Source organism: uncultured Imperialibacter sp. (assembly GCF_963974565.1).
GTDB lineage: Bacteria > Bacteroidota > Bacteroidia > Cytophagales > Cyclobacteriaceae > Imperialibacter > Imperialibacter roseus.
The window spans coordinates 227,733-278,372 of sequence record NZ_CAXBCJ010000009.1 but is presented as its reverse complement, the minus strand read 5'-3'; the positions used below and the strand labels follow the sequence as shown (position 1 = coordinate 278,372).

Below are 50,640 nucleotides of genomic sequence, written 5' to 3'. Positions count from 1 at the left end.
GTTTCGTGTCTTCACAAACCATCGCAAAAGCGGTTTGTGGGAACGCTAAGTCTGAAGGCAGTGATTTTTGGTAGATAAAGATCCACGAGCGAAGAAGTGGCTTGTGAGGACACAAGGCCACAACGACATTGAGTCATGAAGACAGAAAACCACACACGATTTGTAGCTTTTGTTATGGTTTCGTGTCTTCACAAACCATCGCAAAAGCGGTTTGTGGGAACGCTAAGTCTGACGGCAGTGATTTTTGGTAGATAAAGATCCACGAGCGAAGAAGTGGCTTGTGAAGACACAAGGCCACAACGACAGGTGGGTGAAGTGAGGTGGCTTGTGGAGACCCAAGGCCACAACCAATGTCACGAGTGAAGAAGTGGCTTGTGAGGACACAAGGCCACGACAACAACAACAACAACAACAACAACAAGCGAAGCAATGCCTGGTTGGGCGAAATAAAGTGGTTTTTGAGAATACTATCCCTTCTTTCTAGATAGCAGGCTTACCCCAAACAACACAATGGCCGTGCCGACCCATTGCCAGAGGCCGATGACTTCGTGGAGGAAAATCATGGACAGGATAATGGTGGAGATGGGGCCGATGTTTCCGGTAATGGCTACCTCCGAAGAGCCTATGCGCTTGATGGCCTCCGATATCAGGAAGGATGGAATCACCGTTGAGATGAGGGCAATCATCAATGCCAGGGTATAGATTTGCCAGGGGAAGTCAAGCAAGGCCAATTGCCCATTGGCGATGAGGTTGTGGAAGATGACAGCGATGCAAGCCACTATCATTGACAATGAGGTGAAGCGAACCGTACCAAACTTCGGGATCAACCTTCCGCTGCCAATCAGGTAAATGGCATAGGTAAGCGCACTCACAAAAATGAGACTGCCTCCAATCAGCGTTTCATGTACCCCACCTATTTTGATTTTGTCGAAAAAGGCAAGGAGCATGCCGGAGTAGGTAATGCCAATGGCCAGCACTTCCCACTTCGTTACTTTCTTTTTGGTGAAAATGGCAGACAATATCACCACCAGCGTTGGATAAATGAACAGGATAAGCCGCTCCATGCTGGCACTCACATATTCCAGTCCCCAAAAGTCGAAATAGCTGGCGATGTAGTAACCCATGATGCCATACAGGACAATGCGCCATATGTCCTTGCGGGTAATGACCATCGGTTCTTTCTTTCTATTGGTCCACCACAAAATGCCTGCGTAGAAAGGCAGGGCCATGAGCATTCGCAGTGACATAAGGTCGATGGATGAAATATCGAACTGATAGGCCAGCTTAATGAACACAGCTTTGGCACTGAACATAGTGGAACCGAGAGCAGCTAGGCCCAGCGCTGCCCATTTTTCTTTTCCCGTTAAAGTAATGGCTTGCATAGAGCGACGAAGGTAGATGAAAAGTGGTTCTCAATAGCCTTTTTTGGCAACGGATGTTCATTTAATGAGAAATATCTGTCCTGGCGCAGGTAATCAAATTTATCTGTTCTAAAGCAGATAAAGTGTATTATCTGTCTATAAGCAGATAATAACTAATCATTGGAAGCGGAACTAGAATAACACCTCAACAGCTACTTTTGAGCAATCAGGTAGCTCATTCTGTTGTGGACACCCTCGCTTATCACATTCAATCCGCTTTTCTCGATCATTGCGCTGACCATGTCGGAGGTTAGGCGGAGCTTGGTGTACGAACTCACCTGCTGCTGCCAAATATCGCCTTGTTTTTCGTGTAGCAGATCTGTCACTCGCACCGTGCTGTCAAAGTACTCCAGCAGGCACGTGTGTATTCTGTTACTATCACTTTTAACAGGGATGAACCGCTGCGTGTCTTCTAGCGCCTGGTTATAGTCACGAAAGGAATAGATAAGCTTTCCTTCTCTGGTAAGCAGGTTTGATAATGTGAGCGTGAGGGCTTCGAGCTGTTCGAAGCTTTCCAAATGGCTGATGGTGTCGCCCATACAAACGACAAGCTCTGGTTTGAGGGATCCGTGCCAGTATGTGTCAGTTATATCGGCTTCGATAGTCGAAATGTCCAGGTGGCCTTTGCGCTCCTCAAGCTCTTTGAGGAGCACAGCGCTGAAGTCGATAGCAGTGACACTAAATCCCAGTCTCGCCAGCGGTATTGCCTGAAGCCCGTGGCCGGCACCAAGGTCAATGGCCAGACCGAACGACTCAGGAATGATGCCGTTTTTCTCAAAGAATGTTTGCTGCTCTGCCGCCTTCTGCTCGAAGTCGCCAACCATCCAGCTGTAAAAATGTGACAGGTGTTGGTCGTAGTGATTTTTCGTGTTCACAAGCAAGCAACACGTAGAAACCCGAGAGAATGTTCCGGCTTTTATTTCTTTGCAACGAAATTATAATTACCACTTCCCACCTCAAAAACAGCGTAGCCTTCTTCCATGCCTTTAAAATTGACGCTGGCAGAATTTTCGGTTTTTTCACCGCCTTCGGTCACTGCCTCTTTTTCACTCGCAGGAATATAGACGGTTGCAGTGCTTCCTACAGGAACGGTAACGTCCATTTGAAAGTCATTTGGTTGGTTTTTCCAGGTAATTCCGGCTTGCCCATATATGGTTTTGTTGGAATAAGTGACAAAGTCAAGCTCATCAACAGGCTGTGGTCTGAAGATGATGTGCTTATAGCCAGGGTTGGCAATATCGGTTTGCATACCCGCCAGGTTCTTGTAAAGCCATACAAGGCCACCGCCAAACATCGGGTGGTTGAATGAACCATCTTCGCTCCAGTGCTCCCGGGTAGTGGTAGAGCCCAGCTCCAGCCAATGCCCAAAGCTGGGTTCGTCAGTTTTGTTCAATGCCTCATAGGCCAGGTCATTGAGCCCATTGCTGGCTAGCACCTCAAAGAAGAATCTTGTGCCGAAAATGCCTGTGTCGAGATGTCCGTTATCCGCTTTTATGTCTGCTATCAGCGCAACTTTCACCTGCTCGAATTGCCCGGGTGGCACGCCCATTCTCAGCGCCAGGATATTGCCGCCACCCTTGCCATAGCTTCCGGTTTCAGAGTCATAGAATTTTTTCATAAAAGCGTGACGGGTCGTTTCCGCCAATGATTCATAGGCTTCGGCTTCTCCCTTTTTACCCAATATCCGGGCGGTTTTCGACGCAATTTCAACACAGTGCCAGAAGTAGAAAGTGTGTACCATGTCATCAGGTATTAACTCACCCGGCGATACCCATTCGCCCAGGTTGAACCACTTGAGGATTTCGCCAGAGCCATTTCTCCGTTGGGAGAACATGATGCCGTCCTCATCTACCCACGTTTGCATGTAGCGGATATAGCCTTGCATACCATCATAATTGTCTTCCAGCATATCCAGCGCTCCATATTGCGTGTAAAACTCCCATGGCATGATGCAGATAGCTGCCCCCCAGGCCACACCACCGCCGCAACCTGGCTGCCAGGGAGCACCGTTGGGTACGTAGCCCGTTTCTACGTTTTGAGCTTCATACATGTCTTGTATCCACTTGTAGTAGAAGTTCTTTGTGTCGAAGTTGTGCATGACCATGGAGCAGGCTACCTGGCCATCGCCGGTGTATCCAGAACGCTCCCGGTGCGGGCAGTCGCTGGCAATGCCGCCGTGCATATTGTCAGTTTGACTGCGACGCCAGATCTTGTTGATGTCATTGAATAGCTGATTGGAGGTTTCAAAAACCGCTGATTCTTCCACGTAGGTATTGACTGCTTCCGCTGTGAGATGTTCTTTTTTTAACTCTCCCGGCCAGTTTTTTATTTCGATGCCGCTAAACACAAACCAGTTGAACCTGGGTGCATAGGAGGTGGGGCCTTTTCCGTTAAAAATGTAGGTATTGTCGCCAGAGTAGAGGTTGCCATTGAATGAGATGTCGATCTGATGGCCTTCCGGCCCTTCTACATTATTGAATCGCACCCAGCCTGATATTTCGACCCCAAAGTCGACTTTGTAGTTGCCGTTGTCCAGCTTCTCTATGGAAACGGGCTCCAATCGTTCGGTAACTTTATCAGGGTAAGCAGTGTGTGCCACCAGCTCACCCTCAGGAGCTTTTCTCTTTGCCACAGGCTCCCAGGAAGACTGGTCAAAGTCGGCAGTACTCCAGCCTGGTTGTTCTTTCCTGGCATCATATACTTCTCCGTAATACACCATATCCATGAGAATAGGGCTTTGTGAGGCTTTCCAGCTCTCATCACTAACGATCACATCCTCTGTTCCGTCTTTGTAGGTAATATGTACCTGCCCCAGGAAACGGGGCGAGCCGTAGCCCTCCGCCCAGAACTTAGCAGGGTTGTAAAAGCCGTTGCCCAATATGCTGCCGATAGCATTTTTGCCCTGCTTTAAGTGCTCTTTGACATCATAGGCCAGATACATCACTTTGTACCGTCTAAAATCGTCCTGCACGTTGATATAAGAAGTATTCAGTCCGGGGCGCTTGCCGTAGTTGGTCTGGTTAGGCACCAGCACATCGTCGCCTACTTTTTTACCATTGGCATAGAATTCAAAGTAACCCAGGCCAGTCACATAGGCCACGGCCTTGTCAATCTCTTTTGTGATTTCAAACTCTTTGCGAAGCATGGGGGCAGGGCCAGCAAATTCCTTTGGTCTTCCATCAGGTCCTCCGCCAGGTTTTGGCAGCGCCTCTTCGCCCTGCCAGGGTGCGCCAATCCATTGCGCTTTCCAGTCGGATACCTCCAGCAAACCCATTCTCCATTTACCTGGCTCGCTCCAGTCCGAAGGGTTGCCGTTTTTGTCCCATACCCGCACCTGCCACCAGCATTCGGTCCTGCTGGTGAGTGTCTTGCCCTGGTATTCGACCCGATCCGATTGCTCAGAATCAACTTTCTTGCTGTCCCAAAGGTCTGGCTTTTCAAGGCCTTCCTGGCTGCTTGCCACCCGTACTTGCCATGCGGTTTGCCTTTGCCCTCTTTCGTTGCCGATGGAAGTGTTGATCCAGGCTAGCCGGGGGTGGGCCACGTCAACTACTGAGGGGTTTTCGAGGTACTCGCAGGTGAGGTCGACTGGAGATATTTTACCAGGTTCGTTGCCATTCGTAGTGCAGCTCGCCAGAATAGCCAGCGAAAGTAGGAGTAGTAGTCTCATAGGTATCGGTTAAGCATTGATGCCAAGGTAAATATGTGAATAGGCAAAGTCATTTCCATACTGTGGTGTCCTGTTAGTCGATCGTTTTGCTTCCCCACCAGTCGGCATTGGGCGACCAGCCGGGAGTAAGCATGTCTTTTCTCTGCTGCTCCAGCCTTGGCCAGAGATTGTTTACAATGTCTTCGTGTCGCTGTAACGCCTTAACAGGGTCGTATTCCGGGTCGGGCACTGGAATTTTAGCATTGACTTCTTTCAACCAACCCAGCAACTGTTTACTAAGTTTTTCTTTTGTCTCAATTTCCTGTGAAGCCACGTTGTTTCTTTCAGCCTCATCATTTTTCAGGTTGTAGAGCTCCTCTCTGCCATCCTCCCAGTAGTGAATGAGCTTCCAATTGCCCAGCCGGATTACAGAAGACGGTTCGCCGCCCTGGTTGCCGTAGTGTGGGTAGTGCCAGTACAGCGGCCGCTCAGCAATTGATTTTCCTTCCAGCAGTGGCACAAGGCTCACGCCGTCGATATGCTCGCTGGGTTTCAGTGGTATTTTGGCCAGCTCCAGCAGGGTAGGGTAGAAGTCGGTATTGATAACAGGTACATTGCTTTTGGCTCCGTTGCTGTTCAGCCAGGGCACTTTGATGAAAAAGGGTTCTCTCGTTCCGCCTTCCCATTGGTAGCCTTTGCCACCCCGCAGCGGAAGATTGGAAGTTGAGAAATTGTCGCCGGAGGAAACACCGCCGTTGTCGGAGGTGAACACTATGATCGTATTTTCGTCCAGGCCAAGTGTTTTGAGTTTGTCGAGCACAATACCGACGGCCTCATCCATGGTTTCGACGAGTCCGGCGTACACCGGATTGTCCTGCGTTACCCGAATAGGAAGCACGCTTTCCATTTCGAAGCCATTTTCGGCAAGCCCCATTTGTTCCGCTTTGGTGCGGTATTTTGTCCACTTTTCTTCGTTCGTTTGAATGGGGCCATGCACGGCATAAAATGACAGAAAGGCAAAGAAGGTGGAGTCTTTGTGGCTTTCAATGAAACTGGCTGTTTCCTGTGCCATTCGGATGGACAGGTTCTCGCCTTTAGGGCCATCCGAAATCTTCGGGTTTTCGTATGGCGAGAAGTAGCCACCCATCGGGCTTCCTTTGTCCCAACCCGCCACATTGATATCGAAGCCATGGTTTTCGGGATACGATCCCCTGTCGCCCAGGTGCCATTTGCCTGCAAAGAAGGTTTTGTACCCGTTTTCTTTCAGAGTTTCCGGCAACGTTACGTATTCATGAGGGAGGTAGTGTGTGTAGTCGGCAGGCAGTAGTTTGTCGAACCTGTTCAGTGACCTCCAGTCTTCGCCATATTTGGCTCCAATCCAGTCGGTGATGCCATGGCGTGCTGTAAACCGACCCGAAATGATGCTGGCTCTTGACGGACTACACACCCGGCTGGCTGCGTATCCCTGAGTAAACATCATGCCCCCGGCTGCTATCTTGTCGATATTGGGCGTTTCGTAGAAGTTGCTTCCTGTGGCGCTGAGGTCTTTGTGGCCGAGGTCGTCTACCAGAATAAATAGGATATTGGGTTTCCTTGCAGCTTTTTGCTCGCAGCCAATACACAGGATACAAAGCAAAAAGAAGGCGGTCAAATATTGGCTCATCTTATTTTGATATGGGATTGCCCTGCTCGTCAAAATTCTTCTTTAGATGTGCTTCAACAACAGGAATGGTAGCGAGCAGAAGGACTACTAACACGCCACTTGACCAGCCAACGTAGGCCTCGAAAGCCATGTCTGTGGTGTAGAAAATGCCTTGAGCCAGGCAGGTTGCAAAGCCGACTCCCACCATGAGGTTGGCGCTTAGCTTGTTAGCTGCGTGCCAAGCGACGTCTGATTTCATCGACCGTGTGGTGCGGTAGCCGTACAGGTAATTGATGCTCTTAGGAGGGAATGCTTTGAAAAGGAAAGCGATAACAAGAAAGAAGGGTCCAAGAATAAAATGCATCCAAAACAGATTCTCCATAGGTAGTGTTTTGCTAGTCAGTTTACAAAATTCCCTATAGACAAACCAACATTTCCGAAGGTTTAGAAGTAGGTTGGCCGCTGAATTTTATCAGCGATCATTTCCATGTGATAGAGGTCGAAACCTTTAGCCCAAAAATCTTTTTCCACCCGATGAACATTGAAGCCAAACTTGGCATAGAACTGATAGGACTGTTGTGACGTCCACACTTCCAGTCGTTTTACATGTTTTTTGCTTCTGATTTCGTCGAGTGAATGGTTGATCAGTTTGCGACCCCAGCCTTTACCTTGTACTTCGGGGCGGAAAAAATCCCAGGAAAGTCGGCCCACACCAGGCAACGGATAATGATGGCCGCCGGCGCCAATTATTTCTCCTTTGACTTCAATTACGTAATAACTCTCACCGTGCTCTTTCAGGTAGTCAGTTAAATCAGCTTCTTCTTCACTGGCAAAAAACTGAGGTACATTCAGCCTGAACACTTCCATTACTTTGGCGTAGTCGTCGGGTAAGTAGTTTCTTATCATCTAAAAAAAGTCTGCTGTTTATGTTTAAACAATCGACTCCCATTGTCCCATTAATATACTGTAATATGGGAAATAAAAAACATCATTGTATGTGTTTTCTTGACACACAACGGCTTTGCCTAAATCAGCTTGTTTCCTCTGAGGAAGTCCATAGCAGCCTTCATGTCATTGAAGAGTTTGTCGGCATGTTGCAGCCGGGGGTGTTCCCGCACGTCGTGTTGCACGGCAAAGCAGGTGAGGCCGGCGTTTTTGGCTGACAGCGTACCGTTTGGCGTGTCTTCAAACACGAGGTAGTCTGCCTTGGGAAAACCGAGGAAGTCGACACACTTCTGGTAGCTTTCCGGATGGGGCTTGCTGACTTTTACGTCGTCTCTGGTTACGGTGATTTTGAAATACTTCGCCAAATCCATTCGCTCCATCAGCAGGTCGACGTCGGGCCGGGGGCTGCCTGTGGCGAGGGCCATTGGGTAGCCTTTGTCGAAAAAGAAGTCCAGTGTTTCTCTGGCATGAGGCATCATTTTGAAGGTGCCGGTTTTCATCCGCTCCAGAGCCAGGTTTTCTCTCTTCTCCAGTAACGCCTGCTGGGATATAGATAAATTGTGTTTTTCGACCAGCATTTGTGCATTGACGGGAGTGGGTACGCCGGCAAATACGTCGAGGTATTCTTCATAGCTGACGATGATATTGTACTCAGAAAGAATTTCATTCCAGATATGGAAGTGAAAGGTTTCGGTGTCGAGAAGTGTGCCGTCGAAATCGAAAATAATGGCTTTGTATGTGGGCATTAAAGTTTTGTTGGTTGAATAGTGGCAAGGTAAAAAGAAATGTCAGTCTGAGCTTGTCGAAGGCGGGTAATTGCAAAAATGCTTCGACAAGCTGTCTTCGGCAAGCTCAGACTGACAATTGTACTTAAGTTATTTAATCCTTAAAAGGCGAGAAGTTGATAGCTCCGGCCTTTTCTTTGTAGGCTTTCCATTCGGTGTTAAAGAAAGCATCAACGTTGGCTACACCCTCATCCGTTGCCTTTTCTGCATGGGCAATTGCCCATTCCTGATTGGTGTTGAGACTGTTGTAGGGATTGCCCACCTGGTACATGGCCATGAACAGACGACTGGAAGCTACAGTGGGGTCATCGTAAATACCCTGCACATCCTCTTTCGACTTCAGCCGCTCTTTTAGTTCAGTGATCTTCTTCTCCAGTTCGGCTCCTTGTTTCTTGAGTGCTTCCTTGCCTTCGATGGGGCTGTCTTCCATCGCAGCATTCACTTTGGCGATGGTGGCTTTGGCATCGTTGAGTTTATCCACCGCAGCTGTTGCCTTTTCCATGATGGCATTGACACGATCAAAGCGCTGGCTCATTTGTGCCGCAGCCGACTGGTTGAATGTAAACCGTGGGTCGGCTTTTACCTCAACTTTCGTTGTAGCTTCTTTACCTGCATAAGTATACTTTACTGTGTAGGTGCCCGGCAATACGCTAAAGCCACTTGGCTCGGCGGCGCCTGCTTTAGGCTTGGCACTCTCAGGGCTGCGAACGCCTTTTTTATCAAGACCCCAAATGATACGCTGCAGACCGGGCTTTTCCACCACCTGAAACAGGTTGCGGATGACGGTGCCGCTGGCGTCTGATATTTGCAGTCTCGCAGTGTCCGACTTGATGGTGGTGTCTTGCTTCGAGGTCGCTTTTACAGAGTAGGAGAGCAGCGCTCCGGGTTCCCTGTCGTCACCTCTGAAAATAGCATCGCCGTGGAAACGGGTGCCTGCCGCTTCTTTGTAGGCAAAAAGGTAGGCGTCAGGCGCAGGGTAAGCATAGAGCGGCTGCGCAATCACCTGAGCGCCCTTGCTGGCCATTTCTCTCAATGGTCTGATATCATCCATCACCCAAAGTGCCCGCCCGAAAGTACCAATTACAAGGTCATGCTCCCTCGGGTGAATCTTCAGGTCGTAAGTAGATACGGTTGGGTAATCATTGGTCCATTTTGTCCAGGTTTGTCCTGCATCAATGGAAACATAGAGCCCGAATTCTGTTCCGGTAAACATGAGTTTTGGTTCAATAGGATCCTGCACCATGGATAGCACATAGCCGTATACCTTTTGCTCGCTGACCAGATTGACCCATGTTTTACCGAAGTCTTTGGTTTGGTAGAGCATCGGTGCCCAGTTGCCCCGGCGGTAGTCGTTCACCACCACAAAGGCCTCCCCTGCATTGTAGGTGGAAGCGTTGATTTGCGGTATCCAGGCACCTTTTGGCAAGCCCTTGATGTTGGCTGAGAGATTTGTCCATGTTTTGCCGCCATCTCTGGTTAGCTGTACATTGCCGTCGTCGGTGCCAGCCCAGATGATGTTTTTGTCCAGCGGACTTGGAGCAATGGCGAGAATGGTGCAGTGATTTTCGGCACCAGTAGCATCAAAAGTTAGTCCGCCAGTTTCCAGCTTGGTCTTTTCTGGGTCGTTCGTGGTGAGGTCGCCGGAGATCAGGCTCCAGTTTTGTCCCCGGTCGGAGCTTTTGTGAATGAACTGGCTGCCGTAGTAAATGGTATTGGGATCAAATGGATCCTGAGCGATGCCAGCATTCCAGTTGAAGCGAAGAAACACGTTGTCGGGGTGATTAGGTTTGATGAACTGGCTGAAGCCGGTTTCAAAATCGAGGTATGAAAGGAAACCGCCCTGCGACATGCCGTAGCCATAGCGCAAGTCGCCGGGAACAGGCACCACATCAAAGCCATCACCGAAAGCAATCTCGTCCCAGTAGCCATTGCGGATGCCGCCGTTGTGCAGCGACTGGCTCGGGCCTCTCCAGCTACCGTTGTCCTGCATGCCACCCATCACGTTGTAGGGCGTAGCCATGTCCACATTCACGTGGTAGAACTGCCCAACTGGCAGGTTTTCTACAAAGCGCCAGGTTTTGCCTCTGTCACGGGAGATATAGGCGCCGCCGTCGTTGCCATCAAGCATCAGAGAGGCGTCGGTAGGCAGCACATAGAACATGTGGTGATCCACATGCACCTTGTCACCGCCTGCCAGTGTTTCGAAGGTCTTACCACCGTCGATGCTGACTTTTACGATGCCATAAACATTGTAAAGTGTGTTCTCATTCTTCGGATCAACACGAAGGTCCCAGTAGTAAAACGGCCTGTCACCCACATCCTGATCCTGTACTTTGGCCCATTTTTTTCCACCATCTATAGACTTATAGAGCGCATTTTTCTTGGTTTCAACAAGTGCGTAAACAACCTCAGGGTTGGATGGGGCAATAGCGATAGCGGTTTTTCCTATCTCACCTTCCGGCAAACCGTCGTCGGAGGTTCTCTTAGTCCAGTTTTCACCGCCATCGACCGACACGTAGATGCCTGATCCTTCGCCGCCCGACTTGAAGAACCAGGGCCAGCGGCGGTATTCCCACATGCCAGCGATCAGCTTGTTGGGGTTGGTTGGATCAATTGTCAGATCGGCGATGCCTGTGCGGTTATTGACAAACAAAACTTTTTTCCATGTTTTGCCGCCGTCGGTGGTTTTGAACACACCTCTGTCGGGGCTATCGGCCCAGGCGTTGCCCTGTGCACCTACCCACACTGTGTTGGGGTCGTCGGGGTGTACAAAAATGCGGTGGATGGTGCGGGTGTTTTCCAGCCCCATATGCTGCCAGGTTTGGCCGGCGTCGAGACTGCGGTACACGCCATTGCCCATGCTTTGGCTGTTGCGGGGGTTGCCCTCGCCGGTTCCCACCCAAATGATATCGGGCGATTTCTGATAGATGGCAATGGAGCCAATGGACGCTGCCTTTTCTTTTTCGAAGATGGGTTTCCAGCTGGTGCCGCCGCCAGTCGACTTCCAAAGGCCGCCCGATGCCGTGCCCAGGTAGATGATGTCGGGGTTGCTTTGCACCACGTCGGCGGCTGTAACCCGGCCGCTCATGCCTGCCGGGCCAATATTACGTGGTTTGATGCCTTTGAGTAGCTCCATGTCGAGCACCTGGCCCATAGAAAGGAAGCTCGTGAAAAGGAGCAAGAATGCCATGCTCCACAGTCTGTTGGGTAAATGTTGCATTGTTCAGATTAGTTTTTTTGGGAAGCTACACAGCCGGTTAATTATATCAAACACATATGTAACCAGTGAAATGAATTATCCTGCAAACAGGGGGATAGAGATGACATATGCTTTTTTGAAATTGAAGTTGGACGTTTTGAGGTATGCTACTACACCATTGAAGATAGCCCTGACTGTGGTATGATCCTGCATTGAGACCGTGTGTCTCGCCGCTTTGTGCGTTGCCGGGATTCGCCATCAGGCTTAACTATTTCTACTATTAAACTAAAGACACTGTGGAAGCCACTCCAAGACCTGCCTGTCGTGCGTTTTTTGCCGCACTTTTTTTGACCGTGCATGCCTGTACTCCAGAATTGGAAGCCGATCAGCCACCGATGCCGGATGACTATAAGGATGTTTCTCTGCGATCAGAAGCTTATATGACAGCCATGCCAGAGCTTGTTGGCCAGGTAGTTGATGCTGCGGTGAAGTGGGCCGTTGACGGGCCGAAACAGGAGGAGCCGTGGCTACAGGGCGCTATGGTAGCCCACGACAAAAAACACCAAATTATCAGTGTTGATTTTGGAAATGGAGGTGCCTGGGCGGGGGATGTGTGGCGGAGTGGGTTACTGCTGATCACCTACACAGACCTGCGACTGGTTGATGAAGCGACGTACCGTATTTCTTTTGTTAATTTCAAAATAGATCATGTATTAGTAGAAGGCGATTTCTCATTCACCTATAGATCAAAGGGAGCGCTAACGGAAAGAAAATATGAAGTGAGGTGGGGGCAGGGAAGGTGTACCTGGCCTGATGGCACCTACGCCACCCGTCAATTGAACCAAATAAGAACCATTCGCCTTGCACACCTCCCAATGCACAACGAATACAGCTGGGAAGGCGTAGCCTCCGGCGTCAACCGACATGGTTATGAATATTCCAGTATAGTAACCGAGAAGTTGAGCTTCAGGCGAACCTGCCTGGTGGTAGGCAAAGTTTTTCCTTCGTACGGAAAGGTCGAGAGTACCATGAAAGGAGTCAGCTTTATTGTTGACTACGGTGAAGGAGAATGTGATAACGATGTGAGATCCACGATAAATGGAGAGATTTCGACAATGCGGGTCAGTAGTAATTTTTAATCTATTTCAATATTTTTTAGAATTTTTTCAATCCCACATTAAACCTTTTCCACCCGACCTCATCAAAGCAGCAAACAAACTTCTATTAGATATGAATTTGCTAAAGAGATTAATGATGATGACAATGGTGGGAGGAACCATGGTGTGGTTGGCTTCCTGCAACAACGAAGAGGATGGTTTGAATGATGATGCTATTGCGTCGGCTTTCGAAGATGTCGCAGTAGACACTGAAGCATCGATGGACGTGGCTTTTGAGGATGTAGACAATGTGGTGGAAGCAGGTATTAGCTATGACGAGGCATCCGGAGGAAAAATTATGCGTGATGCTTTGATCGAATGTGCCGTGGTAACCCACGATCATGAGAATAACACCGTGACGATTGACTACGGAGATGGATGTGAGGGTGATGGCCGAACCAGGCGAGGAAAAATTATTGTCACCTACAGTGACGAAAGATGGTTTAAACCAGGTGCTTCACGCAGTGTGACATTCGAAGATTTTTATATCGACAGTGTAAAAGTGGAAGGAGTTCGTACCATTACGAATATCACAGCAGATGAGTCAAGCGCTCCTCAATTCAGAACTGAGGTGGTAGGTGGAAAGCTTACATGGAACGACGGCACCTTTGCAACTCGTGATTCTGAGCACACCCGCACCTGGTCGAGGGCAGAGAACCCTGCTCAGGACGAATCGTTTGTGGAGGGATCCGCTGAAGGAGTCAACAGAGACGGTGAGAATTATAGCAGCACCATCACCGAGCGCCTTGTCTTCAAAAGACGCTGTGGAGCCCAGGGCTATTTCTTCCCAGTGTCGGGTGTGATTGAAACCGTTGCGCCCAGTGCAACTATTGTCATCGACTATGGCGATGGCGAGTGCGATAACCTGGCAGAGGTAACTATCAACGGTGAAACTCAGATAATAGAGTTGGATGTAAAGGCGAGAAAACATGTTGTAAGAAGAAGGTTGAGGGGATAAGTTTGAGGCTGCGAATACAAAAAGGGGCTTGCTTTTGATAGCGGCCCCATTATTTTTTTAATAAAAAAAGTAAATCCAATCGAATAGCGGCGGCCTTGGGTTAACTAGCCAATCGTTTACCTATTGATCTGTCATTTGAATAAAATCGTTGTAATTCGTGATGAGCTCATTTAGCGGTTGTGGATGCTGCTTTTTCAAAAGCGATGCGGGTTTGATAGGCGCCACAGCGAGGAAGTTCCAAACCTTTTTCATTTCAAGCTCGGTGTTTTCGGTAAGATCCTCATAGAATATAGTCACGTATCTTTTTCCGGTGAGGTGATCCTGAATTTGGGAATCTGTTTCCCCCATCTTTGCTACGTATTCAGCAAATTCAGATGGGGAGAGCTTCAATGGGCTGCCGTTTAAACTGGTTCTCACTGCCGACCACTCTCCCGTGTTTTCGGCAATTTTCAGCGAAACCCATTGCCTCAATTTATTCCTTCGTCTCAACCATATAATCTTCACGCTTTCATTTTTACTGTGTTGACTCAACATTTCTTTTACTGGCAGCCTACTACTTGAGTCATAAAAAGCTTTGAATCCAACTGCTTTAATCAATTTTGGGTAAGCTTTCCAGCGTTTTGCCGGCAAATCTCCATTCTGTGGTTCGCCGAGCGAAAGGACATTGAGGTGATAGTTTAAAAAAGTATGAAGAAGTGTCGAGCCGGTTCTGGGGGTAGTAAGTATGATGAATTTGGTGTATGTAAGATGCTTGCTTGCCAGGGGAATGTGAATGGCGAGTCGCTTAACGTTTATTTTGAAAAGCGTTTTCAAATACAGGGGGAAGTCTGATGCCGGAATCAAAAATATTACTCGTTTAATTTAAAGCATTCTTTTCTTCAAAAAAGTCAGAACCGTGTAGTTAGATACATTTTGTTTCAGCACTTTCCAAACTTGTGGAGCCGCTTTCATCCGAAGTAAACAATACGTTCTCAGAAAGGTCAATTTGCATGTTCGACTTGGTTCGTCCGTTTATGCAAATTTCCCGGGCGTGATTCTGAATGCCAGGTTGTGACTCAGACTACTTGAGTAAGGAGGTCAAACTAACCTTGTAGGTGTGCATTGGTTTCATTTGGATAAGTTTTCGATATATAAACTACAATCAAGGTAAAAATAATTTGACGCTTGTTTGAAGTATAAATTATAATAACTACGTTTAAGGTAAATATTAGAAACTATGGGAAAATATCAACTGGGCGAGTTTGAAGAAGTAGTCCTTTTGACGGTTGCTGTGCTGTACGGAGAAGCTTACGGGATAGCCATCATAGAAGAGATGGAAAAAAGGCTCAACAGGAAGGTAAGCATCGGTTCATTGCAAACCGTGCTTAGACGGTTGGAGAAGAAAGGTTTTCTGTCTTCAGAGTTTGGAGAGGCCACACAGGTAAGAGGGGGGAAGCGCAAAAGGTATTTTACTGTAACGCAATATGGACAAAAGGCGATGGAAGAGTTGAAAGAACAACGACTGGGGCTGTGGAATGCGATACCTGAGGTGGCGTTTAAATGATGCATAATCGGGATTTAAAAGAACGCATTTTTACCTCAGCCCTAGAGGGGGAATGCGTTCTTTTAAATCCAAAATCATCTATGAATTTTCAACCTCCGCTCCCTTTGGGCAGGGGTTAACGGAGTTTGAAACTTTGAAGCAAGTCTGGTTCATGAAAGAATTATCGCTGAAAATATTGTCTTCTGTAAAAAGTACCATTTTCCCCAACCCTGAAGGGAGCTGGCCCTTTTCCAGAAATGACGATTGTTTAAAAGAGAACGCAAATGAGTGATAGCGGAAATATGTTTTACAATGCTTCTTCGACGATTTTTAAAAATGCAAAGAAGCTTCGTGCTAATCAGACTTTAGCGGAAAAGTTGCTATGGGAAGAGCTTCGTGCCAACAAGCTGTTGGGACTTCGATTTAAAAGGCAGCATCCTATCGGCACTTTCGTTGCCGACTTTTATTCCCACCCTGTGAGGCTAGTAATTGAAATTGGCGGAGGGTATCATGACTTGGCTGAACAGATGGAATACGACGCTGGACGGACAGAAGAAATTGAGCAATTTGAAGTCAATGTTATTCGATTTACTAATGCAGAAGTTGAAGGTAATATTAAGTCAGTGATCGAACAGATAAAGACTATTTGCATTGAAAGACAAGTAAGATGAGTAACCACCATCCACCCAAACTCCCTCTCCGTTTTTTCCGCTGGTTCTGCCATCCGGATTACCGGGAGGATATTGAAGGTGATTTGGTGGAGCGGTTTAAAGGTAAAGCGAAAGAAAGAGGAGCAAAAAGAGCCAGTTGGTTTTTTGCCGTTGAGGTGCTGAAGCTTTTCAGGCCTTCGCTCATGAAGAATTTTATAGGTCAAACTCAATTAAACAATTACGGTATGTTCAGGAATTATTTCAAAATCGCCTGGCGGAATATGATCAGGCAAAAAATGTATTCTGCTATCAAAGTGGGTGGGCTGTCCATTGGTATTGCAGCCTGTTTGGTTATAGCTGTTTTTATCCAATACGAACTCAGCTACGACCAGCAGTACCCAGACAAAGACAGAATTTACAGGGTAATCGCCGAGTACAATGTAAGCTTTGGTTCCGGGCATTTTTTTAGCTCTTATTTTCAGCATCCATTTGCCAGAACGATCCAGGAAGAATTCCCTGAAATTGAAAAAGCTGGAAGGGTGAATCAATCATCTCTTTTTGGTGCAGGAGGTAATCAAATCAGACCTGCTGGCGCTGAGCAAAGCACTTACGAAGAGCACGTTGCTTACTTCGATCAGGAGTTATTGCAGATCCTCCAACCTGAAATGGTAGAGGGTTCGCTGAAGTCGGCACTTGCTGAACCTAATTCCATCGTGTTGTCGAGAACCAAGGCAAAGCAGTTTTTCCCTGGAGGCAGTGCGGTAGGTCAGACACTGATATTCAATGAGCAAACGGATAATCCTTATATCGTGGGCGGAGTGATGGAAGACTTTCCGGAGAACAACTCCATGGAGTTTGATATTCTGATCTCGTTGACTGACAAAGAGTTTTGGAAGGGAGAAAGAACCAGCTGGCTCAACACCAATTACCCTACCTATATCAAGGTAAAACCGGGTGCTGACATTAAGGCACTGGAATCCAAACTAAGTCTGATCACAGAAAAGTTTCATGCACAGGCCCTTGCCGATGGTGGGTATGCCACTAAGGAAGAAATCATCAACGGTCTCACTTACCACCTGCAACCCATCACGGATATTCACCTCAACAAAGGGCAGCTTGGCGAGGACGGATTCTTTGAAAGTGGCATTGGACAGGTAAGGCTGTTTGGCCTTATTGCCATTTTTATTCTATTGCTGGCATGTGTTAATTTTGTCAATTTGTCAACGGCCAAATCGGCTACCAGGGCCAAGGAAATTGGGCTTCGGAAAACACTTGGTTCTTCAAAGGCCCATCTGGTTCAGCAGTTCTTAATCGAATCTACTCTTTTCAGCCTTCTTGCCTTTGTGGTAGGTATGCTGCTGGCATGGCTTTCCCTGCCTTATTTGGGGGAGCTTTCTGGCAAGAACTTGACATTTCCGGCAACAGCCTGGTGGCTTTTCCCGGCACTCTTGTTATCCGCTGGTTTTATAGGCGTTTTGGCGGGCATTTACCCCTCTTTATACCTTTCCAGGTTTCGCCCGGTCGCCGTATTGAAAGGAGGAGTTAGCAAAGGGGCTAAGAACGCATTGTTGCGAAATGTACTGGTGGTCTTCCAGTTTACCACGGCCATCGCCATTATCACAGGCACAGTTGTCATCAACTCTCAAATGGATTATATCCTTACCAAGCCGCTGGGTTTTGACAAGGAGCAGGTGATTCTCCTTCGGGGAACAAACACGCTAGGCGACAAAACCCAGGCCTTAAAAAATGAACTATTGGCGCTTTCAGCAGTCGAAAATGTGTCAGTGAGTGACTACCTGCCCGTGTATGGCCCTGATTCTAAACGAAATGGTGACATGGTGAAGGTGGTGGGGAGAGGAGACGACCAGGGAGTTTCCATTCAGGACTGGCAGGTGGATGAGGACTACCTGGGGACGATGGGGATGAAGCTTACCAGAGGCAGAGACTTCGCTGAACAGAAAGGCAATAATCAAAACAAAGTGATCGTCAATGAAACCCTCGTGAGGAAACTCGGGCTCGATGACCCTATTGGTCAGAAGATAAATAATGGGAACGAGTACGAAATAATAGGCGTGGTAGAAGACTTCCACTTCGACACTTTCGCAGAGGAGATCCAGGGTGTGATCCTGCACCAGGGGCAGGACAATTACTCGGTCATTTCTGTCAAAGCTAATACGGATGATGTGGCCACTCTTTTGGCATCAATCGAAACGGTTTGGAACAAATTTGCACCAGGCCAGCCTATGCGCTACGACTTTATGGACGCTCGCTTCGATAGAATGTATGAGGGAGTGGCGCAATATGGAGACATATTGAACTGCTTCTCAGTACTCGCTCTGGTTGTGGCATGCCTTGGCCTGTTTGGGTTGTCGGCCTTCATGGCGGAGCAGCGTAGCAAGGAGATCAGTATCAGAAAAGTGCTTGGGGCATCAGTCAGTAGGATATTTAAAATGTTGACTGGCAATTTCCTGAAGCTGGTGCTGATATCATTTGTGCTGGCGGTGCCCATTGCCTGGTACTTTATGCAATCGTGGCTGGACAGCTTCAGCTACAGGATCGACATGTCGTGGTGGTACTTTGGACTTGCTGGCGTAGCTGTGACTGTGGTGGCACTGATAACCGTAAGCAGCCAGGCGCTGAAAGTGGCTCATTCAAATCCAGTGGACTCGCTACGGAATGAATAAATCTACCCAACCCCCAAAACTCCCCCTTCTCTTCTTCCGCTGGTTCTGCCATCCGGATTACCGGGAGGATATTGAGGGGGATCTGACTGAACGGTTCGAGATGAGGGTGGAGGAGAAAGGAGCATTTGCTGCCAAAGCCCTTTTTTGGCTGGAGGTTTTGAAATTATTGAGGCCGGACATTGTACGGCCATTTGAAGGCGCAAAACGATTGGATCATTACGGCATGCTAAAAAACCACATCAAGATCACACTGAGGTACCTGAAAAGCCATAAGGCATTTACCTTCATTAATTTGGTCGGGCTAACGACTGGTATTTTGGTCTGTTTTTTTGCCCTGCTGTTTGTGGAGTTTGAGCTGAGTTACGACAAATACCACGAAAATAGTGAGAACATCTACAGGCTCGTCACTGATGTGCAAACGCCGAACGGTGCCAGACTCGAAAGCTCAGCACCGCCGATGGCACCTGCTGTAGGGGCTAATTTTCCGGCGGTGGTCGACTATGCCAGGGTATTTCTGGATTACATGATTGTGCAGTCGGACCCGGAGACATTCATGCGGGAAGACCTGGCTTATGCCGATGCTTCAGTTTTTTCAGTATTCACACTGCCACTGGTAGCCAGTAATTCAGCAAAGGTACTGGACGGACCTTACGACGCTGTGCTTTCGGAAAGTGCGGCTATTAAGTACTTCGGCACCACCGACTGCCTGGGCAAGCAGCTTACACTCGATGGGAGCACGAATGTGTATGTAGTCGGAGTAATGAAAGACATGCCTTACAATTCCCATTTCAGGACAGATGTATTTCTTTCTATGAAGTTGCTGACAGAGGTTTGGAATCCTGGCATCAAAAGTAACTGGCATGCCTTTGGTACCTACACCTACCTGCTCCTTCAAAACAAGCCGGACATCAGCAGTTTCAACGAAGCGCTGACCAGCTTTGTCGCCCAGCACGTCGGGGCTGAACAACCCATCTATGACATGTCCATTGAGCCCCTTACCGATCTTTACCTGCACGCCGAGGCACGTGGTTTCAGGACAGGCTCGTCCGTCACAGGAAGTATCAGTAATGTCTATATTTTGACAATAGTGGCGCTGCTGGTGTTGTCTATCGCAGGATTCAATTTTGTGAACCTTTCAACGGCACTTTCGCTCAACCGAGCCAAAGAAATCAGCATCCGAAAGGTGCTTGGTGCTGCCAAACGTCAATTGCTGTTTCAGTTTCTGGCAGACGCTGTGTTTCTTTCTCTTGTGGCTTTCACACTTGCCCTGGCGCTGTTTGTACTGCTTTCCCCTTTCTTCAACCAACTGGTGGGCAAGCCTATCAGTACCAACATATTTAACCACCTCGGCTTTGTTGGCAGCCTGCTCGCCTTGACAGTGGGGGTGGGCCTTCTAGCAGGTATTTACCCCGCATTTTTTCTGTCCGGGTTCGACCCGGTCAGCGGACTGAAGGGAAAAGTGAAATCTGGCACCCGGGGCCACTCGATCAGAAAGTCACTGGTGGTTGCTCAGTTTTTCTTTTCTGTCATGCTGATAGCATCCACACTGGGCGTTTACCGGCAGCTTCACTTTATGCAAAACAAGGAGCTAGGCTATTCGAAAGACCAGAAGCTGGTGCTTGATTTCTATTTTGACGAGAACATCAGGGACAATGAGAAAACAGTAAAGCAGGAGTTGCTAGCCGTCCCGGGTGTTACGGCCGTCAGCATGTCTTCCTGTGTGCCTGGAAATATTGACCGCCGGTACAACCTGCTCATTCCCGGAGCCGATGGTAACATCACCAGCTATGTCTCCGATTTGTATCGTGTCGACTTTGATTTTATCAATCAGTATAAAATGCAAATAGTGGCAGGCAGGGGCTTTCAGGAAGAGCTGCAGTCGGACTTAACAGGCGCTGTAATTATCAATGAAATTGCTGCCAGAACGCTGGGTTATGCTAATCCGGCCGAGGTAGTAGGAAAGCCATTCGAGCAACAAAACCGGTATAAGGGCACAGTGATTGGTGTAGTAAAGGACTTTCATTTCAAATCATTGAAAGAAAAGATAACACCTTTGGCCCTGCAGATTGACCCTTCCCGATACACCTTACTTACCCTTGATGTTTCCGGCAACAATATGCACGATGTCGTGGACCGCTTGGAGGACAAGTGGGCAGATTTCGGCCCCAAGCGACCCTTCAGCTATTATTTCGCCGACCAGGCTTATCAGACCCAGTACCAGGCAGAGGATCGCTTTGGTAAGCTCGTGCTGATTTTTGCGTCCATTGCCTTGATGCTGTCAGTACTTGGGTTGCTCGGTTTGTCGGCACTCGACACCCGGCAGAGGGCCAAAGAGATTGGAATCAGGAAGATCCTGGGCGCTTCACCTTCCAGCTTGCTGGGGCTACTGTCAAGAGACTTTCTGATGCTTGTGCTGGTTGCTTCGGCATTGGCGGTACCAGTCACGTTCTTTGGGCTGAGTAGTTGGCTGGAAGGCTTTGCTTACCGGGTCGATGTGGCCTGGTGGCTTTTCGCCATCGCTATTTCAGTGGTGGTTATTTTATGTGTTGTGATCATTGCCAGCCAGGTGCTGAAAGCGGCACTTGCGAACCCTATCCATGCGCTGAGAGATGAGTAAGCACCACCCACCCCAACTCCCCCTCCGCTTCTTCCAATGGTTCTGCCACCCGGATTACCGGGAAGATATTGAGGGAGATTTGGTGGAGCGATTTGAGAAGAGGGTGGAGGAGAGAGGGATAAGGAAAGCCAGGTGGCTTTTTGTGTGGGAGGTTTTTCAATTACTAAAACCGGCACTTATGAAGCCAATATCAGGGATGCAACAGATTTACAACGGAATGTTTTCTAACCATTTGAAACTCGCCTTCAGAGGCATGAAAAAGAACAAAGCTTTCTCAACGCTGAGCGTGCTGGGGCTAGGACTGGGGCTCGCCTGCACTGTTGGTATTTTTCTTTGGGTGGCCAATGAGTTGAGCTTTGACAGGTTTCATACCAAAGCCGACAGGATATTCCAGGTGGAACTTATTCTTCGGCAATATGAGAAAAGCGTAGTAACGCCCGGACCACTGGCCGAAGCATTAAAACAGGAATATCCGGAAGTAGTGAACGCCTCCCGATATACTTTCCGCAGCGAGCCGGAAGCTATTAAAACAGGAGAGAAACAAATCAATGGGAGAGGAGCAAAAACAGACGCTGCTTTTTTTAGCATGTTTGATTACCCATTTGCATATGGTAATAGCTCAGGGTTTTCTGGCAATTCTGTGATTTTGACTCAAGCTCTGGCCGACAAATTATTCGACGGTGCTGAGGCCATCGGAGAGTTGGTGACGGTTGGAAACTCTGATACCTACCAGGTATCAGCGGTCTTAGCCGATCTGCCACAAAATTCATCCTTTCAATTCGATTTTATCCTTCCGTTTGAGCAAGTCGCCAGTCAGGATGAGAGCAGGGCCTGGGGTGCCTGGTTTTGTGCCACTCTTATTGAGCTGGATGGCCAAGCCACTGCATCGTCCCTGCTTTCGAAATCAAACGGGCTCAAAACGCTCTACGACAAGATCGAAAAGCCGCATTGGTCCAGTGAGCTGATCGCACTACCCGATATCTACTTTCACGACAGGATGACTCCCTTTTTTCCCAGAAGCGGCGACATTCGGTATGTTTGGATATTTTCTATTGCAGGTCTGCTCATCTTTACTCTCACCTGCGTGAACTACATAAGTCTCACCACCTCCCGGTTTATCTCGCAGTTTCGGCAGGCAGGGTTAGAAAGAATACTCGGCGCCAATCCATGGCACACCATGCACAGGTATTTTGTCGAGGGACTTTTGAACTTGATCCTTGGGAGCGTTGCGGCCATTATTTTACTGAGCCTGTTGGGAAGCTATTTTGGCATACCAATCTCAATTGTGAGATCCGTCATTAGCCACCAGGAAGTAGTAGCACTCATGGTGGCATTTATTGTAACCCTGCTTCTTATCATCTCGATTGTTCCTGCCTTGCTGATCAACTCGTCGAAGCCACTGGCAATGATCAAGAAAAAAGGGAGCGAGAGCTCAGGCGGATTTTCAGTGAGAAAATCGCTGGTGGTATTTCAATTCTGCGTCAGTATCGCCATGGTCACCGGCACACTGATCTTTCAACACCAGCTGACTTTTATTCGTGAAAGGAATCCTGGCTACACCAAGGAAGACCTGGTGGCTGTAAAAATAGACGATGAGGCCAGAGACAATGTTGAAGCCTTGAAAAATGTATTGGATCAGTCCCCCGACATAACCGCTATGTCTCGTTCGACATTTGAATATATCTATTTTGATATGCAGATAGGCGACTGGGAGGGAAAAGAGGTGGAAGGCACCCTAACCGTCAGACCAATGAATGCTGACAGTGAGTTTGTTGAAACATTTGGGATAGCAATGGCCGAAGGCAGGTTTTATGAAAAGAGCTATGCCGATGAGCAGTCGGTAGTGATCAATCAGGAGGCGGTAGAAAAAATGGGACTGACTTCGCCAATTGGTAAAACTGTGAAATTGCCCAGAGGTCAGGAACTGAAGATCATAGGTGTGGTGAAGAACTTCAATTACTGGGGCCTCACCAAAGCCATTGAGCCTCTATTCATCTTCAACGGAAACTCCGGAGACCTGTATATCAGACTGACCGGTAACGATAATGCCCGGGCTTTGGCTTTCATCGAAGCATCTTTTGAGCGGGTGAATCCAGCCAGTTTGTTCAACTACGAGTTTTTAACCGATCGGTACGCTGCGCAACATGCCGCTCACGCCAGGACGGGGGAGGTTTTTGCCGGCTTTGGCGTCATTGCCCTGGTGATGTCGTGTTTTGGTCTGCTGGCCATCATCACATTTACGATTGAGCGGAAGACGAAGGAAATTGGTATCAGAAAAGTGCATGGTGCGGCACCCCGGCACATTGTCGGTTTGCTGATGAAAGACCTCGCCGTTTACGTATCTGTTGCCTTCCTGGTGGCTGCTCCGCTGACCTGGCTGGGCATGAACCAGTGGCTCCAGATCTTTTCGTACAGGATTACCCTCTCTGTTTGGCAGCTCCTGCCCGGAGGTGTTCTGGTGGCCGTGATAGCGGCGCTTGCTATTACTTATCAGGCGGTGGTAGCCGCACTGAGGAACCCTATTCATGCTTTGAGAGATGAATAGACACATTACTCCACCGAAATTCCCCCTCCGTTTCTTCCGCTGGTTCTGCCACCCGGAGTATCGGGAGGATATTGAGGGAGACTTGGTAGAAAGGTTTGAGAAGAGGGTGGAGGAGCGAGGGAAAACCAAAGCAAATTGGATTTTCACATTAGAGGTACTCAGGCTGTGCAGGCCAGGTATTTTCAGGCCATTCAAGCCGATTAACAAATTAAGTAAACAAGCTATGCTCTATCATTACTCGAAAGTCACCTACCGGAATTTTCTACGTAACAAGGCTTTTTCGGCCATTAACTTATCGGGCCTTGTCATTGGCATGGTGGCGGCTTTGATACTCGCCAAGTATGTGGGCTTCACTCTCAGGTATGATCAATTTCATCAACACAAGGATAACATAGTAGAGATTGATCAGGCAGAAGCAAAAGATGGCGTTGCAACCAGCTATCAACACAGCACCTATTGGGAAACGGCGGCAAAAGTAAAAGAACAATACCCTGAGGTGCGGATGGCGAGCCTCTACAGCAGAGACGTCGAGAAACAGGTAACCGTAGCAGATGAAAGCGGATCACTGGTGAAGTTTAATGAGCGAAATATGTTCTCGGCCGACCCCGATTTCACCCAAATGTTCTCTTTTCAATTTATTGAAGGAGATTCCACAACCGCTTTATCTCAACCCAATTCCGTTGTGATTACCAGATCGGTTGCGAAAAAATATTTTGGCGATGCGAAGGCATTCGGAAAGGCAATGAAGACGACCACAGCCTGGGGTGCGGAGAATACGCTACATGTTACCGGAGTTGTTGAAGAGGTGCCTGTCTATTCCAGGTTCAGGTTTGATTTTCTGAAATCTACCATCGGTTTCAACAATTATGATCAATGGGGTTTTGCAAATTATCCGACTTATCTTCTCCTCACTGAGGAGGCCAATCCAACAGAATTGGCGTCCAAAATAGCAACGGACATAAACGATGTGGAACAAATAAAGGCCGATGGAAGGGAGGTTGAACTCGCATTGATTCCTTTGAGTGACGTTCGACTTTCCGAAATGGAAATCATGCTGTTGCTGGTAGGTGTTTTTATTCTTTTGATCACCTGGATCAATTTTATTAACCTCACAAGCGCCCAATCTATGAGTCGGCACAAAGAAACGGGTATTAGAAAGGTGCTGGGTTCTGAGAAACGTGAGATTGTTCGCCAGTTTATTTTTGAGGGCATGACCATCAACTTGCTGGCATTGGCCGCTGCCGTGCTAATCGTTTGGCTGCTCTATCCATTCATTGAGACTTATACTAATGGGAAACTGTTGCCCCTTTTCGGTGACCCTACGCCGATGAACTGGTTGTTCCTTTTATTGTTCCTTTTGGGAGCGCTGATTGCCTCTTCGTATCCGGCGCTTATTTTATCCAGCCTTGATCCGATACGGTCTATCAAAGGTCGGGTGCTTGATAACACAAAGGGCGCTGGCTTTCGGAAAGTGTTGGTCGTGGTGCAATTCAGTATTTCGATTATTCTCATCACTGGAATATTTGTGATTTCAGATCAGATGCGTTTCCTGAAAAATCAACCGCTGGGGATCACCCTTGACCAAACCTTGATTGTGAAGTCGGCGAAAGACGGAGCGGATGACAGAGTGAAAAGACATCAGGCATTCAAGGAAGGTGTAGCTAACCTTTCTTTTACCCGTGGTGTGACGTCTTCCACACAAGTGCCAGGAGGAGGCAATGGGCAGGATATCTACTTCAACATAGAAGGAAAGAACATCACTGTTAGTGCTAACCTCATTGGCGTTGACGCCAGCTATATGGCTTACTACGGGGCAAAAATCATCGCCGGGGAAGACTTTTCAAAAGACAAGTTTTGGGCCAGCAGGCGAAGTATACTTATCAACCGGTCAACGGCCCTGGCGATGGGGTGCTCAAGTCCTGAGGAGGCTATCGGACAAACGATCATTATACCCGAAAACGAAGACAGGACACTCAAAGTACTCGGTGTAGTGGAAGACTTTCATCAAAATTCACTTAAGGAGAAGATTCAACCCATGACCTTCGAATTCAACCCGTTCAGGGGGCATGCTTCCATTAAAATCGACTCTGGCTCCTATTCCAATTATGAGGAATTAGCGGCGTGCCTGGCGCAAATCGAGCGCATTTGGGACGAGGTGCACCCCGATCAGGTGTTTGAATATTATTTTCTGGACGAACAATTCAATAGCAACTATCAAGAGGATATTAGGTTCAGCCAGCTATTTAGCGTTTTTACCGGTATCTCCGTTTTCGTAGCCTCCCTCGGGCTTTTCGGTATGTCTATGTTCGTTGCGAGGAAAAAGAAAAGAGAAGTGGGCATCAGAAAGGTATTTGGCGCATCTGTGGCCAGCATTGTCAACCTCTTTTGCAGGGGCTATGTAGGGCAGCTTTCCGTTGCTGTGCTAATAGGATCGCCGGTGGCCTATCTGCTGATGCACAAGTGGCTTGAAGGTTATATTTTGAGAACGTCGGTCAGTCTCACTGCTATCGTAGCACCTGTCGCCCTGTTATTGGTCATCTCTTTTGTAAGTATCAGTACGCAGGTAATGAAGGCGGCCACAGCCAATCCAATCAATGCTTTGAGAGATGAATAAGCACCATCCACCCAAACTGCCCCTCCGCTTCTTCCGCTGGTTCTGCCATCCGGATTACCAGGAGGATATTGAAGGTGATTTGTTTGAGCGATTTGACGACAGGTGCTTAGAGAAAGGTCAATCAAAAGCCAAATGGCTCTTTACACTTGACGTAATCAAACTTTTCAGGCCAACAATTATTAAACCCATTGGAGGGAGTTATCGCATGAATCAGTTCGGGATGTTCAAAAACTATGTGAAAGTTGGCTGGCGCAGTATGCTGCGTCAAAAGCTCTACGCAGCCATTAATGTTGGCGGATTGGCACTTAGCCTCACCGCCTTTATTCTAATTTTTTTGTATGTAAGGCACGAGCTGTCGTTTGACAGGTTTTATCCTGACTCAAAAAGAATATACCGGACTTATCAACAACAAACATTCAACCCTTTTATGGGTAGCGATTACTTTGCCGTAATGCCAGCTGGGTTCGCTGAAACACTCATGAGTGATTTTCCGGAGGTGGAAGCGGCTACTTCGCTACAGGCACCAACCCGAATTATCACAATGGGAGAGGTTAGCTACCTGGAAAAGGGAATCTCTGCGGATCCTCAATTTTTTAAGGTGTTTGACTTCAACTTTTTAAGAGGTGATGCGGAGAGCGCACTCTTGACTCCAGAAAGCATAGTGCTGACCGAGTCGCTGGCCCAAAAGCTTTTTGGAACCGATGATGTGATGGGAAGGTCGTTAACTTTGGATGGCCGAAAGGTTCAGGTGACCGCCATTATTCAGGATCCGCCTCTCAACTCCACGTTACAGTTTACGCATGTTTGGAGCCTTGAGGCAGATCAGTACTATCTGGACGATAAAGCAAAGGAAAAGTGGGAGGGAAATGCATTTTACTCTTTTCTGAAGGTGAAAGAAGGTGCCGATGCTGTTGGACTGCAGGCAAAGATGCCGGAGCTTCTGAAACAACGATGGGCCTACGACGACTACCCGACTTACTTGATCCAGCCAATCACGGAATGGCATTTGCAAACGGCGGTCAACTTCGATCTTGGCCCCAGAGGAAACCCTGCGCAGCTGGCACTTTTTTCAATGATAGCTGCATTGATCCTGATACTTGCGTGCGTCAACTATATGAACCTGGCCATTGCCCGATCTATTGGCAGAGCAAAGGAAGTGGGGTTGCGGAAGGTAATTGGCGCTCACAAATGGCAGCTGGTGATGCAATTCCTTGGTGAGTCTGTATTTGTCACTTTCGTTGCATTGGCAGTGGCCGCACTATTGCTACCGGCCTCTTTGCCATACTTCGGGCAGATGGTCGACAGGACGCTGGTGTTCAACATGGGTGACTTTATTATGCTAGCCCCCGGTTTGTTGCTGTTGGTTATTATTGTAGGTATACTATCCGGCAGTTACCCCGCCTTGTTTATGTCGTCGCTTGTGCCAGTAAAGGTGCTGAAAGGGAAAATGAATGCGTCTGATTCTGGAATTCGTCTGCAAAAAGGTTTGATCATCGGGCAGTATGCTATTTCTGTTGCCATGATTATCTGTAGCCTTGTGGCTTACGCTCAGTTTAAGTTCATTAGCGAAAAGGAACTTGGATTTGAAAAAGAGCATGTTTTCACCATCCGGTCTTATGATGGTAATGTAAGAGACAGCTTTGAGGCCATAAAAGCAGAATGGCTGGCAAACCCGAAAGTGGTGGCCGTCACTATTTCTCAAAACCTTCCTACTAATGTAGAGCAGAGTAACGTGGTTAGCCTGAAGGAGGAAGGGAAAGAGACTGATTATGACCATACCATTTATCAGCTGAGAACCGACGAAAACTACCTCGAAGTATTCGGCATGGAGCTGATTGCAGGAAGGACGTTGTCACCTGAGTATGCACTTGATCAATCCTCCAAAAATATTGTTGTGAACGAAGCGGCCTGCCGGGAGTTTGGGTGGTCTGTCGACGAAGCGGTGGGAAAGACCTTTACGTCTGGCTGGGAGGGTGACAAGACCATTGTGGGTGTGATCAAAGATTTTCATATGCATTCGATGCACATGACGATTGCGCCACTACTGGTAGAACTGAGGGAGAATTTCCGCTACATTTCTGTAAAGGTTAAGCCAGGAGACCTTCCTGCAACCGTGGTTTCTCTGGAGGAAACATTTCGTAAATACTCTTCACTTCCCTTCGACTACGAATTCCTGGACGATAATTTTGATAAACTTTATAAGGCAGATATTCGACAGGGCGAAATATTTGGCTTTTTTACCGTTATAGCGCTTTTGATAGCCTGCCTCGGACTGTTTGGCCTCGCAGCCTTCAGCACACAGCAACGTGCCAAAGAAGTAGGTATTCGAAAGGTGCTGGGCGCTTCTGTCGGCCACATTGTTGCTTTGTTCGCTTCAAGGTTTATCAAAATGGTTGCTATCGGCTACCTCATCGCTCTGCCCGTAGGCTGGTGGTTGGTGGATCAATGGTTGCAAGAATTTGCTTACAGGGTGGCAGTGCAGTGGTGGATGCTTGCACTTCCTGGCTTGGCGGCGGTTATAGTGGCGTTTTTGACGATCAGCTCGCAATCAACGAGAGCAGCGCTGGCCAATCCCGTGGATAGCCTGAGGAATGAGTAGGAAAGTGCTCAGATAAAACTAAGGCCCTCGTTGGAAAGCTTCTCATATTTTTCCTGATCGAACACATAGAAGAAGGCGCCTTTTCTGGAGCTGCTTTTTTCCTTTTCGGCCAGTTTTTTCAATATGCCCAATGACAGCATTTTCCGGCTGAAGTTTCGCTTGTCGATAGGCGCATCGTAAATAGCCTCGTACAAGCTCAGGAGCTGTGGGAGTGTAAATTTTTCAGGCAGCAAGGCAAAACCAATCGGGTGATTGGCTACCTTTTGGCGAAGGCGCTGGTGGGCGTCCTGCACCATTTGCTTATGGTCGAAAATCAAATCCGGCAGTTCGTTGAGAGGCACCCAGCGGGCATCGTGTTCGTCGAGCACTTGTTCTTCGTAGTCTTCAATATTGATCAAAGCAAAATAGGCGACAGAAATCACTCTGCCGCCTATATCCCGGTGCACCGCTCCATAGCTATGGAGCTGCTCCATATAAATATTATCAAGCCCTGTAAGGGAGTGCAAAATCCTTACGGCTGCCTCGTCCAGACTTTCGTCGATTTTAACAAAGCCGCCCATCAGCGACCACACCCCAAGTCCCGGATCCATCTTCCTGTGGATCAAAAGTGCTTTTAACTCCTGTCCATCGAAGCCAAAGATGATACAATCTACGGCAACATGAATACGGTCTTCGGTACTATATTTAATGGGCTTCAACGATGTGCTAACTATTCGGCGAAGCTAATCATTACAAACGCTACAATGGCTATAACAAGAAGAGAAAAAACGATATCCCAAACATTGTAGCTGGCACGGTTGGCTGTTTTTTGCTCTTCGGATAACGTAGAGAATGTGAGCCCCTGAAGTTGTGCCTCTGATGGTGCAGGGCTTAGCAAGCTGGAGCCAATGCACAACAGAATAGAGAACAGGAAGAACCAGGAAGAGAATGTCAGGAAGTTCATTGTCCCAAAAGTATGGAGCAGGCTGCCCGGATCCAGCGAGTCTCTGCCCAACTCCAAACCAAGACGCAAAAATACCACAGCCAGGCCTACCACCAGCGTAGTCATAGCACCCCGGCTGTTGATTCGTTTGTAAGAAATACCCAACAAGAATACGGCGGCGATAGGTGGCGCAATGTACGACTGCACCGATTGCAGGTACTCATACAACACACCCGAAATATTTTGCATAATGGGAATCCAAATAATGCCAAGTACCACCACAAAACCCGTGGCGATACGGCCGGTTCTCAGCAGCTTTTTCTCGGAAGCTTCCGGCCTTAATTTTTTGTAGATATCCACGGTGAAAAGCGTGGAACAAGAGTTAAAAACTGATGCCAGCGAACTCATGAGTGCTGCCAGCAAACCGGCCGCCACAAGCCCTTTCAGACCTGTTGGCATTCTGTTCATTAGCAGGGCCGCAAAAGCCTGGTCGGGGGTATCCCACGAAAGCTCGCCTCTGTTTTTTAGTGCCAAAGCCACTACACCTGGAATCAGGAAAAGGAAAACTGGAAGCAACTTCAACAGACCGCCGAAGATAGTACCTCGACGTCCCTCTTTGATGTTTTTAGCCGCCAAAACTCTTTGCACAATATATTGATCGGTACACCAGTACCAGATACCAACAATGGTGCTGGCAATCACCAAACTAGGCCATGGGAAATCCGGATCAGAAGGTGGACGCCACATGTTGAGGTAGCCCGGCTCCAGCGACTCACGCATACCACTCCAGCCACCCACGGCGTCGAGTCCGATGAAAGTAAGGGTTCCTGCGCCGATGATCAGCACAATGGTCTGTAGTGCTTCTGTATACACAACAGCTTTCATGCCGCCAAGAATAGTATAAATACCGGTAAGAATGACGGTAGCCAAAGCGCCAAACCAGAAGTCGATTTGCAGAATAGAAGAGATCACAATGCCGCCCGCATAAACGGTTACCGATACCTTGGTGAGCACATATGCCAAAAGTGAAAACACGCTGAGAAACCAACGGGTGCTGGAGTTAAAGCGCCGCTCAAGAAACTCTGGCATGGTGAAGACCCCACTTCGGATGTAGAAGGGGAGAAATACCCACCCCATGGTAATGACCAGCCAGGCGTGCAGCTCATAGATCAGCATGGGCATTTTGCCACCGGCACCGGCACCAGCTAAACCGACCACGTGCTCCGATCCGATATTGGAAGCAAATATGGAAGCACCCACGATGAACCAACCAATATTGCGGCCTGCCAGGAAATAGTCCTCGGTGTTGTTTTGTTTTTGTAAAATCACCCAGATAGCGAGTCCGGCGATGACTAAAAAATAGCCAATGATGACTGCCCAGTCCAGCGTTGCGAAACTATTCATGTGTAAGTAGGTAAAGGTTAAAGTATATCTATAATTCAGGATAGAAGTTTATTGAAAACATTGTTCACTCCAGCGCAATTCATTTCTAAATTGCCTTAATTCGGTATTTTTATCGATTAAAGTAAATTCTACCCCAGCAATATCTGCAAAGTCACCCAATTGTTCAGCACTTAAATTCTGACTATAGCAGGTGTGGTGGGCGCCTCCGGCGTAAATCCAGGCAGCACAGCCGGTATTCAGGTTGGGGAGGGGTTTCCATAGCACTCTGGCGACAGGCAGCTTAGGCAACGCCTCCTTTGGAGCAACGGCTTCGACTTCGTTTACCAGCAGTCTGAAGCGGTTGCCCATGTCAATCATTGACGCATTCAGCGCCGGGCCACCTGCCGAGTTGAACACCAGGCGAACGGGATCGGCTTTGCCGCCAATGCCCAGTGGGTGTACTTCACAGGATGGCTTTCCATCAGCGATAGAAGGACAAATCTCCAGCATGTGAGAGCCGAGCACTAAGGGATTGGAGGGATCGAAATGGTAGGTGTAGTCTTCCATAAACGAATTTCCACCTTTCAGGCCACTTCCCATTACCTTCATGGCTCGCACCAGGGCAGCCGTTTTCCAGTCGCCTTCTGCCCCAAAACCATAGCCGTCGGCCATCAGACGCTGCGCCGCAATACCCGGCAGCTGCACCAGCCCGTGGAGGTCTTCAAAAGTATCGGTAAAGCCTTTGAAAGAGCCGGCTTCCAGAAACTGACGCAGGCCAATTTCAATCCTGGCGGCTTCTCGCAATGAGCTATGTTGAGGGCCACTTTTTTTCAAAGTGGCTGCTAAAGCATATTGTTGTTCGTACTCGCCACACAGCACATCAATCTCACTGTCCGACACCTGGTTAATAACAGCCACCACATCCCCTACACCATAGCCATTAACAGAGTAACCAAACTTGATTTCAGCTTCTACCTTGTCGCCCTCAGTCACGGCTACCTGACGCATATTGTCACCAATGCGGCAGAATTTCGCTCCCTGCCAGTCGTGCCAGCCGCAAGCTACTCTAAGCCAATCGCTCAACTGCGTGACTACTTTAGCGTCCTGCCAGTGCCCTACCACCACTTTACGATTGAGGCGCATGCGGCTCATGATAAAGCCAAACTCTCTGTCCCCATGAGCACTCTGATTCAGGTTCATGAAGTCCATGTCGATGGTAGACCATGGAATGTCCCGGTTGAATTGCGTATGCAGGTGAAGCATGGGCTTCTTCAATGCCTTCAGGCCGTTGATCCACATCTTGGCAGGGGAGAAGGTATGCATCCAGGCCACTACTGCGACGCAATTGTCTGCTTCGTTGGCTTCCTTACAAATTTTGTAAATCTCTTCAGGCGTCGTTGCAACAGATTTATACACAATACGGACAGGCACGCCGTTGGCTGCATCCAGTGCTCCGGCAATTTCTTTTGAGTGGGCAGCAACCGTTTTGAGGGTTTCTTCACCGTACAGGTGCTGACTGCCGGTAATGAACCACGCTTCGAATGTTTTTAGGTTAATCATCTATCGATTTCTTATTGTCCGTAATAGGAGTTGGGGCCGTGTTTTCTCTCAAAATGTTTTTTAATCAGTGCGTCTTTTAACCGAGGCGCTTTTGGATTGATTTGCTCGGTCAGTAGTGCCATTTGAGCAACCGATTCGAGCACTGCACTGTTATATACCGCTTTAGCAGCATCTTTTCCCCAGGTAAAAGGAGCGTGGTTGCCCACCAGCACCATTTCTACTTCTTCGTAATCCAATTTCTTCTCTTTGAAACAGTTAAGGATTTGAAAGCCGGTTTGGTATTCATAATCACCCCGGATCATGTCGTCGCTCATGGGGGGGGCACATGGGATGTCGACGGTATTGTGATCAGCATGCGTTGTGCCAAATATTGGTATGTCACGCTGACTTTGTGCCCATGAGGTGGCGTAAGTAGAATGCGTGTGGGTAATGCCGCCAACTTTTTCCCAGTGTTTGTATAGCACAGCATGGGTAAGTGTATCGGAAGAGGGCCGGAGGCTGCCGTCGATGGTTTTCCCATCAAAATCTACAATCACCATTTTCCCGGGACTGAGTTGCTCGTAAGGCACACCGCTTGGTTTAATGGCAAAGACACCCAGAGAGCGATCGGCTGCACTTACGTTACCGAATGTAAACAACACCAGTCCCAATTTTGGCAGCTGCATATTGGCTTCGAAGGCTTCCTCTCTAATGTGATCGTACTTGCTCATGAATTGTTAGCCGTCATTTTTGTTTCAATAAAGTGGCCCAGCGCTTTGAACTTCTCGTAACGCTCCTGGTGTATCGTATGCTTTTTATGGTCTGGATGGTATTCAGCATCAAAACCCTGGCCCATCGCTTCCATGGCTTCTTCTACCATAGGGTAAAGACCGGTGGCAGTCGCTGCAAACATAGCGGCTCCTCTGGCGCAGGTTTGTTCCGATTTATGAATTTTAATGGGCATTCCCATCACATCAGCCATGGTTTGCATGATGTAAGGCGATTTCTTGGCCACACCGCCCAATCCTATCAAGCCCTTTACCGGCACACCCTGTGCCACAAACCGGTCGACAATGGCTTTCGCTCCAAAGCAGGTAGCTTCTACCAGACTTTTGAAGATGCGGGGCGCATCGGATGCCAGATTGAGTCCTGCAATACCTGCTTTCAGCAACTGATTGGCATCGGGTGTGCGACGTCCATTCAACCAATCGATTGCTATCTCGTCTGTAGCTTGCAATGATAGTTTGGCCGCTTCGAGGCTCAGTTTTTCTATCATTTGGCCTTCAAGCTCTTCTTTTAACTTGTCGGCAGTAGCTTTGTCGATGATTTTTGACTCGCTGAGCAGGTTTTCCAGTGGCCAGCTAAGCAGGTTTTTGAACCATGCATAGGTGTCTCCAAATGCCGACTGACCTGCCTCCAAACCATACATGCCAGGAATGATCGATCCGTCTACTTGTCCGCATATACCTGCCACCAGTTTACCATCCATTTGCTTTTTTGGAGCCACCAGCATATCACAGGTAGAAGTCCCCATCACTTTGCTCAGGTAGTAGGGTTCAATCTCACCGCCTACAGCGCCCATGTGGGCATCGAAGGCACCTACGGCTACCACCACATCTGTTGTCAGTCCTAATTTATTGGCCCATTCTTTAGACAGCTGCCCTGCGGGTTTGTCGGAGGTGTAGGTGTCAGTAAAAAGCCTGTTTCTAAATCCAGTCAGGAGCGGATCCAGCTCAGTAAAGAACTCTTCAGGGGGTAAGCCTCCAAACTCTTTAGCCCAAAGCGCTTTGTGTCCGGCGGAGCACACCCCCCGTTTCATTTGACTTACATCATTGCCCCCTGTCAGCAAATAGGGAATCCAGTCACAATGCTCCACCCACGAGTAGCATGCAGCACGCACCTTTTCATCCACCCGCAGCGTGCGAAGCAGTTTCGCCCAAAACCATTCTGACGAGTAGATGCCCCCTACGTATTGAAGGTAGTTGGTGGTGTACTTCAAGGCATGGGCATTGATCTCGGCTGCTTCGCCGGTAGCAGTGTGGTCTTTCCAAAGCACAAACATGGCATGGGGGTTTTCTTCAAACCCAGGCAGTAAGGCAAGGGGAGTGCCGGTGGCGTCTACTGCCACCGGAGTTGATCCAGTGGTGTCGATGGCAATTCCCTTCACTCGGCTGGCAGCATCAGCACCCGCCTGTTTGAGGCAGCCTTTCACTGTTGCTTCCAGCCCCTCAACATAATCAAGAGGATGCTGGCGAAACTGATTCTTCACAGGTTCGCAGTAAAGCCCCTTTTTCCAGCGTGGATACTGAAATACTGAGGTGGCAATTTCCTCTCCATTCAGGGCGTTCATAAGCAAGGCCCGGACTGAATCGGTGCCATAGTCAATACCAATAACCAAAGGAGCGTGGGTGCTCATTATTTTAAGGCGATTTGTTAGTCAGAAAGTCTGGTAATATACAATCAAATACTTGTCACTTTGCCATGTTTTACTTCAGTTCCAACACTGCCACAGAATGTGCAGGCAACTTCACCGTTAATGTGCCATTCGAAAGTTTCGCACCTGTAAAGTTGACTGGCTTTACAGCATCTGGTTTGTCGAAGGTATTGTGGTCCTGTAGCTTGGCCGAGGTCAAAACTCTTCCATCCACGGATTTGTAGCTTTTGGAACCGCCAACTCTCACTGTAATTTCCTGTTCTTTTGATGCGTCAATGTTTACCAGAGAAAGGTGAGTCGCACCATTTTTGTCAACAGAGGCAGAAGCATAAACGGCTGCCAGCTTTTTGCCGCCGGAGGCATAGTCACCACTGATTACGCTCACTGGAATCAACGTAGCATCCTGATGTACTTTGTACATTTCCATGACATGGTAGGTAGGAGTGAGGATCATTTTCTCCTCGTCGGTCAGGATCACCGCCTGGAGCACGTTGATGGTTTGCGCCAGGTTGGCCATCTTCACCCTGTCGGCGTGGTTATTGAAGATGTTGAGTGTAACACCTGCAATCATGGCATCACGGATGGTGTTTTGCTGGAATAGGAAACCCGGGTTGGTACCTGGCTCTACATCGTACCAGCCGCCCCACTCGTCAACTACCAGGGCCACTTTATTTTCCGGATCATACTTATCCATGATGGCGACGTGCTTTTGGATCAGCTCCTCCATTTGCGTGGCCCTTTGCATGGTGGTAAAGTACTCTTCTTCAGTGAATCCGGTAGCGGAGCTTTTCTTGCTCCAGTTGATCACCGAGTAATGGTGGAGAGCTACAGCATCAACCAGGTTGCTTGGTATGTTTTTCATCAGGGTTTCTGTCCAGTGATAGTCAGCGTCGCTAGCGCCGGAAGCTATCCTCCATATCCCGTCCTCATTAGACCAACCACTCATGTAGGTGGCAAACTGGCGATATACATTGGCGTAGTATTCGGCTGTCATGTTACCACCGCAGCCCCAGGCCTCGTTGCCCACGCCCCAATACTTTACATTCCATGGGGTTTTACGCCCATTTTCCTCTCTCAGCTTAGCCATCGGACTCACACCGTCGTGGTTCACGTATTGCATCCAGTCAGCAAACTCTTTCACAGTGCCGCTGCCCACATTGCCAGACAGGTAGGGTTCGGTTTCCAATAGCTCACACATATTCAGGAAGTCGTGCGTGCCGAAGCTGTTGTCTTCAGTCACTCCACCCCACCAGCGGTTAACAATGGTGGGCCGAAGGTCTTTTGGTCCGATGCCATCCATCCAATGGTAAGTATCGGCAAAGCAGCCCCCGGGCCAGCGCAGGTTAGGGATTTGCAGGTTCTTCAGTGCAGCCACCACGTCGTTGCGCACACCATTGGTGTTGGGGATAGGGCTGCCATTTTCGCCCACGTAAAAGCCGCCGTAAATACAGCGCCCGAGGTGTTCGGCAAAATGACCATAAATGTGTTTGCTAATGACAGCGCCTTTCTGGCCGGTATTGAGCACCACTATGTTAGGACTTTGCGCCGACACAAGGTGGAAGGATAGAAGGCTGAGAAAAATTAGTTTGGCTCTCATAGTTTTTATAGTAGGTAAATAAGAAGTCGAACCCGAAGATAATGGATTCTTTAATTATAAGTGTAAATATGACAATTAAAGTAGCCTGTGAAATTATTTTTAACAATCTTTTACTTGTTTCATCATACCCCTTTTATCAATTGCCTGTCCAGATAAGCAGGTTCCTGCATTTGCGGGTTTTTAAAGAAAGTGAGAAGGAGGTGGCGGAGCAGGTCGGTGCCGAAGCTCACCACGTCAATTTTCTTTTTGGGATAAAAACTGATCTTTCTCTCTTTGCCGTTGAGGTGACTGCTTCCTTTCAATATGTTTAACTTGTATTTGTACAAAGCTTCCACCACCTTAAAAATATCGTTGGCCTCTTTTCTGGAAAATGGGGCTATTTGTAATAAAGAGCCCAGCCGCATAGACAACTTGTACACCGGGTCGCCATGTACCTCATCAAGCAGTAAGGCTTCCAGCGCCGTCAGGATGTCAATCATGCTTTCCGGCGACTGGTCGTTCAGGTAAATGCTGTTCAGCTTCTGCACACCTACTTCCAGGCTTTTTCGGCCACCTTTTGAAAGTGATTTATAGATGTCGGCAATGTCCTGAACGTCTTTTTCTTTGATTTTTGGAGGTGTTTGCTTCCATTTCTGGTTGAGGAAAGAAGCGGGGAAATGGTGCTGCTCTATGGGGAAGCAGGGAAGCAAATCAGCGGCCCACTGATCCGACCAACCCGCTGGAAATACCAAAAGTTGGCCATAGCCGGTTTCTTCTCCAGTCACCACCCTGAGCGAACCCATGAGGTAGGCTAGGTGCTCGATAATGTCAGAGAAAGCGTTGGGGTCGTTCAGAAAGTCGTTTCTGGCATCAAGCGAAGCATTGTCCACCACCCACTCCTCAAAAACCAGGGCATGTGTGGCAGAAGCAAATACCTGCTGCATCTTGGAGTTGAGGTGCCTGCCAAAGTAGGCCTTGCTGAGCTGGCGTGCGTCGTCTATTTGTCGAAGCTGGACGCCAGGGCCAAGTTCGACCTCGCCAACAGGAAAGTGCAAAAACAGGATAGGTACCCAAACATCCACTTTCAGTTCATTTTTCGACCAGGCACCATACCATGCTTGGAATACCGGCTCAAACGCTTTTTCATGGTACTCCGGCTTTCCATATACATGCGCATAATGATCGATCAGGTCGGCAATGAAAAAGTAGGTGTGATAGTTTCTGGCCACTTCTTCTTCGGCGGTCAGGCCATAGAAGGCCACATATTCCTTGTTGCTGAGCAGCGCCTCCTGCAGTACTTTCCACGACTGTATGTCGTTGTACCGGTTGGTTCTCAGAAAAAGGTTGCTGTATTTGATTTTGGCAACTGAGGAGTAACTAAAGTCGGGCAGTCCGTTTTTCGCCCACTGCAAAAAGGGAAACTGCTCGTAGAAAGAGAATGGATCGGCAATCTCTTCCTGTTCTACCCGCTCCTCCTGATAGCGGAGGATGGACAGCCCATCGTCGACGGCCTTTTTTACCAACTCTTTGATCTCTTTTTCACCCATGATCCCACACTCATTTCTTTTCGCATCGGCTCGCATTTTCTGTTGTATTCAAGCCAGATTTCTGCACATGATAAATTTAGGCTTGCCAGAAGACAAAACCAATGCAGACGGTGCTGATATTAAAAAATTAATGAATTATTGATCTGCTGAAGCTGTTTATTGTATGTAGAATATCTAACTTTTCGCATAAATTTTTGGCCATGATAAGGGAGCTTCTTTTGCCATTCGATTTTTCAGACAACTCTAAAACAGCGTTGCATTTTGCCCTGGCCCTTCAGTACAAACTGAAGGCGCATATGAGTCTCATTCACACGCTGGAGGTACCCTATGATTTTGCTTCCCGACAGGAAGAAAACAAAAAGGCGATGGAAAAGCAGGCCCGGGCGCAACTCAAAGCGCTTGTTGAGGAGCTTTACCAGACCACTACCTCTGCCGATGAGTTGAACCTCGACATGCATATTCTGGAAGGGGAAGTGTCGGAAGGTATATTGAGAGCAACCAGGCAGTATGCTGCCGATCTGGTGCTCATGCCTACCATGGGAGCAAGTGGCCTTAAACGATTTTTCCTCGGCAGCCGCACAGCTGATGTGATCCATAAATCGGTCAAGCCTGTGCTGGTGATACCACCCAAAGCTGACTTTGGAAAGGTGAAAAACCTGGTTTTTGCCACCAGCCTGAAAGACAAGGACATCGCCCTGCTGGAAAGTGTGGACGATCTGGCAGGAAAGCTTGGGCTAGGTATCGTTATTGCCCACATCAAAGAGGAAGAAACCAAAGACTTTGAGCTGAAATGGAGAGGTATGAAAGACTTTGCTGAGGAGAAGATCTTTCAGGCTGACGTAAGCTACTATTCCAGTAACTACGATGATTACTTCGAGGGGATTGAGCATTACCTGGGTAAAAACCCCGGAAGCCTGCTGGTGATGCGCAGAAGTACAAGATCAACAATAAAAGACCTTTTCAGAAAGAGCCACACTGAGGACATGGCTTATCACGCCAATGTGCCGATGCTGGTGTTTTAACATATTGTTTTGAGTTTTGACGCAGGGTAGCCAATAGTTGGGAGGAATTTGTAAATTCAAACCCAAACTTTATATCCTATGCGCCTTCTGATTCTTCTTTTCCTCAGCCTGAGTATCCAGGCCTACGGTCAGCTAAAACAACTCCCTTTAAAAGTATCCGACAATCACCGTTTTTTGGTTTACTCCGATGGCAGCCCTTTCTTTTATCTGGGCGATACCGCCTGGGAGCTGTTTCACAGGCTCAACCACGACGATGCCGAGTATTACCTGCAGAAGAGGAAGGAGCAAGGTTATACGGTGATACAGGCAGTAGTGCTGGCTGAAATAGACGGGCTCAATACACCCAATGGGCAGGGCAACAAACCGTTGATTGACAATGACCCCACCAAACCCAACGAGGCTTATTTTAAAGACGTGGATTGGGTAATTCAGAAGGCGGCCGAAAAAGGGTTGTTCATTGGGCTGTTGCCTACCTGGGGCGACAAGCTTTTTAAGAGCACCTGGGGCATGGGGCCGGAGATTTTCAACGAGAAGAATGCAGCGATCTATGGTGAATACATTGGCAAGCGGTACAAAGACCAATGGAATATCATCTGGATACTGGGCGGCGACAGAAACCCCAGAAACGAGTCCGACATAGCCGTGTGGAATGCCATGGCGGAAGGCGTGGCAAAGGGCCTGGGTGGATACGACAAAGGCCTGATGACCTACCATCCACAGCCGCACCAAAACGGCGGCTCATCTACGTGGTTTCACCGAGAGCAGTGGCTCGACTTCAATATGCACCAAACAGGCCACTGCTACGAAAACAACAGGCATGAAAAAATCACCTGGGACTATAACCTGACGCCAACCAAACCAACGCTGGATGGCGAACCAATGTATGAGGAGCATCCTATCTGCTTCAACATCAAAGAGCACGGCGTGTCCAATGCCGACAACGTGCGCAAACTGGCCTACTGGCAGGTGTTTGCTGGAGCGGCCGGGCATACTTATGGATGCCACGCTGTCTGGCAGTTTTATGATGAAGGCCGGGAGCCGGTGAACGCTCCGCAACACACCTGGAAGGAGTCGCTGGAGCTAACGGGTGGCAGACAGATGGGCTATGTACGCAAGCTGATGGAGTCCCGGCCCATGCTGGAGCGAATTCCTGACCAGTCAATGGTGCTGGGAGAGAACGACCCCATGGAGGGTTACTACATCAGTGCCAACCGCTCTTCGAAGGGCACTTTTGCTTTTGTTTACACGCCATTTGGTAGAGTACTTAACCTCAATACCACCAGCCTGAAAGGAGCCTCATTGAATGTTTCGTGGTTCAATCCCCGCACGGGTGAAATGACCACTGCCGTGAAAATGGAGAAACAGCCCGAAATGGCGTTTATGCCTCCCTCCAAAGGAGAGGGGATGGACTGGGTGCTGGTGCTGGATGCGGTGGGGTAGCGTGATTGCGTGGTAGCCTCGCCGCAAAAGCCTCCACAACGCCATCATTTCGAATGGATCGATAGCGCAATGAGAAATCCCCCGAATCTACCGCCGAGCAGACCATGTGTTTTGCTGTGTGAATCCGTTTCAGCGTCGGGTTCCACCTCGGCTCATTCCTGTTTCTGAAACGCCCACACTTTGTCTTAGCATTAACAAAATAACTTGCCATCGAGATGATGTTGTTGTGGCAACTGCTAGCGCATTAGGGGTTTGAACCTATTTCTTATGTTACCAAAAGTTAAGAGAATCAGATGCAGGCAGACAATATAAAGTGTGATGCAGGTTCGCCATCTCTAATTTTACTATCGGGGAATGATGAATGCCGGTTAGAGTGGTTGATTTCTGTATTTTAATATATGACTAAATAATTGTTATTAGGTAAATATATTTGATCAGTTGTGTATATTGGTTCGTTTTAAGAAACTGCTGATTTAATTTGAAGGAAGAAATCTTCGATGTTGTGTTTCTCGGAAGAGAGAAAATTCAATTAATACAGTCACAAGATATTTTTTATGATAAAATATTCAACTACAAAACTTTTAGGGCTATTCATCTTTATAAGCGCTATTACTGGATGTAGCGGCGATGATTCCGGGCAACCTCATGGTGTTGGAGAAATTAGTTTCAGTCCTAAATTTGGTAACAAGTCGGGAAGCGGAAGATTACTGGACTTGAACGATGCCGCTTTTATTTTGATTACAATCAAAAAGGACGATGGCTCATCGACTCCGTATTCAACGTCTAAAATAGAGCTATACCAATTAAACGGTGAATTTATCAGCCAAAAAATAAGCCTTTCGGTCGGCAGTTATTCCTTAACTGAATTCTTAGTGTTGGATGTCGATAGCAATATAATATATGCGACCCCCGAAGAGGGCTCTCTTCAGGCGCAAAATGTAGGTGATCCATTGCCGATTGAGTTTGTGATAAGCCGGGACGAAATTCTCGACTTGCAGGTGGAAGTAGTGTCAACCGAAGATTTGGAACTTGAAGACTTTGGCCTGGTAGGGTTTGATTTGTCTTTGGTGAACCTGTTCAGATTTTATATTAATGTGTCTGAGAAGGGCAAACTTGAGGAGCTTTTAAGTGCAGAATTAACAGTAGAGAGCGACACTTTCGTATTCCATCAGCACATAGAAGCAATTGCCAATAATTCAGTAGTAATCAGAGATGGATACCCTGCTTATGAACTGACAATTGAACGTGAAGGATATGCCACCTTCAATTACACTTTTACCAGAGACAGTTTGGCGCATTACGAATCAAGTCCGTTAACTGTTGAGTTGGTGTCGGATAAGCCTTCCGACCTACCTTCAGGGTTCTTTATCGATAGTGGACAGGCGTTAGGTAGTTCGCAAAGCCAAAATGTGGCGCTGGGAGATTTGGATGGGGATGGCGACCTGGATGCCTTCGTAGTAAATGTAGGGCAACCCAACAAGATCTGGGTTAATAATGGTGATGGCTCGTTCACCGACAGTGGTCAGTTATTAGGAACTTCGAACAGTTATGCCGTAGCCTTAGGTGACCTGGATTCAGACGGAGATTTAGATGCCTTTGAGGTAAACAGCACCCAACCGAACAAAATATGGACGAATGACGGTAGTGGCAACTTCACCGACAGCGGCCAGGAACTGGGAATTGAAAAGAGTTTGGGTGTTGCACTTGGAGACCTGGATGGAGACGGGGATTTGGATGCATTTGTAGCAAACGATCTTCACCCCACATTTAGTACAAAAAGTAACAAAGTGTGGATCAATGACGGATTTGGCTCATTCACCGACAGCGGTCAATCTTTAGGAGATTCGAGAAGCAACGATGTTTCACTAGGCGATTTGGACGGTGATGGCGACTTGGATGCTTTTGTTGTTAATTATCAGGAACCTGATAGAGTCTGGCTTAATGATGGAAACGGCGCATTCACAAATAGCGGCCAATCATTAGGAAACGCTTATAGCTTTGACGTTTCGTTAGGCGATTTAGATATGGATGGCGACCTTGATGCTTATGTGGTTAATAATTCCCAACCTGATAAGGTGTGGTTCAATAACGGACATGGAACCTTCACAGAAAGCAGCCAGTCATTGGGTGGCTCAACTAGCCAAAATGTATCTCTCGGTGACCTGAATGGCGATGGAGACCTCGATATTTTTGTGACAAATTACTTTAACAGTGTGGTATGGTTCAATGATGGAAATGGGTTCTTCACCGATACGGAGCAGTCTTTGGGTGGCTCGGCCATTGTCGGGGGCTCCCTGGGTGATTTAGATGGAGATGGAGATTTAGACGCTTTTGTTGTGCATGCAAACAATCTGCCTAATAAAGTCTGGATCAATCACTGATCTTATGAGGCATCTCTTATAATTTGAATGGCCATTAAGATCAGAATGGAGGAAATGTAGGCAAAGCAAAAAAAACATCGTGGGTGTTATTGGGTGAAAAAGCAGGTTATCCGAAATTCTCAACAAAAGAAAAAAGTTAACGATTGAGATGGTGAGAATCCTTGCGGAGCGGCTCAACCTCTCCGCTCAACTTCTTATCAGTGACTACAATTTGATAAAATAATGGCTCTGGCAATCGAATTAGGAGCCAGCCCTCACACTTTCCTCACCCCAATCGGTAACTCATACACCCTCTTCCCACTCGCCTTATACACCGCATTGGCAATGGCGGCTCCCGAAGGAGGCATGGAAACCTCGCCACCGCCTTCGGCAGGTAAGTCGGGGCGGTCGATGAGGGCTACTTCTACTTCGGGAATGTCCGGGTATCGAAAAATAGGGTAGGTGCTCCAGTCGGAGCTGGTAATTTTTTTTTCAGTAAAGGTCACTTCTTCCATTAGTGTCCAGCTGGCTGCCTGGATCATGCCGCCCTCCAGCTGGTTGGTGAGGCCATCCACATTGATCACCTCGCCTACATCCACGGCCGCCCACATCTTTTTTACAGCCACTTTGCCGGAGGTTTTGTCTACCGCCACCCTGGCTGCTACTGTTGCGTAGGCCGCTGTATTCTTATACCGGCTAAAGGCATAGCCGAGTCCTTCTCCGTCGACCAATGTTTCCCGGGCCGTCATTTCTCTGAGCTTTTGGATCACAGCCACTGCCCGTTCATCGGTCAAATGGGCGATGCGAAAATCGAGTGGGTCCTTGCCTGCTTTTTCTGCGAGCTCGTCCATCAGGCATTCAATGGCAAAAATGGTGGTATAAGCCCCCAGGCTCCTCAGGGAAGATACCCGAAAGGGCCCATCGAAAAAGTGCGCATTCACCTGCATATTGGGAATGGCGTAGTACGGATCGGCATTGCGGTGGCCTCCGGCCAGGTAGCCCCTCGACTTCATTTGCACGGGGTTGGTGATGTACCGGGCGTCGAGTAGGGTGCCGGCATCACCATTGGGCCGGCAGCTATGGCTATCGGTCCACACATCAGATTTCCAGCCGGTGATCTTGCCTTCCGCATCCAGACTGGCTTCCACTTCCATGATCATCGCCGAGCCATAAGGCTCCCAGGTATGTTCATCGGTTCTTGACCACTGCACCCGCACGTACTTGCCAGGAAGCTCCAACGCCAGCAGGGCCGCATCCGCCGCAGCGTCATCGGCCGTGCTGTGTCCGTAGCAACCAGCGCCTGGTATGCCAAGGATATGGATCTTGTCCGTTTCCATGCCCAGCATGGCGGCAATGCCGTTTCGCATAGGATAGATCCCCTGGCTGTGCGACCAGATATGCAGGATGTCGCCATCGTACATGGCTACCGCACAGGCAGGCCCCATGGAACCATGTTGGAGGTAGGGTTTGCGGTAGGTGGCTTTAACGGTTGGGCTACCTTCGAAGGCTGCCGTTACATCGCCTTCATTTTTGACATTACTGGAGGGTTCTGCAATGCTTCGGATATGGTTGTACAACTCCTTTTGTTCAGGAAACGAAGTGTTGTCCTCCCATTCTGTATGTTCCCTCAGGTAGCGCTCAGCTTTCACGGCCTGGTATTCCTTTTCGGTGATCACCCCAACAAAGCCGCCATTTACCACGGTCTTGATCACTCCTGGTGCAGCTGCTGTGAGGCCGGCGTCATCCACTTTTACCAATTGCGCCTTGTAGCCAGATGGCCGCACAACCCGGGCATGTACCATGCCCGGAAACCGTAAATCCTGCACGTATACTTGTTCACCCCTCACCATCTTTTCGATGTCGGTGCGGGGGATGGCCTTGCCCACATACCGATGGTCAGTTTTGTTTTTGATCTTAACAGGGGAGGTGACTTCCATATCTATCTGGGCGCCGTCCAACACCTCGGCAAACGTGAGTGATTCCTTGCTTTTTTTGGCTTTGATGGTGCCATTATAAAGTAACAGATCGTCAGCGGTGGTATTTAGTTTCACGCTTGCCAGCTCCAGTAGTTTCTGTCTGGCTGTGGCTGCAGCGTAGCGCACCGACATGGCGCTGTTGGGTACGGAGCCACTGCCGGCGGTATATCCTTCATCCGGGGTCAACCCTGTTTCTGCCAAATGCACTTCCACCATGTTCAGTTCCATGTCCAGCTCCTCGGCGGCTACCTGCCGGATGGCCGTTCGGATGCCCTGACCCAGCTCTACTTTGCCCGATAGCACCCGGATGCGGCCGTCTTCCAGTACCTGCAGCCAGGCGTTTACGGTTTTGGCCCCACGCATGCTTCCGGGTAAGCCTCCTTCATAGTTGACCCTGGCGGCGATGACAGGGTCGGTTTCAGTCATGCAGGAGGTAAGCAGGGGAAACCCCACACTGATATAGCCGATTTGTTGGAGGAATTTTCGTCTGGAGGCGCTGGTTGTTTCAATCATGGCTGCTGGATTATAAGGCATTTGCTGCACGTTGAACCGCCTTGATCACCCGGGTGTGGGTACCGCAACGACACAGGTTAAATTGTAAAGCTTCCCGGATGGCGGTGTCATCGGGCTGAGGATTTTTGCTGAGTAAGTCCACCGCTGCCATCACCATCCCGTTCAGGCAGTAGCCACACTGAGCGGCCTGTTCCTGCACAAAGGCCTCCTGCACTGCATGGAGCTTGCCGTCGCTATCTGCCAGGCCTTCGAGGGTGGTGATTTTAGTTTCACCGATGGAAGACACGGGTAGCATGCAACTGGTCGTCGCCCGGCCATCCAGCAACACCATACAGGCTCCGCATTGCGCAAGGCCACAGCCAAACTTGGGGCCATTAAGCTCAAGGTCATCCCGAAGAACATAAAGCAGGGGTGTGTCGGCTTCGGTATCGACAATTTTCAGCGAGCCGTTGATATGGAGGTTGAAAGCGGGCATTGTGTTGCGTCTGGTTTGATTTCTAAGATAGGGAAATGAGGGATTAATCCTGAATGTAGGAGCAAAACAATGTCGAACTCAAATGCTCAGCCATGTTGTTTTTGCCAAAAATGCCTGAAGCCAGCGACGGAGGTTCGTTCTCCGCCAGTGGCGTTCAGGCTAGCTGGTTTTTTGCGCTAAAGCTTGAGATAAGCCCACCCTTCTGTTTGCCTGCGGACAATTTGAGCGAGACCTGAAGGCACCACCTGCACCCCTGCAGGTAGCTGCTCAGGGTCTATTTGCTGACTGCGCAGTGCCCGCTGACATGCAATAATGGAGTTCACCAGAGGCAATTGAACGTCACCAATAAGTGCTCTGACGGCCTCTCCATGCAGTACCACCTCTATATTTGCTGCACCGAGGTCGGCCTGCATTTCGGCCAGTCTGGCTGTCAGTCCGCTTCCATAGTGCTCTACCTGTATCACAATCCTGTGTTCCATTACATTAGCTTTTTGATTTCGTCGAGGAAGTAGCTGGCAGAGAAGTCCGTCATACCTGTGTAGGTGGCCACGATATTTCCCCGTTGGTCGATCACGAAAGTAACGGGAATCGCCGACACTTCGAACTGAGAAGGTACCGGACCATTGGGCCGAAAATAGGGCATGGAGTAACCTGCCTTTTTCATGAAAGCCTTAGAAGCTTCAAAATTATTATCAAGGGCAATGGCCGCCACTACCACGTCTTTGTCTTTGTACGCCTCATGGAATTTTTGGAGATCGGGCATTTCATAGGCGCAGGGCCGGCACCAGCTGGCCCAAAAGTTCAATACGACTACTTTTCCGGAAAAGCTTTCCAGGGAGGTGGTACGACCGTCAGGGCCTGCCAGGTCGAACCTGATGGGGTAATTGGCGGGAGTGTCTTCTGTTTTGTCGTTGCCTGCGGACCAGGCGTAGGCGGCTATTACAAGCAAGAGGATGGCTGCCGATATGGCTGTGTTTCGTTTCATTTTCTTGGATTTATTTGTCATTTCAATTCAATGTTTTGGTAACCTTGCTCCTGCCGTTCAAAGATTTGATCAGGCAATTGAAGGTGATGTTTTTCAAAAGTTGATGAAGGGCGCAGCAAGGCGGTAGCCACATCTGGTTGGATATCGCTCTGTTGCATTGCGCTCCGGAATTAATAAAGGGATGAAATGTAAGCCGTAGAGACTGGCGGCTTAAGACAGAGGAGGCTTGACTTGTGGAGGAAAGGGTTCTTCAAATAGTGCTGGTGGTGTGTAATTGACCATCACAAGAGAAAGAATGGTACTTTCTATCTGAGGTGCCACTTTTTGTCCTGCATCGAAAAATGATATTTCGTTGGCCGACATACACGCAATAGTGACGGCATAGCTGCCTGAGGCACTGAACTCGCTGACAACGGTGGCGGAAGGTTGCCGGTTAGTTTTTTTCTTACACAGTTTACTAAACAACAGGGTGTTTGCTGCATGGGGATCTTCTGCCACTATAGGTGACATGAAGGGCATCATACATCCTGAGAGGTAGATGAGCAGAAGTGTTATGGAGAGAAAATACCTGATGGCGTAACTGGCTGGATCAATGCCGAATGTAACGATGACATAGAAGGAAGGTTGGTGACTTTAGTCACAAAAGGGTCAACTTTCCCAAAAAACGTAAACAACTCCGGTATGATTTGTTATCAGTTCATAATCGCTGTAGCGTTTTGACTTGCTTTCGGAAAGTCTCCTGCAATAAGTGGCTTCCTGAAACGCTTTCAATAGCGAGAATGGCCGTCTGTAAATATCCTTTGGTAAGAAAAATGGATATTTCGTAATTTCTGCCAGGATATAGTCACTAGCTACCAACACACCCATGGACAGACGCAATTTTATCAAAACTACTTCGGCTGGTATAGCTGCCAGCACTGTTTTTTCCGCCATGCCATTGATGGGCATAGCCAAACAGCAAGCTACCTACAAAGTGGCGCTGATCGGCTCCGGCTGGTGGGGGATGAATATTCTCGGAGAGGCCATGGCTTCTGGCAGAAGCAAAGTTGTGGCTATGGCCGACGTAGACAAAAACCAGCTGATGCCTGCCATTGAAAAAGTGGAAAAGCTGACAGGCAATAAGCCGAAGCCTTATACCAACTATCGGGAAATGCTCCGGAAGGAGAAGCCGGAGATTGTGATTGTGGCCACACCTGATCACTGGCATGCCCTGGCTGCGATTGATGCTTTGAAAAGCGGCGCCCATGTCTATTGCGAAAAACCCATTTGTCACACCATCAACGAAGGAAAGGCCATGGTAAAGGCTGCGGCTGCTTCAGGAAAAGTGGTGCAAATAGGTCTACATCGTAGAGCATCGCCGCACAACATCTCTGCCAATGAGTTTTTGCGCTCGGGTAAGCTGGGGAAAATTGGCAGTGTGAAATGCTTCATCAACTATGGAGGCGGTCCGGGCCAGATTACACCCAATTCGGAAGCCCCGGAGGGTATGGACTGGGATATGTATTGCGGGCCGGCTCAGTTGGTTCCCTTCAATAAGACCATTCACCCGAGAGGCTTCCGCCAGCACCTCAACTTTGCCAATGGCACCATCAGCGACTGGGGGGTGCACTGGTTCGATCAGGTGCTTTGGTGGACAGAGGAGAAAGCACCTAAAAGAATTTACTCAAGCACAGCCCGCAGGATAAAAGAAGACAGTACAGATGCAGCTGATACCCAAATTGCCGTGTACGACTTCGAATCATTTACGCTACACTGGGAAAATCGTAACTATGCCGGCAACCGCCAGGAAGGGCCGGATGTGGGCTGCTATTTCTACGGCACCGAAGGTGTGCTGCATCTTGGCTGGATCGATGGCTGGACGTTTTACCCTGTCAACAAGAACAAAGAGATTATCCATGTTGATCCTGTGCTGCACGAACCCGATCAGCAAAACATCAAAGAGCTATGGACTGATTTCCTGAAATCCATTGAAACGAAGGGTACTACCATTAATCCGATGCTAAACGGACAGCTGGCTACTAATATCAGTTTGCTGGCGATGGTATCTGCCAAGGCAGGTCGCAGTATCGAATGGGACGGCGACAAGCAGGAAGTAATCAACGACCCCGAGGCGAACAAGCTGCTTTCGAGGGAGTACCGGAAGGGGTATGAGTATCCGGTGTGAGGTGACACCGGAAAATCCTTTGTTTTACCCCAACCCTAAGCCGGGCACCCCTAAAGGGAGCCAAAGGATTTTCAGCCTTCACTCCCTTTAGGGCCGGGGTAAATGAAGGCTGAAATTTTGGAAAAGTTTATTGTTTACTTCTTCACCACATCATAAATATCAGTCCTTCTATCCTTCAGGTTGCGCACTGAGCCAAAGTTGTGCAGCTCTTTGAGCAGGTCCAGGTCGACGTCTGCCACGAGGATCATCTCCGTGTTGGGTGTTGCTTCGGCCTTGATGCCGTTGGTAGGGAAAGAGAAATCGCTGGGCGTGAACACAGCTGACTGTGCGAACTGAATGTCCATGTTCGACACCTTAGGCAGGTTACCTACGCTGCCGGCAATAGCTACATAACATTCATTTTCTATTGCTCTGGCCCGACAGCAGTAGCGCACCCTACCGTAGCCATTCTGTGTGTCGGTGAGGAAGGGAACAAAAAGTATTTTCATCCCCTGGGCGGCCAGTATCCTCGAAAGCTCGGGAAACTCAGAATCGTAGCAGATAAGCACACCAATAGGGCCACAATCCGTCTCGAAAACTTCCACCTTGTTGCCGCCGGTCAGCCCCCAAAACTTGGCTTCGTCGGGAGTGACGTGGATCTTCTCGTAACTATCGTAAGTGCCATTTCTTCTACAAACAAAGCCTTCGTTGAAAAGCTTTTCGCCCCGCATGGAAGGCATACTGCCGGTGATGATGTTAACATTGTAGCTTATTGCCAGCTGGATAAACCTGTCTCTTATCTCGTCGGTGTATTCTGCCAACTTTCTGATGGCGGCTGCCTCACTCAAATTATTGTGAGCAGCCATCAGCGGCGCATTGAAGAACTCCGGAAACAGGCAAAAGTCACTTTTGTAAGCAGAAGTTGCGTCCACGAAAAACTCTACCTGCTCGAAAAGGTCGTCAATGTCTTTATAAAGGCGCATCTGCCATTGCACTAGCCCAAGGCGGACAATTGACTTGTCCAGCAGCTTTCTTGAGTTGGCCTTTTCATAATAGATATTGTCCCATTGCAGCAAAACAGCATAATCTTTCGACTCCTTATCGCCTGGAAGGTAATCTTTCAGTACCTTCTTTACGTGAAAGTCGTTCGATAACTGAAAAGTAAGGGTAGGGTCGTAAATCTCTTTGAACTTGACCTTCTGGATATACTCCTTAGGGCTGAAGTCTTTGGCATACTCATGGTACTTTGGAATTCTACCACCGAAGATGATGGCTTTTAGATTGAGGTCTTCACAAAGCGACTTCCGGGCGTCATAAAGTCTTCGCCCTAGTCTAAGG

General features: G+C 48.5%; 35 protein-coding genes (1 of these 35 cut by a window edge). 13 read left to right on the top strand and 22 right to left on the bottom strand.

What is annotated here, in order from left to right; genetic code table 11:
* Positions 1-467 precede the first annotated feature (467 nt).
* From AAC052_RS15095 to AAC052_RS15060, 8 genes are all read right to left on the bottom strand, one after another.
* On the bottom strand, positions 468-1,382 hold the full coding sequence (locus AAC052_RS15095; RefSeq protein WP_339814256.1) for a DMT family transporter: 915 nt from the start codon (positions 1,380-1,382) through the stop codon (positions 468-470).
* A 191-nt stretch (positions 1,383-1,573) separates the two neighbouring features.
* Positions 1,574-2,296 (bottom strand): methyltransferase domain-containing protein, encoded by a 723-nt coding sequence (locus AAC052_RS15090; protein WP_339814255.1) that lies wholly within the window; start codon positions 2,294-2,296, stop codon positions 1,574-1,576.
* 41 nt (positions 2,297-2,337) lie between these two features.
* A complete protein-coding gene (locus tag AAC052_RS15085) occupies positions 2,338-5,091 on the bottom strand; it encodes a family 78 glycoside hydrolase catalytic domain (protein ID WP_339814254.1) in 2,754 nt (917 codons plus the stop codon).
* Between the two features lie 73 nt (positions 5,092-5,164).
* Positions 5,165-6,733: a sulfatase gene (locus tag AAC052_RS15080; protein WP_339814252.1), complete on the bottom strand. Its 1,569-nt coding sequence runs from the start codon at positions 6,731-6,733 to the stop codon at positions 5,165-5,167.
* A gap of 1 nt (position 6,734) precedes the next feature.
* Complete coding sequence (locus AAC052_RS15075; RefSeq protein ID WP_339814250.1) at positions 6,735-7,094, bottom strand: SdpI family protein; 360 nt, start codon at positions 7,092-7,094, stop codon at positions 6,735-6,737.
* Between the two features lie 62 nt (positions 7,095-7,156).
* On the bottom strand, positions 7,157-7,618 hold the full coding sequence (locus tag AAC052_RS15070; protein ID WP_339814247.1) for a GNAT family N-acetyltransferase: 462 nt from the start codon (positions 7,616-7,618) through the stop codon (positions 7,157-7,159).
* Between the two features lie 119 nt (positions 7,619-7,737).
* On the bottom strand, positions 7,738-8,403 hold the full coding sequence (locus AAC052_RS15065; protein WP_339814246.1) for an HAD family phosphatase: 666 nt from the start codon (positions 8,401-8,403) through the stop codon (positions 7,738-7,740).
* A 133-nt stretch (positions 8,404-8,536) separates the two neighbouring features.
* A complete protein-coding gene (locus AAC052_RS15060) occupies positions 8,537-11,662 on the bottom strand; it encodes a hypothetical protein (RefSeq protein ID WP_339814245.1) in 3,126 nt (1,041 codons plus the stop codon).
* A gap of 275 nt (positions 11,663-11,937) precedes the next feature.
* Between AAC052_RS15060 and AAC052_RS15055 the strand changes: the two genes are divergently transcribed.
* Positions 11,938-12,780, top strand: coding sequence for a hypothetical protein (locus tag AAC052_RS15055; protein WP_339814244.1), 843 nt, complete (start codon positions 11,938-11,940; stop codon positions 12,778-12,780).
* A 91-nt stretch (positions 12,781-12,871) separates the two neighbouring features.
* Entirely contained in the window at positions 12,872-13,756 is an 885-nt protein-coding gene (locus AAC052_RS15050) for a hypothetical protein (RefSeq protein WP_339814243.1), read from the top strand.
* A 120-nt stretch (positions 13,757-13,876) separates the two neighbouring features.
* Here the strand turns inward: AAC052_RS15050 and AAC052_RS15045 are convergent, their stop codons facing one another.
* Complete coding sequence (locus AAC052_RS15045) at positions 13,877-14,569, bottom strand: sulfotransferase domain-containing protein (RefSeq protein ID WP_339814261.1); 693 nt, start codon at positions 14,567-14,569, stop codon at positions 13,877-13,879.
* Between the two features lie 403 nt (positions 14,570-14,972).
* On the opposite strand from AAC052_RS15045, the gene AAC052_RS15040 reads away from it, so the two are divergent.
* From AAC052_RS15040 to AAC052_RS15010, 7 genes are all read left to right on the top strand, one after another.
* The gene (locus tag AAC052_RS15040) at positions 14,973-15,299 is read left to right on the top strand and encodes a helix-turn-helix transcriptional regulator (RefSeq protein WP_317487317.1); all 327 of its coding nucleotides are present in this window, start codon (positions 14,973-14,975) and stop codon (positions 15,297-15,299) included.
* 263 nt (positions 15,300-15,562) lie between these two features.
* Positions 15,563-15,949 (top strand): DUF559 domain-containing protein, encoded by a 387-nt coding sequence (locus AAC052_RS15035; RefSeq protein ID WP_339814241.1) that lies wholly within the window; start codon positions 15,563-15,565, stop codon positions 15,947-15,949.
* Positions 15,946-18,612, top strand: coding sequence for an ABC transporter permease (locus AAC052_RS15030; RefSeq protein ID WP_339814239.1), 2,667 nt, complete (start codon positions 15,946-15,948; stop codon positions 18,610-18,612). The genes AAC052_RS15035 and AAC052_RS15030 overlap by 4 nt, the downstream gene beginning before the upstream one ends.
* Positions 18,605-21,229 (top strand): FtsX-like permease family protein, encoded by a 2,625-nt coding sequence (locus AAC052_RS15025; RefSeq protein ID WP_339814237.1) that lies wholly within the window; start codon positions 18,605-18,607, stop codon positions 21,227-21,229. The genes AAC052_RS15030 and AAC052_RS15025 overlap by 8 nt, the downstream gene beginning before the upstream one ends.
* Positions 21,222-23,774 carry an ABC transporter permease gene (locus tag AAC052_RS15020; RefSeq protein WP_339814235.1) on the top strand — a complete coding sequence of 851 codons (2,553 nt, stop codon included), beginning with the start codon at positions 21,222-21,224 and terminating at the stop codon, positions 23,772-23,774. Before AAC052_RS15025 ends, AAC052_RS15020 begins: the two co-directional genes overlap by 8 nt.
* Positions 23,767-26,388 (top strand): ABC transporter permease, encoded by a 2,622-nt coding sequence (locus AAC052_RS15015; RefSeq protein ID WP_339814234.1) that lies wholly within the window; start codon positions 23,767-23,769, stop codon positions 26,386-26,388. The genes AAC052_RS15020 and AAC052_RS15015 overlap by 8 nt, the downstream gene beginning before the upstream one ends.
* Entirely contained in the window at positions 26,381-28,987 is a 2,607-nt protein-coding gene (locus tag AAC052_RS15010) for an ABC transporter permease (RefSeq protein ID WP_339814232.1), read from the top strand. The genes AAC052_RS15015 and AAC052_RS15010 overlap by 8 nt, the downstream gene beginning before the upstream one ends.
* An 8-nt stretch (positions 28,988-28,995) precedes the next feature.
* Here the strand turns inward: AAC052_RS15010 and AAC052_RS15005 are convergent, their stop codons facing one another.
* The 7 genes from AAC052_RS15005 to AAC052_RS14975 form a co-directional block, all read right to left on the bottom strand.
* Positions 28,996-29,685 (bottom strand): NUDIX domain-containing protein, encoded by a 690-nt coding sequence (locus AAC052_RS15005; RefSeq protein ID WP_317487310.1) that lies wholly within the window; start codon positions 29,683-29,685, stop codon positions 28,996-28,998.
* Between the two features lie 11 nt (positions 29,686-29,696).
* Positions 29,697-31,313, bottom strand: a complete 1,617-nt coding sequence (locus AAC052_RS15000) for a sodium:solute symporter (protein WP_317487309.1) — start codon at positions 31,311-31,313, stop codon at positions 29,697-29,699.
* A gap of 48 nt (positions 31,314-31,361) precedes the next feature.
* Positions 31,362-32,852, bottom strand: a complete 1,491-nt coding sequence (gene araA, locus AAC052_RS14995; RefSeq protein WP_339814230.1) for an L-arabinose isomerase — start codon at positions 32,850-32,852, stop codon at positions 31,362-31,364.
* Between the two features lie 11 nt (positions 32,853-32,863).
* Complete coding sequence (locus AAC052_RS14990; protein ID WP_339814228.1) at positions 32,864-33,562, bottom strand: L-ribulose-5-phosphate 4-epimerase; 699 nt, start codon at positions 33,560-33,562, stop codon at positions 32,864-32,866.
* Entirely contained in the window at positions 33,559-35,247 is a 1,689-nt protein-coding gene (locus AAC052_RS14985) for a ribulokinase (RefSeq protein ID WP_339814226.1), read from the bottom strand. The genes AAC052_RS14990 and AAC052_RS14985 overlap by 4 nt, the downstream gene beginning before the upstream one ends.
* A gap of 70 nt (positions 35,248-35,317) precedes the next feature.
* On the bottom strand, positions 35,318-36,862 hold the full coding sequence (locus AAC052_RS14980) for an alpha-L-arabinofuranosidase C-terminal domain-containing protein (protein WP_339814224.1): 1,545 nt from the start codon (positions 36,860-36,862) through the stop codon (positions 35,318-35,320).
* A 122-nt stretch (positions 36,863-36,984) separates the two neighbouring features.
* Positions 36,985-38,424: a hypothetical protein gene (locus AAC052_RS14975; protein ID WP_339814222.1), complete on the bottom strand. Its 1,440-nt coding sequence runs from the start codon at positions 38,422-38,424 to the stop codon at positions 36,985-36,987.
* A gap of 164 nt (positions 38,425-38,588) precedes the next feature.
* Here AAC052_RS14975 and AAC052_RS14970 point away from each other — a divergent pair, with 164 nt between their 5' ends.
* The 3 genes from AAC052_RS14970 to AAC052_RS14960 all read left to right on the top strand — a co-directional run bounded on the left by AAC052_RS14970 (position 38,589) and on the right by AAC052_RS14960 (position 43,231).
* Positions 38,589-39,410 (top strand): universal stress protein, encoded by an 822-nt coding sequence (locus AAC052_RS14970; RefSeq protein WP_317487303.1) that lies wholly within the window; start codon positions 38,589-38,591, stop codon positions 39,408-39,410.
* Positions 39,411-39,488: 78 nt separating this feature from the next.
* Positions 39,489-40,850, top strand: a complete 1,362-nt coding sequence (locus tag AAC052_RS14965; protein ID WP_339814219.1) for a glycoside hydrolase family 140 protein — start codon at positions 39,489-39,491, stop codon at positions 40,848-40,850.
* Positions 40,851-41,404: 554 nt separating this feature from the next.
* Positions 41,405-43,231, top strand: coding sequence for a VCBS repeat-containing protein (locus AAC052_RS14960; RefSeq protein ID WP_339814217.1), 1,827 nt, complete (start codon positions 41,405-41,407; stop codon positions 43,229-43,231).
* Positions 43,232-43,485: 254 nt separating this feature from the next.
* Here AAC052_RS14960 and AAC052_RS14955 read toward each other — a convergent pair whose 3' ends face one another.
* From AAC052_RS14955 to AAC052_RS14935, 5 genes are all read right to left on the bottom strand, one after another.
* Positions 43,486-45,720 carry a molybdopterin cofactor-binding domain-containing protein gene (locus AAC052_RS14955; RefSeq protein WP_339814216.1) on the bottom strand — a complete coding sequence of 745 codons (2,235 nt, stop codon included), beginning with the start codon at positions 45,718-45,720 and terminating at the stop codon, positions 43,486-43,488.
* On the bottom strand, positions 45,710-46,174 hold the full coding sequence (locus tag AAC052_RS14950; RefSeq protein ID WP_339814215.1) for a (2Fe-2S)-binding protein: 465 nt from the start codon (positions 46,172-46,174) through the stop codon (positions 45,710-45,712). Before AAC052_RS14950 ends, AAC052_RS14955 begins: the two co-directional genes overlap by 11 nt.
* Before the next feature lie 176 nt (positions 46,175-46,350).
* Positions 46,351-46,653 (bottom strand): hypothetical protein, encoded by a 303-nt coding sequence (locus AAC052_RS14945; protein WP_339814214.1) that lies wholly within the window; start codon positions 46,651-46,653, stop codon positions 46,351-46,353.
* Positions 46,653-47,159 carry a TlpA disulfide reductase family protein gene (locus AAC052_RS14940; protein WP_317487297.1) on the bottom strand — a complete coding sequence of 169 codons (507 nt, stop codon included), beginning with the start codon at positions 47,157-47,159 and terminating at the stop codon, positions 46,653-46,655. The genes AAC052_RS14945 and AAC052_RS14940 overlap by 1 nt, the downstream gene beginning before the upstream one ends.
* A 210-nt stretch (positions 47,160-47,369) precedes the next feature.
* On the bottom strand, positions 47,370-47,681 hold the full coding sequence (locus tag AAC052_RS14935; RefSeq protein WP_339814212.1) for a hypothetical protein: 312 nt from the start codon (positions 47,679-47,681) through the stop codon (positions 47,370-47,372).
* A gap of 343 nt (positions 47,682-48,024) precedes the next feature.
* Between AAC052_RS14935 and AAC052_RS14930 the strand changes: the two genes are divergently transcribed.
* A complete protein-coding gene (locus AAC052_RS14930; RefSeq protein ID WP_339814210.1) occupies positions 48,025-49,323 on the top strand; it encodes a Gfo/Idh/MocA family oxidoreductase in 1,299 nt (432 codons plus the stop codon).
* A gap of 134 nt (positions 49,324-49,457) precedes the next feature.
* On the opposite strand, the gene AAC052_RS14925 is transcribed toward AAC052_RS14930, so the two are convergent.
* Positions 49,458-50,640, bottom strand: the 3' portion of a protein-coding gene (locus AAC052_RS14925; protein ID WP_339814208.1) for a bifunctional GNAT family N-acetyltransferase/carbon-nitrogen hydrolase family protein. 338 nt of this gene lie beyond the right edge of the window; only the last 1,183 of its 1,521 coding nucleotides appear in the window; the start codon falls outside the window, past its right edge — the gene reads right to left on this strand; it ends in the stop codon at positions 49,458-49,460.

What these genes read in the sequence shown, in the direction of transcription:
- AAC052_RS15095 (WP_339814256.1), bottom strand. Translation starts at nt 1,382, where the DNA reads ATGCAAGCCATTACTTTAACGGGAAAAGAAAAATGGGCAGCGCTGGGC.
- AAC052_RS15085 (WP_339814254.1), bottom strand. Translation starts at nt 5,091, where the DNA reads ATGAGACTACTACTCCTACTTTCGCTGGCTATTCTGGCGAGCTGCACT.
- AAC052_RS15080 (WP_339814252.1), bottom strand. Translation starts at nt 6,733, where the DNA reads ATGAGCCAATATTTGACCGCCTTCTTTTTGCTTTGTATCCTGTGTATT.
- AAC052_RS15075 (WP_339814250.1), bottom strand. Translation starts at nt 7,094, where the DNA reads ATGGAGAATCTGTTTTGGATGCATTTTATTCTTGGACCCTTCTTTCTT.
- AAC052_RS15070 (WP_339814247.1), bottom strand. Translation starts at nt 7,618, where the DNA reads ATGATAAGAAACTACTTACCCGACGACTACGCCAAAGTAATGGAAGTG.
- AAC052_RS15065 (WP_339814246.1), bottom strand. Translation starts at nt 8,403, where the DNA reads ATGCCCACATACAAAGCCATTATTTTCGATTTCGACGGCACACTTCTC.
- AAC052_RS15060 (WP_339814245.1), bottom strand. Translation starts at nt 11,662, where the DNA reads ATGCAACATTTACCCAACAGACTGTGGAGCATGGCATTCTTGCTCCTT.
- AAC052_RS15050 (WP_339814243.1), top strand. Translation starts at nt 12,872, where the DNA reads ATGAATTTGCTAAAGAGATTAATGATGATGACAATGGTGGGAGGAACC.
- AAC052_RS15040 (WP_317487317.1), top strand. Translation starts at nt 14,973, where the DNA reads ATGGGAAAATATCAACTGGGCGAGTTTGAAGAAGTAGTCCTTTTGACG.
- AAC052_RS15035 (WP_339814241.1), top strand. Translation starts at nt 15,563, where the DNA reads ATGAGTGATAGCGGAAATATGTTTTACAATGCTTCTTCGACGATTTTT.
- AAC052_RS15030 (WP_339814239.1), top strand. Translation starts at nt 15,946, where the DNA reads ATGAGTAACCACCATCCACCCAAACTCCCTCTCCGTTTTTTCCGCTGG.
- AAC052_RS15025 (WP_339814237.1), top strand. Translation starts at nt 18,605, where the DNA reads ATGAATAAATCTACCCAACCCCCAAAACTCCCCCTTCTCTTCTTCCGC.
- AAC052_RS15020 (WP_339814235.1), top strand. Translation starts at nt 21,222, where the DNA reads ATGAGTAAGCACCACCCACCCCAACTCCCCCTCCGCTTCTTCCAATGG.
- AAC052_RS15015 (WP_339814234.1), top strand. Translation starts at nt 23,767, where the DNA reads ATGAATAGACACATTACTCCACCGAAATTCCCCCTCCGTTTCTTCCGC.
- AAC052_RS15010 (WP_339814232.1), top strand. Translation starts at nt 26,381, where the DNA reads ATGAATAAGCACCATCCACCCAAACTGCCCCTCCGCTTCTTCCGCTGG.
- AAC052_RS15000 (WP_317487309.1), bottom strand. Translation starts at nt 31,313, where the DNA reads ATGAATAGTTTCGCAACGCTGGACTGGGCAGTCATCATTGGCTATTTT.
- araA (WP_339814230.1), bottom strand. Translation starts at nt 32,852, where the DNA reads ATGATTAACCTAAAAACATTCGAAGCGTGGTTCATTACCGGCAGTCAG.
- AAC052_RS14990 (WP_339814228.1), bottom strand. Translation starts at nt 33,562, where the DNA reads ATGAGCAAGTACGATCACATTAGAGAGGAAGCCTTCGAAGCCAATATG.
- AAC052_RS14985 (WP_339814226.1), bottom strand. Translation starts at nt 35,247, where the DNA reads ATGAGCACCCACGCTCCTTTGGTTATTGGTATTGACTATGGCACCGAT.
- AAC052_RS14980 (WP_339814224.1), bottom strand. Translation starts at nt 36,862, where the DNA reads ATGAGAGCCAAACTAATTTTTCTCAGCCTTCTATCCTTCCACCTTGTG.
- AAC052_RS14975 (WP_339814222.1), bottom strand. Translation starts at nt 38,424, where the DNA reads ATGCGAGCCGATGCGAAAAGAAATGAGTGTGGGATCATGGGTGAAAAA.
- AAC052_RS14970 (WP_317487303.1), top strand. Translation starts at nt 38,589, where the DNA reads ATGATAAGGGAGCTTCTTTTGCCATTCGATTTTTCAGACAACTCTAAA.
- AAC052_RS14965 (WP_339814219.1), top strand. Translation starts at nt 39,489, where the DNA reads ATGCGCCTTCTGATTCTTCTTTTCCTCAGCCTGAGTATCCAGGCCTAC.
- AAC052_RS14960 (WP_339814217.1), top strand. Translation starts at nt 41,405, where the DNA reads ATGATAAAATATTCAACTACAAAACTTTTAGGGCTATTCATCTTTATA.
- AAC052_RS14955 (WP_339814216.1), bottom strand. Translation starts at nt 45,720, where the DNA reads ATGCCTTATAATCCAGCAGCCATGATTGAAACAACCAGCGCCTCCAGA.
- AAC052_RS14950 (WP_339814215.1), bottom strand. Translation starts at nt 46,174, where the DNA reads ATGCCCGCTTTCAACCTCCATATCAACGGCTCGCTGAAAATTGTCGAT.
- AAC052_RS14945 (WP_339814214.1), bottom strand. Translation starts at nt 46,653, where the DNA reads ATGGAACACAGGATTGTGATACAGGTAGAGCACTATGGAAGCGGACTG.
- AAC052_RS14940 (WP_317487297.1), bottom strand. Translation starts at nt 47,159, where the DNA reads ATGAAACGAAACACAGCCATATCGGCAGCCATCCTCTTGCTTGTAATA.
- AAC052_RS14935 (WP_339814212.1), bottom strand. Translation starts at nt 47,681, where the DNA reads ATGATGCCCTTCATGTCACCTATAGTGGCAGAAGATCCCCATGCAGCA.
- AAC052_RS14930 (WP_339814210.1), top strand. Translation starts at nt 48,025, where the DNA reads ATGGACAGACGCAATTTTATCAAAACTACTTCGGCTGGTATAGCTGCC.